The sequence below is a fragment of the bacterium genome (genome assembly GCA_016786595.1).
Lineage (GTDB): Bacteria > Bdellovibrionota_C > UBA2361 > SZUA-149 > JAEUWB01 > JAEUWB01.
In genome coordinates this window covers 1-51,611 of the sequence record JAEUWB010000052.1, presented here as the reverse complement: position 1 = coordinate 51,611, position 51,611 = coordinate 1, and the positions used below count along the sequence as shown (strand labels likewise).

Genomic DNA, 51,611 nt, shown 5'->3' with positions numbered 1-51,611 from the left:
CATTGTGACTGGGCGCGATCGTGGACTAAGCCAAGAAGACCCCCAAATTGGTCTCCCCGGGCAATATCCCTACACGCGTGGTGTGCATGACACAATGTATCGAAGTCGCCTCTGGACGATGCGACAGTTTGCCGGTTTTGGCACGCCTGAGGATACAAACAAAAGATTTAAATATTTACTCGAACACGGACAGACTGGTTTATCCACTGCTTTCGATATGCCAGCACTGATGGGCTATGACGCTGACCATGTGATGTCAGTTGGTGAAGTTGGTCGTGAGGGCGTAAGCGTTTCTACAATCGATGATATGGAGCGTTTATTTGCGGGAATTAATCTCGAAAACGTTACGACCTCGATGACGATTAATTGTAGTGCTACGATTGCGCTGGCGATGTATTTCGCGGTCGGAAAACGCCATGGCTATGACCTACAAAAGATGGGTGGAACCATTCAAAATGACATTCTCAAGGAGTACATTGCCCAGAAGGAATGGATTTGCCCGCCGGGCCCAGGTGTAAAATTAGTTTGCGACGTAATTGAATTTTGTGCTGCGGAAGCAAAGAAATTTAATCCGGTAAGTATTTCTGGTTACCATATCCGTGAAGCTGGGGCGACTGCAGTTCAAGAGCTTGCCTTTACGATTTATGATGGCGTGACATACGTAGAAACTTGTTTAAAGCGTGGCATGGAAATTGATAGTTTTGCTCCGCGGCTGTCATTTTTTTGGGACGTGCACAATGATTTCTTTGAGGAAATTGCAAAATTTCGTGCTGCGCGCCGAATTTGGGCCAAACTCATGCGTGAGCGTTTTGGCGCGAAGCTCGAAGCATCATTAAAACTTCGCACACATGCACAAACTGCAGGCGTGTCACTCACTGCGCAGCAACCGCTGAATAACGTCGCGCGAGTTTCCTTGCAAGCGCTAGCTGCAGTTTTAGGCGGCACGCAGTCGCTGCACACAAACTCGATGGATGAGACCTTGGCACTTCCGACCGAGGCTGCTGTGACTGTGGCCTTAAGAACCCAGCAAATCATTGCTGAAGAAAGCGGCGTGGCAAATACGGTTGATCCCCTCGGAGGCTCATATTTTGTTGAGGAATTGACTGATAGAGTAGAAAAAGAGGCTTGGGATTATATCAACAAGCTCGATAGTATGGGCGGAATGTTAAATGCGATTGAAGAGGGATTTCCACAGCGCGAGATTGCTGAATCGGCATACGTATTTCAAAGTCAGTTAGAAAGAGGGGAGCGCACAATTGTCGGGATTACTAAGTATAGTGACGATCGCAGCGGCGAAGACGTTATCCCGACTTTGAAAATTGACCACCGGGTTGAGGCTGATCAAATCGAGCGCGTGAAAAGCTTTAAGGCAAAGCGTGACGCGCAAACGGTAAAGAGTGAACTTGCAAGAATTCGGCAAGCTTGTCAGGAGAATCGCAATGTGATGCCAGTGCTTTTAGCAGCTGTTGACCACGGGATTACGATTGGTGAAGTTTCGGATATTTACCGTGAAGTTTATGGTGTATATACTGATCCAGGGTTTCTGTAATATGCTAAGCAGCACCTTGGCGACGCTTACAGCTTAGACTTGAACTTAGTCTTTAACTTAATCAGTTTAAGAGTAAGGAGAAGTTCAAGTCTAAGCTGTAAGCGTTCTGAGTGATATTTGGAGATCTTTCGACTGCGCAGAGTCAAAATAAATTTTGACCCTTGCCCACTCAAGATGACAGCATTTTATTTCTTCATTGACTAGAGACACTGTCATCTTGAGCGATAACTTGAGTGAATGTTAATGAACTCAAGTTGAGTCGAAAGATCTCCTGAAAGAGTAAATTTTCAATAAGTGATAAGTTCTTATGACCAAACGACCACTGCGTATTTTAATCGGCAAAGTTGGCCTGGATGGGCATGACCGTGGGGCAAAAGTGATCGCGCGAGCCCTACGCGATGCGGGCATGGAAGTAATTTACACCGGACTGCATCAAACGCCGGAAATGGTCGTGAAAAGTGCAATTCAAGAAGACGTCGATGCAATTGGACTAAGTATTTTATCCGGGGCGCATATGACCTTGTTTCCTGCAGTAATTGAGCTCTTGAAAAAGGAAAACGCAGAAGATGTTGTTGTCTTTGGCGGCGGAATTATTCCAGCAGACGATATTTTGACACTTAAAAAAGCAGGAGTTAAGGAGATTTTTACGCCCGGCGCTTCAATGGATGAAATCGTGAAGTGGCTTGATAGAGAAATAAAACTTTCTTAAAGAGTCCCAAAGGTGCCGTAAAAAAATCTGTAAGAAACCTCAAATTTTTACAATCAACCCTTAAGACTCAAGCAACTTTTTAAGGAACGGCGAGGCACTTAAGCCCAAACTGCGCCACCCAGTCGCTCTGACCTGACTCTTTGAAGCACTCCGCAAGAGCTCTTGCAGCCTCTTTTCCACCAAGTAGGAAATGCTCCAAACCAGCTTCCTCACGCTTAGTCTTCAGCCAGTCGTCGACGGATTCTGCCTGAAGCATTTCCAGTAGAGACTTCATGTCGGGAATATTTTTGAAGATTTCCTCTGCACTTTCGTAGCGCCCAATGGATTTCACCATATATGCGAAAATCAAGAGCACCCGAATGCGATATTTGGTGCGGGGACCTTCTGCCGGAGCCGTGTTCAGGAGTGTGCGCATTGACCAGTCAAGCTCTTTGCTTTTGTCAGTGACCACATCTCGCGCACGGCCTGGATCAAGTGTTTCGTTGTAGGTGGAAAAAGATAGACGCCAACATAGCCAAATTAAGGCTTCGATCGTTCTCTCACGGTCGCAATTGGACTGTTTGAGTGTATTTTCAAGCTCGCCAAGCAAGCTGAACAGATATCGAATAAACGCTGCTGGAGTTTGTGACCAGCCCATGTCTGTAGGAGTTAATTTTGCCATTTGTGTGAACCTCGTTTGAGTGAAATTCAATTGCCGCAGCAACTCAACTTCACTCAAAGCAGAGAATCCAATAAAACCTGATTGCACCTTTAGGCACTAAAAAACTAAAAGCTTTAGCTTTTAAGCGCCTAAGTTATTCATCTACCCAGAACAAGTCATGTAAATCTCACAAAATCGAAATGGCGGCGAAGACTTTAACCTGAATTAAAATTTGAGGTAGGCCAGTTGAGGTTTTTCAACTGACCTACTGTCATTTGGAGAGTTCAGCAGTAAGGCGATCGAGTGTTTCTAAAGCACTCCGCTTCGCGTCTTGCTTTGCTTTCTCTTCTCCGGCTTTGGCGGCCCAGAGTTCCTTGCAGGTTTTCTCGTAGGCTATTCGCGCTTGATCGAGCGCTGGGTGTCTTTCGCAGAGCCGACTAAATCGGCTTTCAAGATAGGTTTTGCGACTGGAATAGATCATGCTAGTTGCAAAGAATATGACGATTAGGGCCACAGTTATCTGGCCCACTATCGGCTCTCCGATATCTTGGCCAAAAAGATGGCGAGTTCAAATTAGAAAAGCGACACCTAAAAGAGTAGTAATTTTGGGTGGATATGGGAAAGCGCGGGAAAGACCTGGATGAGGAAGAGTTGGGTGAGAACTATCGTTTATCAGAGCGAGGCTTAAGTGCCCGGAGAATTGGTTACAAGCTCAAGCGGCATCATAGTGGGGTGATGCCGAGAACTGAGGAGAGGCAAGAGGCAGCTAAGATTTTATGAAGATTTAAGTGCGCTGGAGAAAGCCCAAGTTCGTCAAAGTCAACGCCAGAAGCTGCGCAAATCGAAGCGGGTCGATGGCTGGGGACTGAAAAACGAAGTAACGCGGGTGTATGTGCGTGAGAAAATTGAACTTGGCTGGTCGCCGCAAATAATTGCCAATCGTATTGGCATGGACAAGCAAGGTCAAAGTATTTCGCATGAGTCGATTTACCAATACATTTATCATCAAGCTAAGGAGTTGATTAAGGATTTACCGCGTAAGGGCAAGAGTCGAGGTATTAATCGAGCTAGCGGCAGAAGACCGAGAGCTGTTGAAGAATCCAAGCGTAGTATTGAGCTTCGTCCAGTGAAGGCTAATCTAAGAGGCGAGCCGGGGCACTGGGAGTCGGACCTAATAGTTTCTGCACGTCATGGAAAAAGCTCGTTATTGGTGCTAGTTGACCGTCAGAATAGACATCTGCATTTACGCTTACTACCTAACCGCCAAGCTCACACAGTCAGGCAGGCGCTATTTACGATTTTGCAAGCTCAGGTTAAGAAAACTCTTACTGTCGATAACGGTCCTGAGCACCAAGAGCTTGCTTTCCTCGAACCTGTCTTTGCAGACAATGATTTCAAAATCTATTTCTGTCATCCTTACTGCGCTTGGGAACGTGGCACAGTTGAGGCTATTAACGGGATCCTGAGGCGCTTCTTTCCTAAGAAAACTAATTTTGATGAGGTTACAGCTCAACAGGTCCAAAACGTTCAAGACTGGTTTAATCACCGCCCCATGAAAGTTCTCGGCTATCTCACCCCTTTGGAATATGAATCTAAAATGGCTGCTTAAATTGATCCTAAATCAAAAATCTTCAAGCGTGGCAAAACTTACCCCTCCCCAGTTAGTTATCCACAAAAATCCACAAGGCTAATGAAGTACGTACGCTTCGCTTCCTTGTGGATTGTTATGGATAACTACCACCCCCCCCAGCTCTATAGTACTAATAAGTATACTGCTCTTCTTACAGCACACTTTCTAATACTATTGGCATACCTACTTTCAGGCAGCTGTCGCTTTTCTAAACTTGAACTCGCCGATGGAAGACCAGTGGAACACCCATCAACCAGGCACTGCCGATGGCGATCAACCAATTTCCGATGCGATCACGTCGAGCGCAATCGTCTACGACAAGACTAAAATTAATATTGGGCATTTCTACCCTCCGTTCTAGATTAGCCATAAAAGGCTTCATGTAGAAATACTAATACCCACACGAAGCTTTTCAGAACGATCCAGTAAAACCTAAAAAATCTTCGCCACAATACACGAGACATCGCGTCTAGCATCTTGTGGCAATCAATCACTACCTGAAGCTAAAATGAGAATTATTTCAATACTAAAGTAATATAAAAAAGTCCATTTTTTACAGAATGACTTTGCTCAAGTCTATCAATAAACAGTGGGAAATGCAGCGTATTTAATTAAACTTCTGGGCCAGAGCCAAGATAGGTGTAAGCATCAAAAGCGCCAACATATTTGCGATAAATGCTGGCCGACTCTTCTGCTGAAACAAGACCCTTATCTACAGCGTCTTCTACGGAATTTCGCCAACGCTCAATCAAGTCATTCTTGTCGTACTGGACATACTGCAGCACTTCGCGAATTGAGTCTCCAAGCACAACATCAGAAAACTGAATGCGGCCATCGTTATTAACTTCTACGTGCACAGCATTCGTATCGCCAAACAAGTTATGCAAGTCACCTAAAATTTCTTGGTAGGCGCCGACAAAGAAAGTCGCAAAATAGTAAGGCTGCGTTTCGTTAATCGCATGCACCGGTAAGTAGCGCTTCACGTCTTTTAAGTCCGCAAAACGGTCAATTTTACCGTCCGAATCGCAACTAATATCAGCGAGCACAACGGAGCGAGTGGGTTGCTCGTTTAAGCGATGAATCGGCATCACGGGGAAAATTTGCTGAATCGCCCAACTGTCTGGCATCGACTGGAAAACTGAGAAATTGCAGAAATAAGTATCCGTCAAAAGCCAAGCCAAGCGTTCTAGGTCCTCAGGAACATAAAACATTTCTGCAGTTTTTTGTTTGATTTGATAGAGCAGCCCCCAGAACACTTCATCCACTAGCGCGCGGTCTGTGATTGATACAATTCCTAGATTGAATTGATCGAGCACATCTTGTCGCAGTTGCAGGGCGTCGTTCAGCGTCTCTTGGCAGTTCTTTGGTGTGAGCTCCTGATAGAGTGAGCACAAGGTAGTAACTGTTTTATGCTTTGTCTTCGATAGAATCTCATTAATATTACAGGTGTAGGAAAAACTATTAGCAATACCCAGTGCATTAAAAACAAGCACTGCGTGGTGCGCAGCCAAAGCACGTCCTGACTCAGAAATAATATCTGGGGCAGGGACGCCGGCTTGCTCGCAGGCTTCGCCAAGGATCCACACAATGTCACGTGCATACTCATCAACAGTATAGTTCATTGATGAAGCAAAAGTTGTCTTTGAACCATCGTAGTCAACGCCTAATCCTCCACCGACATCAAGCATTGTTAGGTTCGGACAGTCGCGACGCAATTGAATGTAAACCTGCACGGCTTCGCGTAATGCAACCTTAAGCGCATCAATTGCCGTGATTTGGCTGCCAACGTGGAAGTGTAGCAGGCTGATGATTGAAAGCATGTTTTTCTTTTTGAGGGTTTCAAATGCTTCAACGATTTCACCAATTGTTAAGCCAAATTTTGCTCGCTCACCGCCAGACTTTTCCCAGCGACCTGATCCTTTTCCAGAGAGACGGATGCGAAACCCAATTTCAGGTGTGACATTCAGTTTCTCGGAGACATCCAGCACGGTTTGTAGTTCGCTAAGCTTTTCAATTGTGATAATCGGGCGGCGGCCGACTTTTTTGGACATTAAGGCAAGTTCGATATATTCGGCGTCTTTGTAGCCGTTACAAAGTAGCGGACCGCTTTCTGCATTTTGTAATCCAAGCACTGCAATCAGTTCCGGCTTACTGCCGACTTCAAGTCCCATCTGGTATTGTTCGCCAGCGGCGCGCAAAATATCCACCACGTGGCGCTGCTGATTGACTTTAATTGGAAAGCAAAGTGTGTAACGGCCAGTATAATTTTGCTCCTTAATCGCTGTGTGAAAGGCACGGTGAATAATATCAACTTGGTTGCGTAAAATCCCATTAAAACGAAACAAAATCGGCAGCCCAATACCGCGCGCTTTGACCTGATTTACTAGATCGTACAAATCAAGCTTTGGTCCTTCGCTACCGTTGGGAGTGACCGTAATTGTGCCATTGTCATTCGGCGAAAAATAAGGCTGTCCCCAGCTGTCCAGTCCATAGAGAGCGGCGCTTTTGTGTGAATTCCATTTTTCAATCTCAGTCATTTTCGTCGGTTCCCTTAAAATAGTTTTAAGCAGCTGCTAGCTGGCGCGGTTTAAAAATAATGCTCAATACTTGGTAGAGTAATTTTGCGGCTAAGAAATTTGGGGCGGGGTCAGACTCACGCGGTAATAATTCAACGATATCGAGTCCGATAATGTTATGTCTATCGGCGATTTGTCGCACGGCGTCAAGTAAGTCATACCAATTTAATCCGCCTGGTTCAGGCGTTCCCGTAGAAGGCATGATTGCTGAATCGAAACAGTCGAGGTCGATCGTTAAGTAAACTTCTGAAGTCAGTCCTTTAGAGACGCGGTCGATCCAATTTTTCTCAGGCCAGTTTTTTTCACTGTTGGTGGCTTTGATTTGATGAGCGAAAACAACTCTGGAACGGTCCATTTTCTCAAGTTCTGAGCTGTCAATTGCGCGAATTCCGACTTGCACAATTGGCCCGCATTCACGGGCGCGTGCCATGACGCAGGCATGGTTATAACGTGAACCATAATATTCTTCACGCGTATCTCCGTGCGCATCGAATTGTAATGTGGAAATATTTGGATAGGATTCTTTGCAGGCTTGAATCGCTCCAGCACTTACCGAATGCTCGCCGCCAAGAATTACTGGAAATTTTCCATCTTGGAGTAATGCGCTGACGCGAGCTTTTACAGCAGCAACCATTTCTTCCGGCGAGGAATTTTCAGTCACTGGAGCAAGTCCAACGATACCAAGTTGATAGACTTCAAAATCAGTTTCGATGTCGTAGAGTTCAACTTGAGTTGAAGCTTCAAGGATTGCTTGAGGGCCACGATCGGCACCTTTATTGTATGTGCTTGTGCCGTCGTAAGGCACGCTGAGGATCGCGATGCGGGAATCGGCGTAGTTCGAATAATTACTTTCTAGGCCGTAAAAATTAAGCGTAGAGCTCTCTGTAGTCGCTTGATTTTCTGTCTTCAATTACTCGGCGTTTCTCCTCTAAGCAAATTAGTTTCTTAGCGACCGAGAATTAATCGAAACCGCAAAGAAGTGCAACACTTGGGACAATATTTTTTCACTGCAGACGCTCAGCCGGAGGTTTTTTTGACATACTGTCCGAGAGTAAGTTTGCCGATGAGAAGCACAATATTTTCAGGCAGGAGGCCAGCGAGTGTGGCAAGGAAACGATTACGAAGCCCGTTAATCAGGAGCTTTTTGTTGGCAAAGAGCGCCTCGATTGCCTCACGGGCAACGCCACTGGCTGGGACAGAGGAGAGAAAGTCGATCTTCTCTTCTAGCCCTGCAGCGATATGGAACTCTGTCTTTGTGGGTCCCGGGCAATGAGCTAGGACTGAGATGTTATACCCGGCTAATTCTACGCTGAGGGCTCGACTAAAGCTTTTGAGAAAAGATTTTGTGGCAGCATAGCAGGCCATGTAAGGGAGTGGTTGAAAGGCGGCAGTAGAGCAGACGTTTAGTATATGGCCTCCGCCATTTTTATCCATCATTGGGGCCAGCTGGCGCGATAAGTCTAGCGGCGCTATGCAGTTAAGTTCGACCATTTGGGTGAGTTTTGAGGCATCCATTTCGAGGGTTCTACCGACGAGGCCAAAGCCTGCATTATTGATTAGAACTTTTAGAGGGTAGCTTTGGTTGAGTTTAAGTGTTGCTGAAATCAGGCTATCGCGGCCAGCCTGGGTAGAAAGGTCTGCCACTAGAATGCTGCCAGCCTCGGAGCCTCCAAGTGAATTTAGGACCGATTCAAGCCTGTCTCTACGCCTCGCCACGAGTAGGAGATAGTAGCCCCGTACCTGGAGCAGTTTTGCGAATTCAATGCCTAAACCGGCAGAAGCCCCAGTAACAATTGCTAGGCCAGTTGTAGCAGTCTTATAAGTTATCATGCATTAAACCCATGTTTTTCCCTTAAAAGTAACCCCGTACCTGTCTCAGTCGGGCTTGAGGATCCGGGCCTCTACCCAGCTGAGACCTAGCTGAATTTGTTCTTCTTGCCTAGAGAGGGCAGTAGTTCGAGCCTTGAATATCGCCAGGAATATCAAAATATAGAAAATCCCCGAAACACCGATAAAAGTAACCCCGTACCTATCGAGGGGTGTCGAAAAGGGGGCTCTATGCCTGTTAAAAAAGTTACGTTATAGTCTTTGTCCAATAGTGAGCATTTCGCTACTAATAAGTTACCGACTAGTTAGATATTAAATGGCTGATTCCGCAAACACATTCTGGCAACGACTCCTCATCGCAGCCTACGCGACTGGAATCGTGATGATCGCCTACAAAGAACTTCGACAAACTGGCTGGGACCGCCAATTTATTTCCAGCCTCAAATCAAACTCCGTCACCATCAAGTCTGACCAACGCCAGGCAGTCGATCATGAACTCTCAAACTCCGACAAACAGTCCCTCGATCACTACTTCGAGCAAATCCCACAAGCTGATACTAAGAATGACCACTAGCAACTAGGAAAAATTCATGAAACTCACTGCCTTCATACTCGCCCTGAGCGGATTATTACTACTAACAGCATGTTCTGCCACACTCGATGACGGCCAGACACTTAGAAATTCTGTCGTAAGTTTCCACGAAGCCTTGCGCTGGCACGATGCCGATAAGGCAACTGTTCTCGTCGAACCTAAGGAACGCGAAGCCTTCTATAAAGCCATGAAAGGGCGACTCGATAAGGAGAAAATTATCAGCTATGAAGTCCGCGACGTATCAATTAAGGAAAGCGAAGCTCGAGTGCTCGTCGATATCAAGTCCTACGCACAGAATTCACTAGTCGTTAACACACGCACCGAAGTGCAAGCTTGGATTGAAGACTCAGGCGCATGGTACTTCGTCGAATCACGCCTTGCAGCCGATAGTTAAGCTCTGAATTGATCGCAAAAACCATGAAAAATAACGCATTTAATCTGGCCCTCATTCTCTGTCTTTCATTTTCAGCTTGCACTACTAAGCAGGCTAGCACTGGACAAAATCAGCTTGCAAATTCGACCACAATTACAGACCCCTTAAGCTACGAAGTCCTGGACTCTAAACTTACCCCCCAAGGACTCCTATCTGTCACCGGCTCAATCACAGCAAAAACAGATTGGCCCACAAATAATGCCGTGCTTGAACTTAGCACTTTCGTTAACGGCGAAAGAAAAGCCTCCAAATACGTCTATCTCGATCAAGCCTTAGGGAAAGAAATGTTAAAGCGTAATTCAAAAGACATTCTCGCCTTAAGCATCGAAAGTATGGGCGCAACAGACTATCAAATGCGTCTACTCTGGGGCGCAGAGACAAAGCAATTTGCAAAAAATAATACTAATGAAATCTCAGACCAAAGTCAGGCAAAGATCGAAACAACTAAACCCCAAAGCTCAGCCGCAAATACTACCGACCAAGGCAGCGCTCCACAAACAGCGACAAAAGAAGAATTAAAGGAAAAACTAGATGCCCTGGCCCTTGTCGAGCTTGAGACAATTTCTAACACAATCGCTTGTTCGGTTCCGCCATGCGATCTAGAACTTGTCGTCAGCGGTAAAATCTACAACCCCACAGCGACAACCATTAAAGACCCTAAATTGGCCCTAGGACTGGCTTATGCCCCAGACGGGCGCCCAACACCGACAGCTGCAGACCCGAGCACAGAGGAAATTGTTGAGCTTTCTGGTGTCACTATCGACTCCGGACAAAAACGTGTAATTAAACTCACCGTTGATCGGCCAGTCCCGCAAATTCCAGGCGGTAAATTTGTCCCGGTCTTAAGAATAGTGACTGAGTAATTTAATTTTTTATTGAGCATTTTCAATGCCCCTTACAGCTGAAAAAAATTCAGACAAGCCAAAGCTTTTTATCAAGACTTTTGGTTGTCAGATGAATGAGTATGATTCTGAAAAAATCTCTGCTCTAATGCAGGATCAGTACAGTCTTACCTCTAATGCTGAGGAGGCCGACTTTATTTTCGTTAATACCTGCAGTGTTCGTGAAAAAGGCGAACATAAAATGCGCAGCATCATCGGCGAATATAATTTGATTAAGAAAAAGCGCCCACAGACGATTATCGGCGTTGGCGGCTGCGTTGCCCAGCAAGAAGGCACACAACTTATCAAAGCCATTCCTGAAGTAGATTTTGTCGTCGGCACTCACAATTTGTCGCTCGTGCCCTCATTAGTAACAGGCGCACTTGCTGGAAAGTCCAAACAAGTTGTCGTCGATTATCGCGATGAGTGGGAAGATCTACCACTAGGGTTTCGTGAGTTAACAGAGACCGGCGAGCAAGTCACTCCAATTCGCGCGCTTGTTTCAATTCAGCGTGGTTGTAATAAAAACTGCTCTTACTGTGTTGTACCCAACACCCGTGGCCCTGAAGTCAGTCGCGACCCCCAGGAAATCATCCGCGAAATCAGTCTCAAAGTTCGCATGGGCGCAAAGGAAGTAATGCTCCTCGGGCAAACTGTAAACTCATACGGCCGTGATTTAAACCCGCGCCTTAGTTTTGTTGATTTGATTAAGCGCATTGCAGAAATTCCAGACTTAAAACGCATTCGCTTTACTAGCCCCCATCCCCAGGAGGTTAAATCAGACTTTATCAATCTCTACGCAGAGGTCCCACAGCTTGTGCCGCACATTCACATGCCACTGCAAGCCGGGTCAGATCGAATCTTAAAACTGATGAACCGCAATTACCGCAGCAAGCGCTATTTCGAAATTATTGACGAGCTTCGCGCCAAAGTGCCCACGATTGCTATTACCACTGATATGATTGTCGGATATCCGTCAGAAACAGAGGCAGACTTCCAGGATACTTTGGAAGCACTCCAACGCGTGCGCTACCATTTGGTGTACTCTTTTTGCTATTCACTGCGTCCGCATACTGCAGACAGTGCTCAGGAAAACCTCGAGCTTGTTGCTGAAGATGTGGCGCGTGATCGCTTATACCGTCTACAAGATTTGCAAGACAACATCAGCAGAGAGTTACACCAACAATATCTAGGTCAAAACTTGGCCGTGTTGATTGAGAGTCTTAAAGGCGAAAACCCACGGGGTCGCTCCGAGTATAATACCTGGGTAGAGTGCCTGCCCCAATCAACAATCCAGCGTGAACGCATAAAACTTGGACAAATTATTCAGGTTAAAATAGAACATGCCACACCCTATGGACTGAGAGGTCAGATCATCTAGAAATTACGTGCATGAGTGAGATTACAACTGAAATGGAAATGTTTGTGGCTGGTCTTGTTTTAGACCAAAATACAAATGCGCCAATCGTGCTGCTCAAGGAGCAAACCGGTAAAATCTGCCTGCCAATCTGGATTGGCCTTCCCGAGGCTACTGCGATTGCTTCTGCGCTTAAACAGGTCACTTTAACTCGTCCAATGACACATGACTTACTGGCCAACTCAATTAATATGTTTGGCGCCAAAGTCACACGTGTGATTATTCACGCAATTCAAGATAATACTTTTTTGGCGCGGATTGAGTTAACTGCCGGGGATGCGCTTAAGCTGATGGATGCACGTCCAAGTGATGCAATTGCCTTAGCTGTGCGCGTTAATGCCAAGATTTTTGTTAGCGAAGAAGTTTTAAAACAGGCTCAAGTTACACTTAGTAGCGCGATCGGTGGAGAGGGCGGGGAAATACGTGCCGAAGATGAGGAGTTTACAGCAAGCACCGAAGGGGCTACGGATTTTAGCGCGATCGAAAAAGATAAATGGGCCGAAATTCTTGCTGAAATGGACCCAGATGATTTTAAGTATAAACAGTAGTGGAAAAGATGAATACACAAGCAAATACACCAATCACTAAGAGTTCTACCGCACCGGAACCAAGCCCAGACTCTGCACAGAGCGAGGCGCGTTTAAAGGAGCTTGCTGAGCGGCTTAAATTTGTTGAGGGCAGTAATAAGGATTTGTCACAATTTCTTGCTGAGAGCTGGCGTCAACTTGTCATGGCACTTGTTGTGGCAATGGCATTGATGTGGGTGGTTGATCTTTATCGATCCGCAATTCAGAAAAAGCACGCCAAGTCTTCTGAAGAGTTTCAGTCAATTCAGGAGAGCTTTCAGGCACTCATTAGTAAAAGCTCGACCCCAGCAAGCCCTGAGGCTAAAGCTGAAGAGGATAAGGCAATGAGTGAGCTTGAATCACGTGTGCAGAATTTAAGTGCTCAGGCGACAAAGCATTTCTATGCACAAGCTGCGAAGTTATATGCAGCTCGTGCCAAAGTAGAAAAGAAAGATTACGTTGCAGCAAAGGAAGCACTTGCTACAGCTTTTGGCGTTACTGGCCCAATCGGCATAGCTGATAAGCTAACTCCGGATCGATTTTTAACTGAGCAAGCTACGCTCTTACTCGGGCGGGTCTTACTCGAGGAGAATAATGATACTGAGGCTAAGCGAGTATTAGAGTCATTGATTCGTGAAGGGCGTATTACTTCAGCGCCAGCGTTAATTAGTCTTGCTCGAGTTGCTGTGAGCGCTGTCGATCGCAGTAGAATTGACAAGCTTGCCAAGGAACTTGCACAGCGTGATGCCACCGCAGCTAAGCTTATTGGCACAGAACTTAAGCAACTTGGATTTGAAGCTCCGCTAGAATAATCAATTATCATGGGCTTTAAGATTAACCGCGTATATACCAAGCGAGGCGACAAGGGAAAAACAAGTCTTGTAGGTGGAGAGGAGACTTCTAAGGCAAATCTTCGAGTTTCAGCTTACGGGGAACTTGATGAGGCCAATGTCGCAGTTGGTGCCTTACGTGATTTAATTTCCACAAAGCAGCAAAAACTTGCCGCCGAGCTTTTAGTAATTCAACACGATTTATTTGATTTAGGTGCCGAACTTGCCTGCCAAGCCAGTCAAGCCTTTCCCGGCATGGCCTTGATTGATGCCAAAGATGTCACTCGCTTGGAAGAGTTATGTGATTTTTACGGTGCAGGGCTCACTGAGCTTACAAGTTTTATTATTCCAGGCGGGTCTCCCGCAGGAAATGCTGCGCATTTGGCCCGAGTCGTGACGAGGCGTGCTGAGCGGACCGTTACAGCGCTCTTAGATTCTGGGGAGATAGTTCGTTTTGAGGCAATTCAATACCTCAATCGTTTAAGTGATTTACTTTTCATACTTGTACGTTTCTTACTTAAGTCTGAGAATGTGCCTGAAGTTCTTTGGGTGAAGAAAGCGGAGAGAGGCTAGCGCGGTTCTAAAGCTATGCTAGCGTAGTGTCGAGTGGATCTCGAAAAATAAATTAAAATTTAATCAGGGAAAATAGAGATGAGTGGTAGGGGTCCAAACCCGTGCATTGAAAACTTGGTCTTTGTTGACTAGTAACTTTGCACGGGTTGGACAGATGGACGATTAGGCGACGACAGCTTCTTGCCAGTCAGGCACCCAAGCTTCGGTCAATAGCATGTCGTATAGCTTCGATTCTTCTGGTGTGCCAGATTCGAAGGACCAACGCGCTTGGTTTGATCCTGACTCAACGATAGCGATGTGCGTGGCCTCAAGCGGTCGTTCCGAGCCTTCGACTTGATAACGAAGTATTGTTCCGTTATTGCCACGAATGATTATGGCTCGCTTTGGTGCGCCTTCGATTTGGCTGCCTCCATCAATGGAAACGCAAGCAACTTCAAGCTTAATGTCGCCCTCGGGGAGTTTAAACTTAACTCCCACTCCTGTATTGCTTGAAGCAACCATTGAGTTGATCATGTCGGATGTCAGCAAGGCATCACCTTTAATTTCCCCAGAGTCGCTGATGACAACAGCGATGTTCATCGCCATGATTAGTGCAATTAGATTCATTGTTTCTACTTTTTCCTCCAACCCCATCCTTGTAAACGAGTTACCGTCCTTGGCTCAGGGTCTTTGGCAGACATGTGTACACACGAATCTCCCAAAGACTCTAAGCCTTAATTTCCCGTGCAAAGTTTGTTAAAAAATTAACGTTTAAACTTTACAAACCTTCTACCCAATACCACTCATGTAGCGTCACTTATTGCCATGAATACAAGGTTTGTTACAAATATTATGACTAGAATTTGTAACATATTGCAATCATTCATTTATTATTTGCACTATTATATGCATATAATTCATCTTGTATACAGAGCCACGAAATCAAGAGAATCTGGACTTCAGACAGAAAACATCAAAAACCCAAGATTTGCATGGTACTAGCTAGGTAGACCACGCCCTGCCAGTTACCATCATTGGTTATCTTTCAACTCATTGAATGCTCATAATATTCGCATTCAATTCCCTCCTCTCGGCCTGAGAGCGAGGGCTCGAGTCGAAGGCAAGATGGCAATTGTTTAGTTAGCGCCGTCTTTGCATTTTATTTCTTAGTCACCCCAACAGCATAATCAAAAACAAGGGCGCCGCCCTGTTGACCAGTTAGAAGAGTCATGATCAGGACGAAAAAAAGTGCGGCGAGATATAAATAATAAATCCTAGCTGAAAGCTTGTCTGGGCTCAATTTCAAGCGCTGATAAAAGAGCGCAACAAAGGGGAGGGCAGTTAAGAGTGTTAATTTCGCGCGTGTTTCGTGGATTTCAACTTGTGCAACTAGCTCAGAACTTAGTTCGGGCATGGTCTGAAACATAATTAGCCCTGAAAGATAGGAAACAATTAAGCCTAAAAGATAGAAATTACCAAGCACTAAAGTTGCGGCTGTTGGACTGCGGTCTTGCTTAATCGTTAGGCGAAACAGCTCATAGCAGCATAAGATTAAAATCGTGATAACGGGAAGGCCCGTGATGAATGCATGAAATTTGACCATAGAATGATCGAAATTACTCTAGGATTTCTACCACTTTAATAAGGCTGCAACTTTACCGATACCAATCATCGCACCAGCCGCAGCACCTAAGTTAGTAAATAACATGATTGCAATAATTCTACCCAATCTGTTTTTTAAAAACGATCTAAACGAATTTAAGTCATCGCTGATTGTTTCAAAGTCGGAAACTAGTGGCTTTTTTACGGCAGCTTCAATCAATCCACAAACCCAACCAACTGCAAGCATCGGGTGTAAAGTGGTAATCGGCGCTGAGAAAAATGCAGCAATGATTGTAAAAGGATGCGCTAGGCAAACAATTGCACCAAGCGCTGCTAACCCTCCACTCAGTAAGACCCAGATTAGGGCCATTCTGAAGGTTAGTTCTGACCCAGATTGGAAAAAACCCATTACAAAAAAGAAGACCAGTAGGAAGGGGAGACCCCATTTGAAAAACCACGTCCAAAATCCACCCGAGGGGATCGTTTCAAGCTCAGCAAGATTATAGCGCGTTCCAATTTTTTTCTTCATTCCTGGAGCATGGGCTGCACCGACAACTGCAAGAATGGTCTGGCCAGGTGTAGTTGCTAATTTCTCAACCATATATGAGTCCCGTTCATCAAGCAGCACGGCTTTAATGTCTGGCACATAGCGAGCAAATTCATCTGTGAGCTTATTTAATTCTGACTCTTCTTTGATTCTTTCAATTTCATCTTCGGTGACTTCGCTAGCCTTAGAACCTTCGAAAATAGAGGCAAAAAGTAATTTGAGTAGGGAGCTAAAAGTCATTTTTCCCCAGGCACGCCGTAATGTGACTTTGATTTCTCGGTCAATTACGGCAGTCGGGATCTTTAGTTCATCGGCTACAAGGAGTGCTTTACGAATTTCATCTCCAGGCTTGATGCCAATTTTTTCAGCGATTTTTTTCTGATAGGAGGCAAGAAAAAGCTGCGCCATGAGCACATAGATTTTACCTTCCTTAATCACTTTAATGATATCGGTTTTTTTCCAGCGGTCAGGGTCGAGCACCGTATCAAGACGTGGCTTACATAGCTCGACAGCGACAGTGTCTGGGCGAAGCTCACGGATTGCTTGATCTACAAGTTCGACACTCTTAGGACTTACGTGAGCTGTTCCAAGCAGATAGATTGTCTTGTCGAGAAGACTAAGAGTTGAAATATCTGGGGAATCAAGAACTGAAGACATAAAGCTAAATTCAATAGCGCATGAGATTAGCTGAGTTAGGCTCTGAGTGATAGAGATATTAAATATTGCCCAATTTAAAGAGAGATCGTAATTGGGCTTAATCTACGCCCGATAAGTAAAGTTATCGGGCGTAGATTAGCGTATTGCCTGCAAAATTGAGTCCGCATAAGCGTAACTACCGTTATAGCACTTAAGGGCGCTGCGATCTGTGTTTGTGGCATTTGTAGTACGTTTAGCACGCGCGTAACAATCGCTTAAGACCTTTGCTAGACAAGTTAGATTTGTCTTGGGATCGAAAAGATCTTCGGGCTTTGTCAGCTCACAATTAGTTTTGTGAAAGCCATAAAGAATTTGACCTAAACCTAAACTTGCATCAGCAAGTTTACGGTCATTTGCATTTAAGTGCTTAAATTTTGACTTTAAAAACCCATGCCGGCGAATCGCCTTAGGATTTCCGCCACTTTCCTTTCTGACAATTGCCTCAATGATTTGCGGGTTTAGTCCATGCGTCTTAGCAACTGATTCAATGTGCGGTCGGAGTGAATCAAATTCGCAGACTATGATGCCGCGTTCATTGTTTGCACAATTGATCTCGGGTAAGCTAACAGTCTTTTGTTCCTCTGCCGGTGTTAATGCATTGTGAGTTGCAGTTGACGTAATGCCGAGGGCGCTAGTTAGCGACTCACGGCTAGTTGCCGTACAACTTGTCAGCAGAAAAAGAATAGATAAAATTCTATATTTCATTCGTAGTTTCCTTTTTGGGAGATCTTTCGACTTCATTCCTCGCTTGTAAGCTCCCGTCATCCCGAACCTCAGCAACTGAATACATAAATAAGCCCGAGAAGGAGGGATCTCAAGTAACCAGGGCTTGCGATCTGACTATATTTAACATTTTTTCGTTTGAGCATAATTTGAAATATTACCTCAGTCATTTCACCGCAGATATTTTACTTTAGCGGCGAGCTATCCATGCTGCGTTTTTGACTTAATTCCTGACGGAGATTTAGTAGCGGCACAATCGGCACCGCGGCAGTTAAAATCATTAGTCCAATCACAGAGGCAAAAACTGGAAACACCACATAATTCTCCAGTTTTTTCACCCGCCTTTCAACCGATAGGCGCCACTCCGTATGCGCATGGTCACTTAAACTTCGTAGCGACGGAATCAACTCCCCTCCTTCACTCCCAGAAATATCAAGGTGCAATAAGACGTGTCGTAAAAGCTTGATATTTGTAGCACTGGCAACTGCTTCTAAGGCCATACTAAAGGGCATGCCGTGGGCTGTAAGTTCATAGACTAAGGCTAGGATGCGACTAAAACTCTCGTGCTTTCCCGCATAACTTGATTTTGACCGTGTCACGACACGCTCCATCGCAGGTAAAATTCCAAGTCCCGCTTCAACTAAAAGAATAATACTCTCTAGACCAAGTGGGATCTGATACATGAGCTCACGGCGGAAATCCTTAACTTGATTTTTTAAATAAAAAACCCAGGCAACTAATCCGAGATAAAGCCCAAGTAAGCTCAGCCCAAAGGCAAGTGGCACTGAGCCCTTTAAAGCACCAAGCGTAAAACCTGAGAGCGCAGGCATAAAAATAAAGCAATATTTTAAATTCTTTGCCCGGACACGATCCTCAGGAGTAATAAACCCTGCCTGACCAAGTTTATCAGTGAGAGTATTTAAAGCTTGGCTTGTTTTAGTCCAATCAACCGGGCTATCGTCTTCATTTTTCGCCTCTAAATCCCGGATAATCAAATCGTAAACTTGCGCACGGATTTTCTCGCGCCGGGAGTTAGCAATCATCAAGCCCGCTGCGATTAGTGCAACAACAGCTAAGGCAATTAAGATTATACTTAGATTCATGGTCGAAAATCACTCATCCGTCTAAGTGCTGCATAGCCGACAATAATAATTAAAACACCCGCAGTTGCCATGCCATTTGCAACTGGGTGATGTAAAATAATCTCCCAGAAATCCTTGGTGCGTACTGCAATCATGCCCACGACAAAGGGCGTAACTAAAAGCAAAATATTTGCAGTCATACGCATCGTTGTTGTGCTGACTAATGCACTTGAAGTTAAGGTCTCCCTGTCGCGGCTGACTTGAGCTAGGCGCTGTAAAGTTGGCGCAAAGCGTCCACCATTCTCAAGCACTAGTAAAAACGCAGCACGAAAGAGATCTAAATCAGGTAGTGCAATGTCTGCAGCAAAATAGCGAACTGCTTCTTCGCGGGACGTACCTTTACGCAGCTCAAGTAAAAGCCTTTCCACTTCAACACGAATTGGGCTTGTCTTTTGTAAAAGCTTTACAGCGCGTTCCAAAGCCATATAGGGATTCATCCCCACTTTTAGACTTGACGCCATCGCCATTAATACTGTGGGATAATCTTCGTTGAACTGAGCAGCACGCTTTTGCGCGCGGTTTCTTAAGTAAGAAAAAGGCAAAGTATATGCCCCGTAGGCGATCAAAGGAATTACATAAAATGATAAAATTTTACTTGTAAAAAACACAACAACAGCAGCTATAAGCGCCGCCAGAGATCTAAAAGCCAGAGGGTTAATCGATAATTTGGCTTGATAAAGACTAAGCTTAAGGCCCCGGTCGGGGATTTCTTCACGCAGAGGCTCTGCGCTTTCGTTTGCTTTATCCTTAACTAGCACTACAGGCTTGACTGCCGGGTTTGAATTTTGCGTATCTTTAAGTGCAACCATGCGCTCAAGTGCCACACGCCTTTCCGGACGAAAGAAGTTAGCAAGCTTTGTTGTGTTTAATTTTGCAACTGCCATGGTCTTAATTTGAATTTACATTTCCGTATCAAGGTCAATAGTTTCCCCACCTAAGCCAATTTGTAGATCTTCCGTCTTAAGTAAGTCCTGAAACTTAGAAATTCCGGAATCTCTTTTCCAGCGTGGGTTGTCTTCTTGCCCCTTAATACCTTTAAAAGAAAACATTGGTGATACTTGTACTGCGCCATCAGAGGAAGTGCCAACTTCAAGCACTTCATAGATGCGACGCTTTGAAGTTTTAGGGTCGACATTAATAAAAACAATCACCGAAATTGCGTTTGCGATCTGTCGACGAATTGTCTCAATTGTGACATTTCCTTGCGCCCGTGCGAGAAATATTTCAAGACGATAAATCGCGTCACGCGCACTGCGTGCGTGAATTGTCGACATCCCAGCATGGCCCGAGGCACAAACGTCAATAAATGCTTCAGCCGCCTCAGCATCGCGCATTTCTCCGAGAATCACGCGGTTCATTGCCATACGCATACCTGTGCGAATCGCTTGCGCTGGTGATATTCTCCCCGCCCCTTCGGTATTTGCTTCACGAGTTAAGAGTGTGCGCACAAATTTTCTTTCAAGTACAAGTTCATGCGTGTCTTCGATCACTAAAATCGCTTCGTTAACATCAATCCTTGAAGTCAGGGCTTTAATCAGCGTTGTTTTTCCCGAACCAACTTCTCCGGCAATTAAAATTGTCGCATCGCCTGAGTGCGCAATTGTCGCTAGGTATTCAAGAATCACCCGCGGGGCAAGGCCGTACTGCACTAAGGCATCAAGTGAAATCGCGCGGTGACGCGCGATACGCAAGGTCATCATCGGTCCAGAGCCAGGCGGTGAAAAGGATTCATGGGTTACGCAGGCTCGCACATGCGGGTCAATTGCCGCATCGACTACGGGAGTTGCTGTGGTGCAAGATTTGCCGCAGCGCTTAAGTAGATTTTCCACAAATGACTTATAAGAAATTTCATCGGGAAAGCGTAAATCAGTTTGAATATTACGACGACCACTTTGAATACTAATATCACGCCAGTTGCGGATGATAATATCGTTTACTTCTGGGTTTTGAATTAGGGGGCTAATAATATCGTAGTGATCGAGTGAGGCACTAAGTGCCGCGACAACAGCTGTGCGTTCGCGCTCGTGTAATTCGTCACCGCTTGTTGTTTCAATTGTCTGCACCAGTCTTAAAAGCTCAGTTTCATCGAGTGCTTTTTTTGATCCGAATGCTGACTGCTCACCTAAGCGACGCTTGGCTTCACGCACAATAAATTTACCTGTCGGTGTCAGGTCATTAGATTTTTCTGGGCCAGGATTTGGTCTTTCGTTAGCTTCTGTTTTAAGATCGACTGGGGCAGTTTTCAGTGTTGCTGCAACTTGCTCAGTTGAACCGAAATAGCGTTTTAGAATTTCATCAGTTGATAGTGTTTCTTTCATCTGACTTGGCCTCGCTAGCTTTGATTTTGTCTTGCTCGAGTTGAGCACGTGAAAGGGTATTGAGAGCAGATGCCTCGTGCGCGGGCTTTTCGATATTACTTTTCTCGGTGTTATTTTGCACAGTATTACTTTTTTCTGCGCTATTCGTTTCTGGCTTACTTACTGCTGCAAAAGGGCTTTTTTCTGCATCTGCAGCACGTAGCCAGCGTGACTTATCATTTAAAAGATACACTTTTCCCGTAGAATCCTTGGCGTAACCTTTAACCAAGTCCGACACGGCGCGTGTATTTGGCGCTTCACCGAGGAGATTTTTTTGAGAAAGCCCGGTGATGGCTGTTGGTTCCGCATCCCCTTCCCCGCGTAGCGCGAAGGTTAATTTCCCAATATTCGAGGAGGCTTTAATCTTTAGGGCGTCTTCTTGAGTTGTCAGCAGTGTTACGGTTCGCGGGGCTTCGGGGGCGGTCGCTCCTGAGTTTACAGGTTTTGCCTGGCGTTCTGCCGATAAGATTCGCACATTCTCGGCAATAACTTTAGCTTCGAGTCCATCGTTTCCACCGCGAATGAGGATCACATCGACGAAATTTCCCGATCTGGCCCAGCCTTCAACGGCAGACTCAGCATCGACGCGTACTGTGATTGCACGCATTCCTTCAGGAATGCCTTCGACGACTGCGTTCATGTCGATTGCACCTTTACTCACAGCGCTAACCGGGATTGGTAGATATTCTGGGAGCTGAGCAAGTGCGACTGCGTCACCGAAAGAATTAATGTCGATTACATAGTCCCCGGTGAGTTTGCTTTTGGGCCACTTAGTGTAAGAGAATTTTACGTCACTAAGCTTTTCTCCGCGAGCAATTGGCCGTTCCGGAGTAGGAACCACCACAGTGTCCTCAGTTGAGAGCACTTGTGGTGGTTCTTTTGTAACAGCCAAAGGAGGGTTTGTTTTTTTCATTGCCATGTAAACCATCCCGCCAGAGAGGCACATTAGTGCAACGGCCACAGGCACCATAGTAGATGTGCGTGATCGTAATTTCTTCGGGCGTTTATTTGTTTTCACAGCTTAAATCCTCCATTTTTAGAGCTTAATCACTAGCGATCAACCACCAGTTCCCGAACTCGACGATGTTCCGGAAGACGAAGTACTAGTGCCAGGATTACCATTATGCCCTCCTACGAACTCAGTCGCTTCAGTGAAGAAAGTTCCGATCGCGCCGAAAAACTGTGATATAACCCCGCCGATTACTACAATTGCCGCAATAAACAACACATGCTCAAGCGACAAACTTCCTCTTTCATTTTTTCTATTACGTTTCATTTTGTTTTCCTCCTTGGTTGTTAATAAAAAATCAATTTCCACTTCCACTGCTGGTTGTGTAACTATCGTTATATCTTTCTGCGTAGCTGCCCATTGCTTGCATGAAATAAGTAAGCCCAGCAATGACCAAGCCTACGCCAGAAATAAGTAAAACTTGCTCAAGCGATAAAGTGCCACGACAATTTGTAGTCAAAAAACTACGCATCTTACTTAGCTCCTCCTGCAACATTACCGATGATCTCACTTACTTCCTGAATTTCTGGGGCCTGATATAAATCAGCTAAATTATCTAGCGTAGGCGCGACGGAATTTTCCGTAGTAACTTCTGCTGCAACTTGAGCAGTAAGCTGCGCAGCCTCAGGCACTTTCACAAATGCCCTTTGGCCGTGATTCGAAACATGTTCAACTTGAATTGACTCACCAAGCGGCATTAAAATCGGATGTAATTGCTTGATTTTGTTATTTGAAGCACCAACTAAAGTTTCAGTCGAAGCTGGCAGTTTGGCTTGTGGCAGTGGCAAACCTTTACGCTCCATTCTTTCTTTCTTCCAAATGCCAGGAATGAGTTTTGAAAAATCAAACTTCTTGACTGCGTTCTCAGCTAAAGATGGGCGATCTAATTTTAGTTCGATTAAATCTGCTAATGCACGTTCTAATAGATCTTGAGTGTGTTTTGAAGCCTCAGTGTAAAAAGTATTTCCCGTACCAATCCAATTTCTAGACTTGAGATCAAATGGCAAAGTCCCAACTGAAGTCATCTGCTCCTCGAAGGCATCATTCACAAACAAGAAATCCAAGATGTCGTCCCGAGTTAAGCCGCGCTCTTGCAGCATGTTCATGATAATTTTAATTTTGCCTTGTCCAGGATAGTCAGCAACAGTAGTCAAAGCTGTGCTCAGTAAGTGCACTGAGGCGGCCTCATTTGAAGTCACAAGTAAACGCACATCCGCCCGCGTTGTTAGGGCAAAATATAAAACTCCTTCAATGCGCGAAGTATCAATTAAAACTACGTCATAAACGCTTTGATAATACTCTAATAAGTTAAGCGTGAGCTCAAAACGTCTTTGATCGCGCAGCCAATACTCACGCACATCCGTGCCACCAGCAGGTTGCATCACTAGGTCAATTCCGTTTGGCGCAGTTGTGATCAGTCGCTTTGCAAGTTGATCGTCTGGATAGAGAAAATCTATTAAGAGTGCTGCATAGTCAGCAGACTGAGACTTGTCGGCGTTCAGGTAATGCGCCAGAGAGCCGCTGAGTGACAGGTCCAGCACGAGTGGCTTTTTCCCCAAGGCTTGAGCAGCATGTGCCAGGGCTGCAGTTATCGTGGTCGAGCCTACTCCGCCCTTTACGCCATGGATTGTTACAATTTTTCCAAGCGAGGCATTAGATTTTGTTGTTTCAACGACAGAGACCGCGTGAATAATGCGCACAGGTGAGTCATCAACGGAAAAGACCTCCGCAGAGACTGCCTCAAGACGCTTGAGGGCACGAAGTGAGTAATTTTCTTGCTTGAGAATGACAAAGATTGCGGCTGTAGGAAATGATTTACGAAATTCTGTGGCAAATGTTTGAACTTCTTCAACGGAAAGCTGTGGACCGATTGCCACGATATCAGGAGCACTATTCAATAGTACTTCCTCGCGAGAGGCAGGGTAGCAACGTCCAACCGTTAAGTGGCCGATTGAGTTTCGGCAACGCTCGAAAGCAGCATCAAAAAACTGCTCCAAGGCTAGGCGGTCAGCTGCTGTTTTATCTACGCAGGCAATCCTCATTTGCACTCCATCCCTCCGACTTATATCAATATTCCGCCGGAAATCTAGCTCCGCCCCAGGCCCCACGTGCATGATAGCTACTGACCTAATTGGCGAATTGTATCTATACTCTTATCAGAAAAAGATCAAGCAAAGCTGGCAAAATTCATGTGTCAATCTGCTTTAGCTGTGCTAACACCTTGTCCTGCATGAGAAAGTTAAGAACTTTAAGTTATTCCCTTCCCCTCTATATTATCGGCCTATTCGGGGTCGTTGTTGCGTACGCTCAAGAAAAAAACTTTGTCCCCTTAGAAAATCCTCGCACTACTAGTAATCAAGAACTTGCTACCGGAGGAACTATCGTTGCCACTCCTGGACAGGCCCCAGAGGTGCCGATTCAAACAGATCGGGGACTTCATTCAGCTGCAAACTTCCAAAAGTCGATCTCGCTTAATGGCATTAATTTTCCCTGCCCCAGTGGGTGCGATCTTCATGATGGACTTACCTGCAGCATCTTTCTAAATGGACAAGTCGAAAAGAAATCCTGCGAAGACCTCTTTGATTATCTACTTGAGTCGACAGCGGGCAGCGAAATTAGCCTCTCACAGCTACGCATTTACGCCCTCTCCTCACAAATTTCAGACACTCGAGCTAAATTAATACTTACTAAGCTGCTGCAGAGCGAAAGCGAATCGCAGAATTTGGCTAACTCGATGAAGCTAATTGTGGAAAAATTCGAGCGCCCTCTTTCTGAAGTAATCAATGGACTTGAACCGCCACCAAGCCGGACGGTGCTAAGAGCGCTTTGGAACCAAGTCAGTTCGGGTCGTTCTGAATATCAAAAAATTCTACGTCGCTTAGTCCTGCAACGTGACACAGATAATCGCGAGGTAGACTTACTCAGCCTACTTGACGCCACAAATCCACTGCAGGTCACAGCGGAAGTTAAGTCGCTCTGCACAGATCAGCGCTTTCGTAACAATCCAGTCTGCAGTTTTGGTTTTAAAATATTAAATTTTATCACCCGCTGCGAACCACTATTAACTGCAGATAAATTCCCACTTGAATGTAGTGAAATTGAAATCCAAAAATTTCCTGAGTTTAGCCGTAAATTCCTACGTGGTATACAGCTAGAGTTTCTACTAAAACGCGTCATGACCGACGATCTGTCTGCCACCAAAGCGATCCAATTGATTGCCAACAGCAGCTATTTGGTCTTCCCAATTGGTAGGGTATCGAGTGTACTACGCGACAAAATTGCGCAAGCCAAAAATGCCTCGGATTTAAATATTTTCAAACTCACCAGAAACGTAAAACATGCGTTGACGCGCATTTCTTCCCTTTACCCTGAAGACGTAGCGTTGCTTTACGCAGCAATGGCCAAAGCCGCTTCAAATAAAAATGATCCTGGTGGGGTTGAGCGTTATCTGAATGAGTCATATTTGATTTACCCTCTAGAAATTGCAGAACGAAACACCCTACTGAAAAGTGTCGCCCTACCCGATGCAAACAAACCTGCAATTGATAAATTTTTTGACTTACTGGCTGAATTTTACTGGGTACCGCTACTGATAGCGCTAGTTTTGTTCCTGGTCATTCATATCATTGTACGCAAGCATAAAGAAAAACGCCACCGCAAACAACGCCCGCATTCGTTGGTGCATGGCGAAAGCTCTGAACTCCATAACTTACTCAAGAAATTTGCGTTACCTGAGGATGCAACTGAATTACAACTTTGGGAGCGTTTTAAAATTCTTGCCAAGCAAATCCAATCCGATGCAACCCACCCGGGATCCACAGTAGAATCTTTTCATAAACTTACAACAGATCTGCACCGTGCAATTGATCTGATTAAGAAAAAGGCAGACCCACATGGGAACTAAATATTTTTTACGCAGTTTGTTAATACTTAGCTTTTTTGCACTGGGAATGCCCGCAAACGACTTAGTTGCTGAGGAATTGATTAATATTAATGGTGTGGATTTTCCCTGCGCGAACTGCCGCAATAAGGATACTTTTTCCTGTGAAATCAACCTCAACGGTGAAGCCTGGGCGTTAAGCTGCAATGAAGCCTTTGATAAATTGCTCTCCGCTACGCCAATCGAGCAACTCAAAGTTGATCAACTAAAAAATTATTTACTAGGCGCAAAAGTCGAAAGTAGTCGAGCTCAAGCAGTAATTACGAAGTTACTAATTACTGAGCTTGGCGCCAAGTCTGTGACCGATTCAATTAAGCGTTTACTATCAATTTACGAAGACCAAATCAGTGCAAGTCTAGAAAACACTCAAACGATTGATACTAATTTTTTAAAAGCTCTCTGGCCCTATGTGCGCAGTGGCGAATCACTCGTGCGTGCCAAAATGAGGCGAGCAATTATTGAACGTGACCCAGTTGGGCGTGACCGCGATATTATCGGCCTACTGAATGCCCATGAATACGACAAGGCTGAAGAGGAGTTGGCACAAATTAAGTCGCCCTTTGCCTCAGGAATCCTAAACCAGATCCGTAATTGCCGAGAAATTCTGGAAACAGAGAAGTTTCCAGTAGCATGCAATGAAGCTGCGATCATGCAACAACCACAAGAGGCACGGAAGTTCTTACGGCAACTTCAACTTGAAATGCTTCTCAAGCGTATTGAGACAAAGAAACTTCCTGCTCCGCAATTACTGCAATGGGTCGCCGAGAGTAGTTTTTTACGTTTTCCATTTGATCGCATCGCTGAGGCCACACAAAAAGCACTCAGTATTGTAGCGACTCCAACGGGTATTGGCGCAGTTCCCAACACTCCGGAAATTAATCAATTAATTGTAAAACTTTCAGGCAGCTTTCCCGAGGACGTTGCGCGCTATTATATCGCCCGCGCCGAGCAATTCCTTGCAGCCGGCAATCGTGCCGAGTGTGACCGACTGATCAATGACTCATTTATTTTATATCCTGCAGATATCGCTTCACGCCTAGAATTAATCACCAAAATTCGTGAAGTCTACGACAAGAAGGATCTAATTGAGCAAATTGCAGAAGTAGTTCCCAGCGCATTTTATTTATTCCCCGTGCTCCTCACCTTAATTGGGCTACTTGGCGCAATGATTAAAAAACGGATCGACACCGAAAATTTTGAGCGTGAATCAATCAACGCACTGCTCAGCGCAGATGACAGAATGGAACTTCGCATCGCACTTTCTTATTTTCGCTTGCCGGCATATGCCTCTGAAGTTGAACTCAAACGCAAGTACCATCAACTTGCACGTTTGGAACACCCTGACACTAAGCAGCATGCCCCAAAGCAACTAGGCAATAAGACGCACGAATTTAGCGAACTCACTCAACACTATAATCGTGCCCGAGAAATCATGAAAAAACGCACTGTGGAAGTAAGTCAATAAGATGGATTATTTACAACAAATCTTTGAACGCATTTCGCACAGCCTGCGTAGTCCATTGGGAGTAGCCCAGCAGACGCTAAATGATGCTGCTGCCGGAATGGAACTCTCGCAGGAGGATTTTTCAGACGCCCGCGCAAGCCTTAGCAAAATAGTTGCAAATTTGGACTATCTTAAATCACTAGGGTCTGGAGATCCTAAGCCTAGCGCTGATCAAAAAATTAATTTTGCGGCTACACTAATCGCGGACTACTTAAAACGACGTGACATAATGCTTGATCATTTTATCGTTAAAGATCGCAAGTTAATTTGTTATCTGAAGGGGTTTGAAGCCAATAACTTACTTGACTTTATTGTTAAAGATCAAGGCATTTTTAGCATCTCTGCACTCTATGGACTGTATTTACTAGAGAGCCAAGGTGTTTTGCTTGTAGTAGAAAGGGTAAAAAGTTAATGTTCAGAACGATGCCAAGCAAACCTCTAGTCATTTTCTGCTGCGCTCTGCTCAATTTTATTTTTTGTAGCCGAGCTGCTCAAGCTGACACAACTCTGACGATTAAGGGGATTAAATTTAACTGTCAGGATTGCCTGAATAACGGCGATCTATCCTGCGAGATACCTGTCGAAGGCGTGCGTAAGAAAATTTGGTGCGATGAGGCAATTGAAATTTTACTGCAGACAAACGAACCTACTGCACTTAATGCATCTGAACTTATGAATTATCTCACGAGTGAGCGCGTGAGTGACGAGAAAGCCTCGAGAATTTTACAAATCCTTACTCAGACTGAGGCAAATCAGCTGGTGCTGATTACGCGAGTTAAAAAAATCGTTGAACTCTATGAGCAACTGCTGCCAGAGGCATTATTTAGAGCGCCCTTACTCTCACAGGGCTTACTACGGGCACTTTGGCCGGAAATCCAGTCTGGCAACTCAGAGTATAGAATCAAATTACGTAATTTAATTATTGCTCATGATTCAGAGTATCGAGAGCAGGATTTAAGAGCCCTGCTCGATCCGAGCGATCATGTAAAAACACTCGAAGTCTTAAGAGCCATCCGTCAAACAGTCAGTGCAGATTCTGCTTTATCACCAAGTGTGCATAATTTAATCAATTCTGCAATTGAGTGCGAGTCGATTTTAAGTGCAGATCTTTTTCCTAAGAACTGTAGTTGTAAGAACTTCTATCAGCAACGTAATATATTTTCTGCTTTTTTACAGAAATTTCAGTCCGAACTAATTGCCATCCGACTGGAAAGCAAATCTCTCAATTCACTCCAGTCGCTCACATGGATTGCTCATAGTTGTTTTCTAGAGACGCAGAATGAAAAACTAACGGAGAAGATTGGCACAGTCCTGCAACAAGTAAGCTCACTTAGTGATTTAAGTAGCCTTGAAAATGATGCCACTGTGCATGATTTTGTCAAAAGCATCAGTCGACGCTATCCTGAGCAGACCGCAGCCTTCTATTCTGCACTTGCTGACTATTCCTTTCGTAGCAACAACACTGAGGCATTTGATCGCTATCTCAAGCTTTCCTATCGCTATTACTCGGGCGAGATCGACCAGCGCAATCGTTTCTTAGAACGTTCCCAACTAACTGCGGACGGCCGAGGGCTCAGTTCTAATACATATGGAATGCCTTCAGAGCCGGTTTTAATGCTTTGCGCGATGTGCTTGTTTTTATTTTTATCAGCTCTAGTTTCTTTGCGAAGATACCAGGAAATGCAACTCGATCTAGATAAGGTCAATTTCGGACTTAACCGCGAAGAACGCGCTAGACTAAAAATCATCTTTAGTAAGTTTGGCTTAGCAATTGATGCCGACGAGGAGGCTCTAGGCAGGCGCTTTCAGAAATTAGCTAGTGCTCATGCCAAGGACGTGCGCAATGATAATGAAAGTTTTTTGTATGAAGATTTAATGGATGATTACAATGAAGCCAAACGTCTAGTTGCTAAACGCATTAAGCCGCTTGACTAGGCAAGCTCTGATTAAAAGCCCAATTTCTTAGTGAATTATTTGTCATTAATGAAATGGAGCTTTTCTTTAGAACCTTAGGCTCCTGCTAAAAATTTTCACCAAACTGCACTCTGCTTCGCTGAAGTCTGCAATGGCATATAAACTACCAGTAAAACACCTTGCTAGAACTAGCTTTGTTGGTTGCCATAAGCCTGGCGTGAATAGAGATTTGAAGAAAGTACAGCACAGCGATGCAGAAGGGCGAGCCCTTTCTGAAAATCTCTATTCGCCCCAGACTTAGTAAGCTCAATTCTCTAAGGGTCTATTTCTTCATTAATGCCAAGCGAATAACTCAGTTAAGGAGGTTACTTAACTTCTTACGATACCTAGGAGTTTGCACTAAAGTAATCCGAAATTGCATACTTTTGTGCTTTTTGCTGCGACAACCACTGAGCAATGCTTAAAGCGCCATGCGCATAAATCGAGCGACTCCATACTCGATGAGTAAGTTCTAAACGCTCCCCCTTGCCCAGGAAATAAACTTGATGTTCGGCAGGGAAATCTCCACCACGTAGGCCATGAATTACTAACTCGTTTTCCGGACGAGAATCATGCTGGCCATGAGCGCGCGCTGTAATATTTAGGTCACGCTCTTCATGAATTTTCTGCGCAATTGATAAGGCAGAACCACTGGGCACGTCCTTCTTGCCACGATGATGAAGTTCAACAATTTCCACATCAAAGCCAGGTCCAAGCAGCTTTGTAGCCTGCCTGGAAAGCTCAAAAAGCGTATTCATTCCAACACTAGTATTACTACAAATCATCACAGGAATTTTTGTACCTGCAGACTCGATCTCAGAAGTCAGTGAGCGATCTAGGCCAGTCGTGCAAACAAGTAATGGTCGCTGATATTTTAAGGCAATTTCTAAGGCTGTGCGCGCACCAACAGGACTTGAAGCGTCAATAACTACGTCGAATTTTTCAGTAAACCCTGAGTGACTGGCGCTAACAAGCGTGGTTACTCCTGAAACTTCCTGCGAGAGATTCAAGCTCTGATTAGAAACAACTCCGTAGACTACTTCGAAAGCATGTTCTCTGCAGGCCTGAATAATTTCCTTACCCAACCTGCCAGTTGCGCCAATCAAGCAAATTTTCATCGCTACAATAAGTCCTTAAGAGCTTTATCTGTTGCCTCACTGACTTGCACAAGCGGTAAGCGCAAAGTATCATGGGCAATTAATCCTAAATGTTTTAGCGCACGCTTGGCTGGTGCTGGATTCGTCTCCAAAAAAAGCGCCTTGATCATGGGGAGTGCCTTAAGTTGCGCATTTAAAGCAGCACTTAAGTCTCCTTTAAGGGCCGTATCGCAGATTGTAACAAAAGCTTGTGGAATTACGTTTGCTGCCGCAGAAATAACGCCTTTACCGCCAACCGACATCAGCATGTACGTCAAATCATCTTCACCTGAAAGCAAATTAACCTTCGCGCCAATCTCACGTGCCAGCCACATGATTTTATTAGCTGATCCGGAAGCTTCTTTCACCGCAACAATGCCGGGGACAGTCGCTAAGCGACTAAAAGTTTCTATTCCAATATCCACCGAAGTTCGGCCCGGAATATTATAGACAATAACTGGCAGACCTCCCTGTTCAGCAATTGTTTTAAAATGCTGATAGAGACCTTCTTGCGTAGGCTTATTATAGTACGGGTTTACACAAAGCGCTCCTGCTGCCCCAAGCGACTTAGCTTCGCGTGTTAATTCAATTGAAGTACTAGTGTTATTAGTGCCAGTGCCTGCAATCACAGGAACTTTCCCTGAGCAAAACTTAATTACGAATGCAAGCATTTCTGCACGTTCGCTCTTGGTCAGTGTTGCCGACTCACCTGTCGTCCCACCGACAACAAAGCCAGAAACCTTGGCTTGCAGCTGCCAGTCTAAAAGCTTTTCAAGTGAAGCATAATCGATTGCTGAAGTATCAGCAGTAAAAGGTGTAACTAGTGCAGTATAACTACCAGTAAACATTGCGACCTCCTCAAGCAGGGGTTAAAGCTGGATTTCGCCTCTGAAAACATAATCAGCAGGGCCAGTTAGTTTTACTAGATTCTGCTCCTTGTCGTAAAAAACTTCAAGCACCCCGCCGCGCGTCTCAATTGTGGCTGGATTTGAGATTTTACCCTTTTGCATGAGGGCAATTGCCACAGCTGAAGCGCCTGTTCCGCAAGAAAGCGTCTCACCTACGCCACGTTCCCAAATTCTAATTTTTGCCCTTGAATCACTACAAAGTTCAACAAACTCAACATTTGTCCGCTCTGGAAAAAATGGATGACACTCAAGCTGCGGACCGAGGGTCGTAACTGGCGCAAGGTCAACTTTTGCAACTTCAATCACGCAATGCGGGTTTCCCACACTTAGTGCAGTAATTTGCACTTGATCAGTGTCCACAGGGAGCTTGTGGTCGATAAATTCTCCCGGTCGAGCTGTTGGAATATCAATACCTTGGAAACTAGGATGTCCGATATCAGTGCGTACTCGCTCCCCAGAACCAATAATTTTGACAGCGATTTTTCCAGTAAAGACTTCAAGCTCAAACTCTTTAACTCCCGGGTAAAGGTCATAGATATAGCGAGAAATGCAGCGAAATCCGTTACCACAGATCGTCTCCGAGCCATCAGCATTACGATAGGTTACAGCATAGTCAGCTGTCTTTGGATTCTTGAGAATTAATAGACCATCGCCGCCAACTCCAAAGTGCCGATCAAGAATTTGCACTGTCAATTTCTCTTCTGCTAGCGGCAAACCGTGACGACCATCAAGGACTACAAAATCGTTTCCACCAGCCTGCATTTTGACAAAGCTTAAGTTTTTTTTCACTGATTTAGTTTGCATTCGTCTATTTAAAATCCACGCGAAGTAACTTATCGTAGCTACTTTCAAGCCCACCTGGATTGACAGCAACGATTACATACTCCCCGACTTGCTTAGCAGGAGGATTAGTATCAACATATTGATAGCTAGATTTGCCCGGAGCGTATTCAACTTCATCAAGCTTTCTGAATTCGCCGACAATTGAATCGCGGCGTTTAATCACAAATCCAGCCAAGGAAGATTCCTGTCCAGCGGGCATTGCGGGTGCTGTCCAGCTTAAAACAACTTTCTCACCGAGATGCTCAGATTGCGCGCTGCTGACTGGAGGCGGCACAAATTCCCCGGGGTAGCTCGGTGGAGCCTTCTTGCCGCAGGCGCTAGAGACAATCACAAAACTTAGCAAAATCAATGTGGATCTTTTCATATAAAACTCTATCTGAAGTGTATATAATTACTGCAAAAAACTAACACTTCGTATAGTCTTAAGTCTATTTAATAATCAAGACTAAATTGGCTTTTAAGCATACTAGGACAGTCAAACAAGCAGAAATATTACTTATGTTAAATGAATCGATCTACAAACAACGCAGAAAGGCTCTCTTAAAACATTTAACTGGCGAGGCTATGCTCATTACTGCGGCACCGGAGCGAACAAAAAGCCGCGATTTACACTATCCCTACGCGCAAGACCGAAATCTTTTCTATCTCACCGGGATCAGCGATGCAAAAGTTGCGCTACTCTTAAATGGCACTGGCTTTGGTCCAGAGTCTGTACTTTTTGTCGCAACTCCAGACCCAGCCAAAGTGCGCTTTGATGGTAGTCGCTTAACTTTACAATCGGCAAAACGAACGATTGCCTGTGATGACTTCAAATCCTACGAAAGCCTCGCGCAAGAGCTCCCACAATTCCTTACTCGAGCCGAAGTACTGAACTACTCAATCGGGGCAAATCCTGAAATTGATGAACTTGTGATCAGAATGTTTAAATCAGAAGTTGCGCCGCGTGCGAACTTTCCGCACACACTGCGTGATGCCCGTGTCTTATTAAGTGAGATGCGCTTTAGTAAAGATCGCCACGAAATTAAATTCATGCGCAAGGCTGCAGCAATTACAACTCAGTCTTTTAAGGCTTTGGCAGCAGCACTTCCAAGCGTGACGAGCGAAGCACATGGAGCAGCTCTACTGGAGAGTTACTTCAAAAAATTTGGCGCTGATAGCACTGCGTTTTCGACAATTATTGCTTCAGGCAAAAACGCCACAACGCTTCATCACACTCCGTCCCAACAAGCATTTCCCCGAAACGCCTTAGTGCTTGTTGACGCCGGCGCTGAGTATCAAGGTTACGCGGCGGACTTAACGCGCGTTTTTCCAGCTTCTGGGCGCTTTAACTCAAGACAAGCAGAAATTTATGATCTTGTGCTCGGAGCACAAGATGCATGCATTCGCGCTGCGCGACCCGGGGTAACTTTAGATCAATTACACGCTTTATGTGTTCGCGAAATCACAAAGGGCTTGATTCAGCTCAGAATCATTCGAGGGCCGTTGGATAAGGCCATCAAACTTAAGCGTTATCAGAAATACTACATGCATCGCACCGGACATTTTTTGGGCTTAGATACGCATGATATCACCCCACTTAATTTTCAAGCCAAGCAAGCTCCATTGCATGGCTATACGCGCAAATTACCTGAAGGAGCAGTGCTCACAATCGAGCCAGGATTATATTTTGACGCCTCCGATCGCGATCTTCCCAGTGAATTTCGCGGTATTGGTATCAGAATCGAAGATGATATTTTAATTACAAAACGTAGTGCTGAAGTGCTTACCGCAGCAATGCCTAAAAAACGTAGTGACATCGAATCACTGTTTAGGTAAAATTTGCGAAATTTACAATTTGTAACGGGTAGTTGTTCTGTAGACCTGCTTTCAGTGAGTGAGGATTAATTTTATGAAAAGACTTCTCGTAGTTCTAGTAGCAATATTTTTTGCCAATGCTGCTGGGCAAGGAATTGCTCAGGAGCGTAAGCATTATCTGCCGAAAATTTCTAAAGAGCAGTTTCAGCTCAAACAGCGGCTTGCTCGTGGGAAGAAAGATGGCACTTTAAATCAAGAAGAATACGAAAAGGCCAAGGCCGCGCTCGAAGCCATTCAAACACAAAAGAAAGCTGCTCTTGCAGATGGGATTGCCACTCCTGAAGAACGTGCCGAGCTAGAAAAAATGGTCGTCAATGCAAATCAAGAAATGAAGACGATGCGCACGAATTAATGTATTTTCTAGGGGCGTCGCTAATGCACGCCCCGCCAGGATTGCACCCGTTGACAAGAGCTTTTTCGGTTAACAGATTGCAGCAGTAAGCAAATCGCTTCGATCTCATTCACACTATAAAATAGATATTTAATTTCCTCTTTATTATACGCTCCGAGTGCTCTTGCTGGCAATTTTTCTTCGGCCGTACTCGGCCATGCTAACTTCAGTTATTAACTGAATAAACTACTACTGTCCCACGGCCATTAAGTTAAGGATTATAAGGCCGTCATCTCGACCGAAGTCCTGAGTTTACTCAGGGCGAAGTGGAGAGATCTCCAAGTGTATTTCTTGAAGAATTTGGAGATCTCTCGACTACACTTCGTTTCGCTCGAAATGACGAGGACTTACCTGCTTCCCTTAACTTAATGGCCGTGACTACTGACCTGCGTAGGCCCTCGAAAAATTTCCGCCAAGCGTTCGACCGAGCTACTCTCGGCCTGAGCCCTCGGCGCGAGCTCGGTCGAACGCTCGAGTCGAAGGCGCACCGAGGCCTCCACTCTGTGCTCTATTAAAGATACTTTAAACGCCAATAATTATAGAAAGAGAGCTAGTTAGAATTAATACCTTGTGTAGCTGAGGCCCTGGGTAGGGGAAAGTTTGAAGAAAGTGCAGTGTTATCTTTTTTTGGGGCAGCCCGAGTTGTACTGCTGGTAGTTAGCAGAGCAGTTTGGCCGAGAGCGAGCCATTTCTGAAAACTTCTCCCCACCCAGGCCGATTAGTATAATGATTGAAAGGTCCATACATCACACGAAACGCAACTAGATTTATCGGAGAAAATTTAACTTAAAGCCAAATCAAGGAAGCGCTTGCCTTCAAGCGAACCCATAATCTCCTCCACTGCCCTTTCGGGCTGAGGAATCAGACCTAAAATATTTCCTTGCTTATTACAAACACCGGCAATTGACTCAACCGAACCAAGAAATGCCTGCTTTGGATCAACTTCACCGTGCTTGTTAGTGTATTGAAGCACAATCATTTTATCTTCCTTAAGCTCTTGCAGAGCACGGCTAGAAACATAGTAGGCTGCATGCGAAGCAGACACAGGAAGCTTGAAAGTCAAATCACTAGCCAACTTACTTGCCCCACCGGCATAGACTGAGGCCGCAGACTTGAGGCTCGCATTGCCAATAAACCGACTTAAACCTTGATTTGGTAAAAATGCTCCAGGCAGTAAGCCCATTTCACAAAGGATTTGGAATCCATTACCAAAACCAAAAATTCTGCCGCCTTCTCTGGCAAAACGTCGTAGAGGCATGGCAATCGGTGAAACTTTCGCTAAGCACCCGGGTCGAAGGAAATCTCCATAGGCAGCCCCACCGGGTAGAATCACTACCTCTGGCTGCTCAAGCCCCTGTGCCCCGTGGTCGATGATACGCGCATCTAAGCCAAGCACCGTCTTGAAGCTATGCAGCGCTTCGGCTGCACCATAAGAACCAGGGAATTCGATAATACTGATACGCATAATCGCCAAACTCGGCTCTAGTCGAGGCTTAAGATTTCAAATTCTTCAGTTAATTGGTTTGCTAGAATCTGCGAGGCAATTTGTCGCACGCGCTCTTGAGCATTGCCACGATCTGCTGATTCAATTTCAAGCTCAATCAGTTTACCCAGCGCAGCAGTTTTGACTTCCGTATAGCCCAAAGTATGCAAGCGCTCGTGCAGCACACTACCCGCATGGTCAGGAACTTCCTTTTTATAACGGACTAAAATTGTTGCTTTCATAACTAATTAAAAACTCGCCTAAAAATTTCATCGACATATTCAGTGTATGAATCTAAAGAAAAGATCTGTGCAAGTTTTTCACTGCCCAGCTTATCGACGAAAAACTTTTCGGCTTGGATGCGTTCGGCCAGGGACTTAACCTTACTGCGTTCTGTAGCACTGCTTAATTCGTCCCAGAGTTGCATTGAGATAGCTTGAACTTTGCGATAAGCTTCATCGCGTGAAGTGCCCGCCGCAGCAAGCTCAACCAGTAACTGCGCGGAATAATAAAGCCCTTTAGTTAGGTCTAAGTTGCGTTGCATGTTCTCGGGGTAAACAACTAGCCCGTCAATTACACTGCGCATTCTGTGCAACATAAAATCCAGTGTAATTGTCGCGTCTGGCCCAATCACTCTCTCAACACTGGAGTGACTAATATCGCGTTCATGCCAGAGCGCTACGTTTTCAAGTGCAGCCCCAGCCCAGTGACGAAGTAATCTTGCCAAGCCAGTGACATTTTCGGAAAGCACTGGGTTGCGCTTGTGAGGCATGGCACTTGAACCCTTCTGTCCGACAGTAAATGGCTCCTCCGCCTCACGCACCTCGGTGCGTTGCAGATGGCGGACTTCAATCGCAAGCTTTTCTAAGGTTGCCCCAACTTCAGCATAGGCATTAAAAATTCGCGCATGGTGATCGCGTTGGATCACTTGCGTAGAGACTGTTTCTGGTTTTAAGCCTAAGCGTTTGCAGACGTGTGCCTCTACATAGGTGCCTAAGTGAGCAAAAGTTCCAACCGGACCAGAGACTGCGCCAACTGCAATGTCCTCGCGCGCAGCTTTGAGCCTCACAAGGTGGCGCTGTAGTTCAGCATAATAAAGCGCAAGTTTTAGTCCAAATGTCGTAGGTTCTGCATGAATCCCGTGCGATCGTCCGATGCAAGGAGTTAATTTATGCTCTAAGGCACGCTGCTTAATTGACTCAAGAAGCGCCTTAACCCCAGTAATAATCAAATCAGTTGCCTGAGTCAGTTGCACAGAAAGGCAGGTATCAAGCACATCCGAGGAAGTTAAGCCCAAATGCAAATAGCGCGAAGACTCCCCGACAGACTCTGACACGTTAGTCAAAAATGCAATTACGTCGTGCTTAAGTTCGCGCTCAAGTTCATTAATCCGGGCAACATCAAATTTTGCCTGCTTAATTACGGCATCAAGTGCGCTCTGCGGCGCCAGGCCTTTTGCGACCATGGCTTCAAGTGCATAGGTTTCAATCTCAAGCCAAATCTTAAACCGGCTTTCATCGGTCCAAATTTGCGCCATTTCTTTTCGTGTATAGCGGGGAATCATCTGACTGACCCTATAGCATATTCAGCTAATCCATAATACTGGCTGGCAAAAATGCCGATGTAGCACATTCCAGCACTGACAATTGCAATTGCTGCTACTGGCGCAAAGCGTAATTGCACATGCACAATCGACTCGTTAGCCTTGGCCTCCTGAAAATACATCACAACCACAATCCGCAGGTAATAATAAAGTGAAATCACAGAATTTAGCGCTGCAATAATCACTAAGCCTGTATAACCACCAGTGATTGCAGCCTTAAACATGTAAAGTTTGCCCATAAAGCCAGCCAGCGGTGGAATCCCGCCCAGGGAGAGCAAGCTAATCGTTAAGCACAATGCTAAAAATGGGCTGGTCCAACCCTTACCGCGTAAACTCTGAATACTATCTGCGCTGTATTGCCGCGTAGAGCCTAAGGTTAAAAGCAAAACCACTCCGAATGAACCAATAGTCATTAAGGTATAAGTCAGTAAGTAAAAAACAATTGATTCTGCACCGCCGAATTGATTAGCTAATACGAGAACGCCCATTAACAAATAGCCAGCGTGTGCGATGCTTGAATAGGCAAGCATGCGCTTAACGCTATCTTGACGAAGTGCCAGTAAATTTCCAACACTCATTGTAGCCACAGCTAAAGTCCAGATAAAAGGACCTGTGTAATAATCAAGCTGGCTAAAGCTGGTGAGCATCACGCGCAAGAATGCTCCGAATGCTGCAGTCTTCACCACTACTGCCATGTACGCGGTAGCAGATAATGGAGAGCCTTGATAAACGTCTGGGGTCCAAAAGTGGAATGGCACTAAGCTGACTTTAAAACCAAAACCAAAGACGAGAAAAGCAAAGCCTAAAAGTAAGAGCACAGAAGGCTGTCCATGCAAGGCATTACCAATCGCAAGCAATTCAGTCGAGCCAGTCACTCCATAAATTAGCGCGATGCCATAGAGCATAAATGCCGAGCTAAAAGATCCGAGCACAAAATACTTCAGTGCGGCCTCAGCCGACGCACGCTCCGTGCGAGCCATTCCGGCAAGCGCATAGACCGAGATTGATAAAAGCTCTAGGCCAATAAACAGTGTAATTAACTCGGCAGCAGAAACCATGACCATCCCGCCAAGTGTGGCGAAAATCATCAGCGCCTCGAGATCAGCAGTCCGCTCCAAACGCTGAGCCGCTAGAGTCCCATCAGTTAAAAGCAAACTCAGCATTGTTCCTAAAAGCAAAATTAAGACCAAGACGAAGGTAAACCCGTCAAACATAATCAACCCAGAGAAGGTCGACCCAGGATTAGCAATCGCCGGGAAAGTCAAGATCAAGGCAATCAGACACCAAAACGATCCGAGTGCCGCCCGAATACTGACAGCGTCCTTGTCTTTTGCCGATCGATCCCCAAAAATCATTAAACTAATGGCACCAAGTACCATCGCAACATACGGAGCTGACGCAATTATGTCTTTTGTTGTCATCGTTGGCCAACCTCTGAGATTAAATTTCGGCTTGTCGGTTCAAGTAGATCAAGCACCAATGTCGGGAAAAGTCCCAAAGCAAAAACAGCTACAAGTAGTGGCGCAAACACCAGCCTTTCTGTAAAGGTAATATCTGTAAGTTCCCCGTTTTTTGCCTGGTCGAGTTCACCGAAGACAACGCGCCGGTAAAGTGAAAGCATGTAAAGCGCTCCGAGCACAACTCCAGACACTGCAATCAGTCCATAAACTTTATCTGCTTGGTAGCTGCCAGCTAGCACCATAAACTCACCGATAAAACCATTAGTCAGTGGAAGCCCAATCGAACTGAGGGTAAAAATTAAAAATAAAGTTGCAAAATGCGGAACTTTCTTGGCCAAGCCGCCGTAGTCAGAAATCAGTCGTGTATGACGCCTGTCATAGAGCACTCCAACTAAAAGAAATAGCGCCCCGGTTGAAACTCCGTGATTGACAAGCTGCAAAAGCGCTCCTTGAATGCCGTCAAAATTAAAAGCACAGAGTCCAACTACACAAAACCCGAGGTGACTGACAGAAGAATAGGCAATGAGCTTCTTGATATCGGTCTGCACCCAGGCAAATAATGCTCCAAGCACTATCCCGACGACTCCGAGCAAAAAGATTACCGGCAAGCAATATGTAAAGCCCTCAGGGAAAAGCGGAATGGCGTAGCGCACAAGTCCATAGACACCCATTTTTAACATGACTGCAGCTAGTATTACAGAACCACCAGTTGGTGCTTCAACGTGCGCATCCGGCAGCCAGGTATGAAATGGAAAAACTGGAATTTTAATGGCAAAGGCAAGCGCAAATGCAATAAACAAATACAACTGCTCAGTCGGAGAAAAACTCAAGCGCAGCCAGTCTCCCAAGTAAAAAGTCATCTGCCCAAACTGAAGTTGACTTTGGTAGGCGACATAAACCATTGCTACCAACATCAAGATGCTGCCGATTGCTGTATAGAGTACAAACTTAATTGCGGCGTAGACTCGCCGCTCTCCACCCCAGACACCGATGATAAAATACATCGGCACGAGCATAATTTCCCAAAAGACGTAAAACGTTAAGGCATCTAAGGCTATAAAGGTACCAATCATTCCAGTCTCGAGAAATAGTATGCAGCCCAGGTACGAGCGGATATTCTTATGCACGCTACTTGAGGCCAGAATAACAAGAAAACAAATTGCTGTTGTCAACAGCAGCATCACCAGGCTTAGCCCATCGATCCCTACAACGTAATCTGCTCCGATATTTGTAATAAAAGGTAATTTTTCTACAAACTGATAACCACTAGACTTAATCGTGTAGTCTGATGCAATCAAACAACTCAGCAATAGACTGGAAAAGGCAAAAATTGAGGCAAACAGTCGAGCAAAGCGCTCCTCTTTAACAGGCACAAAAAACATGCAGCAGGCGCCAAAGAATGGCAAAAGCATGAGCATCGTTAAGAGACCAGGATTTGTGTAGTCGAGACTAGTTGGATACATGATTTAGATTCCTGAAAACAATAAATAGACGACTGCTAAAAGCAAGAGTCCGACAAACATAAAAGCTGCATATTGCTGCAGTCGTCCGGTGTGCACAGCCCGTAAGGCCTCACCATTTGCGTCAACAAAATTACCGACCCCGTTAACTGTGCCATCAATCGCACCGCGATCGATCGCTGCAAAACTCAGATTAGCTAGAAACGTCAATGGCCGAACGATAACTGCTTCGTAGAATTCATCGACCCACCATTTATTCAGTAACAACCGATAAATCTGTCTAAATGAGCGTGCCAGTCCGGCTACTAATTGTGGCACAAAAGCGTAAAGTAAAAACGCTAGAAGAAAACCAGCGGCTGCCACAATAATCGAAATCAACTCTAATTGGTGATAGGTCTCATCATGGTGATCGATCTGTACTAGATCTTTACGCGTCCAGTGCTCTAGATAGTGGAGAAAATCATGCCCCGCTAAATAACCAAATCCAGCGGATAAAAAAGCTAGGACAATTAGTGGAAGCGTCACCACCCAGGGGGACTCATGCGGATGTGCGTGCCCACGGTAGTTTCCAAAGAAAGTTAAGACTAAGGAACGCGTCATATAAAACGCGGTAAGAAAAGCCGTCAGTAAGCCAAGTCCCCATAGTAATTGATTCAGTGCAAGCCCCTCAAACACCATGACTTTCGAAGCATAGCTATGATCAGAAAAAACACTCCAGAGGATTAAGTCTTTAGAGAAAAATCCAGACAGTGGCGGAATACCTGCAATAGCAAGTGTTGCTACCAAATAAGTAATAAAAGTCAGGGGCATTTTTTTCCAGAGTCCGCCAAAGTGTCGCAGATCCTGTTCGTGATGACAGCCAATGATTACCGACCCGGCGCCCATGAAAAGACAGGCCTTGAAGAAGGCATGAGTCGTAACATGAAACATGCCCATGCTATAAGCACCCGCACCCATTGCCATAAACATGTAGCCCAGCTGACTGACAGTTGAATATGCCAAAACTTTTTTAATATCATTTTGCACGAGCGCAATCGTCGCAGCAAAAAAAGCCGTTAACGCACCAATGGACATAATCAGAGTCGAAGTAATTGGCGCATTGGAGTAGACAAACTCCATCCGCGCCATCATATATACGCCTGCTGTCACCATTGTAGCCGCATGAATTAATGCAGAAACTGGCGTAGGACCGGCCATCGCATCGGGTAGCCAAACATAAAGTGGGATTTGCGCACTTTTACCCATAGCACCAATGAATAGGCAAAATGCAGCAAGCTCATAAGTCCAGCTATCTAACTTTGGACCACCTACAAGCTCACTAAAGGTAAGTGAGCCTGTGGCAGCCAAAAGCGTAAACATTCCGATAATAAAGCCAGCATCTCCAATCCGGTTTACGATAAAAGCTTTCTGCCCAGCTTTGGCATTTTCTGGATTTTCAAACCAAAAACCAATCAGTAAATATGAACAAAGCCCCACTCCCTCCCAACCGACAAACATCAAGGGCAAACTGTCTCCGAGCACAAGTACCAACATCGCGAATAAAAATAGATTTAAATAACTGAAAAATCTCGGTCTGCTTTGATCTTCAGCCATATAGCCGATCGCATAGAGATGAATCAGCGAGCCCACACCTGTGATAATTAAGCACATCAGGGCCGAGAGTCGGTCGAAACGCAGTGCAAACTCAATCGAAGCGCCACCAATTGTAAACCAATGCCAGAGTGGACTTAAAATTTCGCCGTTAGCAGGTAGTGCAAAGAAAAACTGAAGGGCAATAGCAAAACTACCTAGCGCAGCAGCTGTAGCAATCCAGCCGGCAAGCGCATGTCGACCAGGTCGAGCTGAGCAAAAAAGCCAAACAAATGCTGCCCCCAAGAGGGGGATTAAAGGAATTAGCCACATCAAGTGCGTTGACTGTGGGCCCCACATACTTAAATTAAAATCCATCACTAACCTCTAAGCTCATTTGCATCTGCCACATTAGTGGAAAGAAAATTTCTAAAAATCGAAACAACAATTGCTAGACCAATACTAGCTTCTGCCGCCGCGACAGCCATAATCATGACTGTAAAAATATGCGTGTCTAAGTCTTGGAAATGTCGACCAAGAGCGATAAAGGTCAGGTTAACACCGTTAAGCATTAATTCGATGCACATCAAAATAACAATCACGTTCTTACGAATTAAAACACCAATCGCCCCTAGACTAAAAAGTACGGCACCCAGACCGAGGTAAAAAGTAAGTGGTGTCAACAAAAACGAATTAGCGATTACTGGATTCACTCGGCTGCTCCTTTTTCCCATGGTTTGTTTTACGAACCGCACTGAGTCCGCGTCCCGCAGGTAGTCCCTGCTTTGCTTCAAGTGCTAGTGCCACGGCACCAACAATTGCAGCTAAAAGTAAAACTGAGGTAATCTCGAATTGAAAGATGAATTTTTCAAAAAGTAGTTTGCCGATTTGCTCGGTCGATCCATAACTAGCTAAATCCTGCTGCACAGCACTTGCCACTTGGGCGCTTTGTGTGAGCCGATGTTCCAGCAAACTATAGGCAACAATTAAACTGACTAAGCCAAAACCAAATGCTCCATAAACCCAAGTCCAAGGTGATTTCAAAATTTTCTCGTCACCAGGGCTATTTAAACCAAGCAGCATAATCACGAAAATCACTAAGACCATAATCGCGCCCGCATAAACCAGAACTTGGATTGCAGCGACAAAGTGCGCGTCAAGCAAAGCAAAGTGACAGGCGAGTAGGAATAATGTGACAACCAGGCAGAGTGCACTATTTAGGGGTTTACGCGCTAAGACTACACCTAGTCCTGCAATCACTGTCAGTAGCCCTAAAATAATCATCCAAAAATCCATGCTTACTCACCCGCCTTGTTTACAAGCTTAGTTATAAAATCCAGCAACAACTAAAGCCGCCGTAATCACAATATTGACTAAAGTAATTGGCAGCATGATTTTCCAACACAAATCCATGAGTTGATCGTAACGAAACCGTGGCAAAGTCCAACGGATAATTACCTGCAAGACACAGAATACAGAAACTTTTGCTCCAAAAATCAACGCTCCAACTAAGGGCGCCCATTGAAAATTTACTTGATTAAACCACTGCGGGAGGATCCCCCAGAGGTCAGACGGTAGATTATGAATCGAAACATAGGGCAGTTCGTATCCACCAAAGAAGAGTAGTACCACGAGGGCCGAAGCCACGACAATCTCAGCAAATTCTCCCAGCCAAAAAAGCAAAAACTTCATTCCCGAATATTCAGTAAGATAGCCCGCCACTAATTCGCTCTCGCTTTCCGGTAAATCAAAAGGTGCACGCTTGGTCTCGGCCATAATTGAGAAGAAGAAGACCAAAAAGCCGATTGGATTTAAAAATACCCCCCAATTGGGAAGCACTCCCAGAAAAGTTCCGTTTTGTAAGTGTACGATTTTATAGAGATCGAGCGTGCCGTAAATACAAAGCACGGCAATAATACTTAGACCCAGTGTGACTTCATAAGAAATCATTTGGGCACTGGCGCGTAAGCCCCCAAAAAGCGAAAATTTATTTTCGGAAACCCATCCCGCCAAAACAACGCCATACACAGCAAGCGATCCCATGGCAAAAACATAAAGAATGCCCACATTCAAATTGGCAAGCTGTAAGCGATACTCTTCTCCACCGATGAAAAGTGAAGGTCCAAAGGGAATCACTGCAAAAGAAATCAAAACAGGAAACACTGCAAGAAATGGTCCCATCGCATGTAGAAACGGACTGGCCCCACGCGGAACCCAATCTTCTTTAAAAAGCGCCTTCACCGGATCTGCAACTAAGGTATTTAAAATACCTGCAAGGTCAAAACCAAAGATTGCCGCGCGATTTGCTCCTTGGCGGTCTTGTATTAGTGCGGCTCCTTTGCGCTCCACCCAAATTGTCAGTGCAGCCAAATGCAAAAGTGCTCCAAGCACAACTGCAGCCTTCAAAATTACAATTAAAATATCAATTAACATGCAAGTCCCTTAAATTACTGCGCTGCTGGCGAAATTTTTAGCTGTAGCATCTCTGCGATCAGAGGCCTTTACACTACGGTCATAAATGCTCACACCTTGATCGCCAATCTCTGCAAGCGTCAAACCTTCAAGCAGGCTCAGTTGCTCGACCATTGACCTAAAAAACGAGCGATCATCTGTGACATTATTAGAAATTGCAGGTGCGCCGATCTCGGCACTTAGTTTTTTTACAATTTCCCAAATTGGCAGCAAATTCTGGGAAGCTTTTAAGACCGTTTTCAAGCGTTGAATTCGTCCGCTTGAATTAATCATCGTGCCATCTTTCTCGTAAACGCTACGCGTCGGAAAAACTACTTTTGCGAGGGCTTCAAAATTCTCTCCGACTGGGGCCTTGGCCGAGAGCACTACCGTTGAACTCGCCCGTAAGACTTCACGAAGCTTTGCATCAATATCAACGTCACGAATTGCTTCATGCCCAACAAGGAGAATACGACTGATTCCGCCACTGCGCACACGCTCAAGTAATTCGAGGTAGCGCTTTTCTAATTCTGCTCTAAAATTTTCTACATACTTGGCCGACGCTGCTGGATTCAGTATCAACTGCGCGCCGTAAGCATTCGGGGCATAATCTGGACTAACAAGTTTAGCTTCAACCGCCGTAAGCGATCGTTCGCGAATTTGCACTGCAACGTCTGCTAAATTCCCACCAAGCGATTTTGTGACAAGCTGACTAATCGCAAAAATATCTTCTACAGTAAGCAGTGGTGATAGAAAAACTGCAAGTGCTCCTTGTCCTGACAGTGCCTGCTGCGCAAGCTTTAGCGCCTGCTCAAGATTAATACTTTGCCCTGCAGCGGTCGGAGTTAAGCTTCGCGTCTTGGGTTGGAAGCGATCAAAACCATAACGCCCCTCATCACAGAGCCATTCCTGGTTTACCGCCGAATTCAAGCGCGATTTGATCTGCACAAACTCACCGTCCCGTGTGGCAACTTTAACGTTACAGCCCGTCGAACAGCCGACACAGATAGTATCGACTTGGTCGGTGTACCAAATTCGCGTGTTAAATCTCCAACGTCGATGCGTTAAAGCGCCAACTGGACAAAGATCAACAACTGACCCAGCAAGCGGATTAGTCAGTTCTTTACCAGGAACAACGCCAATCACTGTATGATCTCCACGATTAAACATGCCCAATTCTGATGTTTCTGTAATTTCATCGCAGAAGCGGACGCAACGCGAACAAAGAATGCAACGCTCCCCATCGAGCATTACTTCTGGTCCAAGTGGCTCAGCCTTAACCTTGTGAACTTTTTCCTCGGTAAATCGCGAAGGCTCAGCGTTATAGTCGTAGTAGTAATCTTGCAACTTGCAGTGGCCAGCTTGATCGCAGACTGTGCAATCTAATGGGTGATTAATTAAGATAAATTCCAAGGTTGCACGCTGTGCCTCGGCAACTTCTGGTGCAGATTGCTGGGTATACACAACCATGCCTTCTTGCACTTGTGTATTACAGGCGATGCTGAGCTTACCACCATCACCAATTTTACCTCCAACCTTACACTGACACATCCGACAGTTGCCGGCGACAGAAAGATGCGGATGATAGCAATAATAGGGGATTTCAACCCCTGCCAACTTTGCCGCTTCAATCAAGTTCGTGCCCTTCGGAACACTCACTTGCCGTTGATCAATCGTGAGATTAACTAAGGTTTCAGAATTTTTTGCTTCAGTGCTCATATGCCTTCCTCTACCCTTGGACCCCAAATTCTGCTGCCGTCTCCTCCCCTTCGCCTTGAGGACTCAGCACCTTGAGCAGTGGACGCGAAACAGCTTTTTCAATTTTCGAATTAAACTCTTCAGGGAATTTTTTCATAAAACTCAAAACTGGCGTTACTAAGGCATCCCCAAAAGGACAAATTGTGTGTCCAGCAATTTGCCTAGTAACATCCTCCAGTAATAAAGGATCCCCTGTCTTACCTTGCCCTGAGCCAATACGTTTCACGATTTTCTCAACCCAGCGCGCCCCTTCTCGACATGGGGTACACTGACCGCAAGATTCGTGTGTATAAAAATGCTGCAAATTTAAACAGGCATCAACCATATCGGTAGTCTCATCCAACACAATAAAACCACCAGACCCGAGCATACTGCCTGCAGCTGCAATCGATTCGTAGTCGAGCTTCACCCCAGCAAGCTCATCTGCCCTTAAGACCGGCACAGAGGATCCACCAGGAATAACAGCCTTGAGTTTTTTACCGCCGCGCACTCCGCCACATTCTTTTTCAATAAACTCGAGTAAAGGATACCCCAGCGGCACTTCATAAACTCCCGGCTTATTGATGTGCCCGGAGGCGCTAAAAAGTTTTGTGCCTGGAGATTTTTCTGTACCAAATTTACGATAGGCCTGGGCCCCATTTTGAATAATATAGGGAAGTGCTGCCAAAGTTTCAGTATTATTCACAACTGTCGGGCAAGCATAAAGTCCGCTTACTGCAGGAAATGGCGGCTTAATCCGCGGCTGTCCTTTATTACCCTCAAGTGACTCAATCAGCGCTGTTTCTTCACCGCAAATGTAGGCACCAGCACCACGATGCGTGACGATCTCGAGGTCATAGCTAGATCCAAAAATGTTTTTTCCTAAATATCCTTTGGCATAGGCCTCCTCGAGGGCCCGGTCAATTTGTCGGGTGGGATAAGCATACTCGCCACGAATATAGAAAGCTGCCCAGTGCGAGCCTAAAGCAAATGCCGCAATCATCATTCCTTCAATGCAAAGATGTGGGTCACGCTCCATCAGCAAGCGGTCCTTAAACGTTCCCGGCTCACTTTCGTCAGCATTATTTAAAAGATAAATTGGTTTGCCTGTATTTTTTGGAACAAAGCCCCACTTCGTTCCCGTAGGAAAACCCGCGCCACCACGCCCACGCAGACCCGAGTTCTTTACCTCAGTGATCAGATCTTCAGCCTTAAGTTGCAGCGCCTTACGAATCGCAGCATAACCACCACGTGACTCATAGCCAGCTAAGCTCGCCTGATTTGCATGATGGATGTTTTTTGTCAGAATCAAATGATCGCTCATAATTACACTTCGCAGTATTACACTTTACAGCCTAGTTTCTATTTCAGTGCCTCAGCAATTTCGGATTTTGGACAACCTACTAGCCCATTACCAAGCTCAGCCCTGAGCGTTGAATATCTTAGGTCGGGTTGTTCTCTTTCAATGCGATCAAGCAATTGAGCGAATTTCTCAGTAGTCAGATTTTCGAAAAAAACGTCATTAATTTGCAGCATTGGAGCTGTGCCGCAACTACCTAAACACTCAACTTCCTCATAACTCCACATGCCATCAGCAGTAATTTGTCCAGCAGCAATCTTGAAGCGCTCCTTGATGTAAGCTGTAATTTGACGCGCACCACAAACCATACATGAAAGCGTTCGGCAGACCTGGATGTGATAACGCCCAACAGGTTTTTTGTAATACATGGTGTAAAAGGTTGCGACTTCAAGAACATGCGCAGGAGGTAAAGCTAATTCCTTTGCAACCCAACTAATTGCCTCATCAGTGACTGACCCAAGCGCTTCTTGCGCTAGATATAAGGCCGGCATTACGGCCGAACGCGTGTCAGGGTATTTAGCTTTAATTTCTTTTAATCTCGACCGATATTCTTCGCTTAACATGAAATCCTACTAGATATAGATTCTAAATTAAAAAGACAGGTGGTAAAATTGTGGTTTTGGCCGAAGACAAGGCGCGGGAATTTTTTTGATCCTCGACCAGGATCGCTCATACATAAATCGATTTTATAGAGTGGATTTTGAGACAAACACGAGGAACGGAAATTGCGAGGACCGTAAGCATATTGAAATATGTGCGGACCGGAGCAATTTTCCGTAACGAAGTATTTGTCCAAAAGTCGCTCCATAAAACGATTTACCTGTCGCATTCGCCCCCAATCATATTAATCATCCCAAATATTGGCACAACGTCTGCCACCATATGCCCTTCCACCAATGGCCCCATCACGCCCATCGAAATAAAAGCAGGCGGACGCACGCGACAGCGATACGGCACTCCCGTCCCATCCGAGACAAGATAAAATCCAAGTTCCCCATTTCCACCCTCAACCGGGAAATAAACTTCCCCTTTGGGTGGCTCAATCCCTTTGAAGACAATTTCAAACTGGCTAATCATACCTTCAATTGAACCATAAACTTGGTCCTTAGGGGGCATGATCACGTGTGGGTTATCAATATTAATCGGGCCATCGGGCATATTTTTTAGGCTCTGCTCGATGATCCGCATCGATTGATACATTTCCTGGAAACGCACAACGTAACGATCGTAATTGTCACCCTTGGTTCCCAAGGGAACTTCAAAGTCAAACCACTCGTAGCCCGAATACGGGAAAACTTTGCGCACATCATAGTTAACAGTCGATGCTCTTAAGATCGGGCCGGTTAAACCATATGACACCGCCTCCTCAGGACTAATCACGCCGACATTACACATGCGGTCAATAAAAATACGGTTTTTCTCCAGCAACTTGTCACAGTCATCAAGTAACTTGCGGATTTTCGTCAGCGCTTCACGCATTCGTGGTGTAAAATCTGTGGGCAAATCATGGGCCAGTCCACCTGGACGAACATAAGAAATCGTTAAGCGCGCCCCCGTCACAGACTCAATCAACTGCCAAAGCAGTTCTCGCGCCTGCACCATGTAAAGAAACACAGTAAACGCTCCAAGCTCCATCGCTGACGCGCCAAGACAAGTTAAGTGATCGCAGAGCCTGGAAACTTCACTCATAATCACGCGGATGTGTTTAGTGCGCTCCGGCACATCCACAGCAAAAAGCTTTTCTACGGCAAGGCAATAGCCCACGTTATTAATAATCGGGGAAACATAGTTAAGCCGATCAGTGTAGGGAATGACCTGAAGATAAGTGACATTTTCACACTGCTTCTCAAAGCCACGATGTAAATATCCGACATCCACATCACAGCGCTCAATCCGCTCACCGTTCAATTCAACAACAAGTCGCGCCGTGCCGTGCGTGCATGGATGCGAAGGCCCGAGGTTGAGAACCATCGTGCGCGAATGCAAGGAATCTCCAATCTCACGCCCCTTCCAATCAGTAGAAACTTCAGCCATGACTAGGACGCTCCCTGCTCATTAACAGACTGTTTTTCAAGACTTTTCTGCCTGCTTGGCAAGCTTACAAGCTCAGCTTTATTCATATCAACCGACTCATTGCGTAACTCAGGCAGCCTCAGCGGCACACGTGGTTGCTTGTGTTGGATATGATAATCCTTCCTTAGCGGATGCCCGACAAATTCGTCATACATCAAGATCCTGCGCAAATCTCCATGTCCCGGAAAATCAATTCCGTACATGTCCCAAACTTCGCGCTCGAGGAAATTAGCTGCAGCCCAAAGCGAGCGCACCGAAGCTACAGCCGGCTGCTCTTCAGTCACAGCAACCTTTAAACAAAGCCTGCTCTGATAGGTTAAACTTAAAAACTGATAGACAACGTCAAAACGCTCCCTGCGACTATCAAGGAAATCAACCGCAGTGATGTCGATTAACATGTTAAATAAAAATTTACGGTGCTCTTTTAATGTTTGGCAGCAACTAAGCAAACTTTCTGGGGCAACACGAAAAGTCAAACCGTACTCCACCCAGCGCTGAGGCTCTTCACGCTTAAACGTATTTCCAAATACTTCTTCAACAGATTTTTCGAGTTCGATTTGAACTAAGGGCAAACTTTGCACTTCAGGCACAGTCGTTCTCCTCTTCCAATTGCAATTGATATTCAGCTCGTGAAACTAGCTTTCGTGTGCACAATTCGCAAGTGTCCAATAACTTGAGGTTTTTTTAAAATTCTGCGATGATTTTTGCCGTATAAAAATACTTCGACTAAAGAATGCTTTAATAACAATAGTTTAGTAAGAAGCATATAATTAACTAGCACGGAGACGTAGAATGCCAAGTTTTGATGTTGTCTCTGAAGTCAATCTTCAGGAAGTAGATAATGCCGTAAATCAAGCCAAAAAGGAGCTCGAAGGTCGCTACGATTTTCGCGGCAGCAAAAGTTCAATTGACCTTGAAAAATCTGAAATTTCCATTTTCGCCGAAGACCAAATGAAAATGAAAGCCCTGCAAGACATCTTTAACCAAAAACTCGCCAAACGCGGAGTCAGCCTCAAAGCACTCGATCTCGGCCAAGTTGAACAAGCAACAGGTGGCGCACAACGTATCAAAATCAAGCTAAAACAAGGCCTAGAAGGTGATGATGCCAAAAAAGTTGCAAAATTAATCAAAGAAGCCGACCTTAAAAAAGTCCAGGCCTCAATCATGGGCGACCACGTCCGCATCTCAGGCCCCAAAAAAGATGACCTCCAGGCAGCAATGCAACTACTCCGCGATAAAAGTGACCGCGAACTCCAATTCAAAAACTTCAAAGATTAACCTACCTTTCTTTCGCGAGAAAGAAAGGTAGGCCCAAAGAAAGCGGTAAGCTTTGTTTGGGTAGTTTTGACCGTTGCGCGTATAGCGCAACCAACCAACTCAGCGCGAGAAAGAAAAAGTAAGCAAAAAGAAAGCGGTAAGCTTGCTTTTTGTAACTTTGACTGTCGTCCGAGAGGACGACAGTCATAGGGTGCGAGAAAGCAGTGTTAGCTGGACCTAGTCCATCAAGGACTAGGTCATGTAGGCCCAAAGAAAGCGGTAAGCTTTGTTTGGGTAGTTTTGACCGTTGCGCGTATAGCGCAACCAACCAACTCAGCGCGAGAAAGAAAA

At 45.3% G+C, this 51,611-nt stretch carries 53 protein-coding genes; 18 read left to right on the top strand and 35 right to left on the bottom strand.

The window, feature by feature from the left end; genetic code table 11:
- Both JNK13_08495 and JNK13_08490 read left to right on the top strand, forming a co-directional pair.
- The coding region (locus tag JNK13_08495) for a methylmalonyl-CoA mutase (GenBank protein MBL7662777.1) at window positions 1–1,549 on the top strand (1,549 nt) is incomplete at its 5' end.
- A gap of 307 nt (window positions 1,550–1,856) precedes the next feature.
- Entirely contained in the window at window positions 1,857–2,258 is a 402-nt protein-coding gene (locus JNK13_08490; GenBank protein ID MBL7662776.1) for a cobalamin B12-binding domain-containing protein, read from the top strand.
- A 79-nt stretch (window positions 2,259–2,337) separates the two neighbouring features.
- Here the strand turns inward: JNK13_08490 and JNK13_08485 are convergent, their stop codons facing one another.
- Window positions 2,338–2,919 (bottom strand): hypothetical protein, encoded by a 582-nt coding sequence (locus JNK13_08485; protein ID MBL7662775.1) that lies wholly within the window; start codon window positions 2,917–2,919, stop codon window positions 2,338–2,340.
- A 250-nt stretch (window positions 2,920–3,169) separates the two neighbouring features.
- Window positions 3,170–3,379: a hypothetical protein gene (locus JNK13_08480; GenBank protein MBL7662774.1), complete on the bottom strand. Its 210-nt coding sequence runs from the start codon at window positions 3,377–3,379 to the stop codon at window positions 3,170–3,172.
- 134 nt (window positions 3,380–3,513) lie between these two features.
- On the opposite strand from JNK13_08480, the gene JNK13_08475 reads away from it, so the two are divergent.
- Window positions 3,514–3,678 carry a hypothetical protein gene (locus JNK13_08475; protein ID MBL7662773.1) on the top strand — a complete coding sequence of 55 codons (165 nt, stop codon included), beginning with the start codon at window positions 3,514–3,516 and terminating at the stop codon, window positions 3,676–3,678.
- A complete protein-coding gene (locus tag JNK13_08470; protein MBL7662772.1) occupies window positions 3,644–4,507 on the top strand; it encodes an IS30 family transposase in 864 nt (287 codons plus the stop codon). Before JNK13_08475 ends, JNK13_08470 begins: the two co-directional genes overlap by 35 nt.
- Before the next feature lie 229 nt (window positions 4,508–4,736).
- On the opposite strand, the gene JNK13_08465 is transcribed toward JNK13_08470, so the two are convergent.
- The 4 genes from JNK13_08465 to JNK13_08450 form a co-directional block, all read right to left on the bottom strand.
- On the bottom strand, window positions 4,737–4,898 hold the full coding sequence (locus tag JNK13_08465; GenBank protein ID MBL7662771.1) for a hypothetical protein: 162 nt from the start codon (window positions 4,896–4,898) through the stop codon (window positions 4,737–4,739).
- 241 nt (window positions 4,899–5,139) lie between these two features.
- Entirely contained in the window at window positions 5,140–7,065 is a 1,926-nt protein-coding gene (speA, locus tag JNK13_08460; GenBank protein ID MBL7662770.1) for a biosynthetic arginine decarboxylase, read from the bottom strand.
- Between the two features lie 25 nt (window positions 7,066–7,090).
- The gene (gene speB / locus JNK13_08455) at window positions 7,091–8,014 is read right to left on the bottom strand and encodes an agmatinase (protein ID MBL7662769.1); all 924 of its coding nucleotides are present in this window, start codon (window positions 8,012–8,014) and stop codon (window positions 7,091–7,093) included.
- 107 nt (window positions 8,015–8,121) lie between these two features.
- Window positions 8,122–8,934, bottom strand: a complete 813-nt coding sequence (locus JNK13_08450; GenBank protein ID MBL7662768.1) for an SDR family NAD(P)-dependent oxidoreductase — start codon at window positions 8,932–8,934, stop codon at window positions 8,122–8,124.
- Between the two features lie 313 nt (window positions 8,935–9,247).
- Here JNK13_08450 and JNK13_08445 point away from each other — a divergent pair, with 313 nt between their 5' ends.
- From JNK13_08445 to JNK13_08415, 7 genes are read left to right on the top strand one after another with little or no spacing between them, the layout of a single operon-like run.
- The gene (locus tag JNK13_08445; GenBank protein MBL7662767.1) at window positions 9,248–9,505 is read left to right on the top strand and encodes a hypothetical protein; all 258 of its coding nucleotides are present in this window, start codon (window positions 9,248–9,250) and stop codon (window positions 9,503–9,505) included.
- A gap of 16 nt (window positions 9,506–9,521) precedes the next feature.
- A complete protein-coding gene (locus tag JNK13_08440; protein ID MBL7662766.1) occupies window positions 9,522–9,917 on the top strand; it encodes a hypothetical protein in 396 nt (131 codons plus the stop codon).
- A 23-nt stretch (window positions 9,918–9,940) separates the two neighbouring features.
- Complete coding sequence (locus JNK13_08435) at window positions 9,941–10,819, top strand: hypothetical protein (protein MBL7662765.1); 879 nt, start codon at window positions 9,941–9,943, stop codon at window positions 10,817–10,819.
- A 25-nt stretch (window positions 10,820–10,844) separates the two neighbouring features.
- Window positions 10,845–12,218 (top strand): tRNA (N6-isopentenyl adenosine(37)-C2)-methylthiotransferase MiaB, encoded by a 1,374-nt coding sequence (gene miaB / locus JNK13_08430; GenBank protein ID MBL7662764.1) that lies wholly within the window; start codon window positions 10,845–10,847, stop codon window positions 12,216–12,218.
- 32 nt (window positions 12,219–12,250) lie between these two features.
- On the top strand, window positions 12,251–12,802 hold the full coding sequence (locus JNK13_08425) for a bifunctional nuclease family protein (protein MBL7662763.1): 552 nt from the start codon (window positions 12,251–12,253) through the stop codon (window positions 12,800–12,802).
- A gap of 8 nt (window positions 12,803–12,810) precedes the next feature.
- The gene (locus JNK13_08420; protein ID MBL7662762.1) at window positions 12,811–13,632 is read left to right on the top strand and encodes a tetratricopeptide repeat protein; all 822 of its coding nucleotides are present in this window, start codon (window positions 12,811–12,813) and stop codon (window positions 13,630–13,632) included.
- Between the two features lie 9 nt (window positions 13,633–13,641).
- A complete protein-coding gene (locus JNK13_08415; protein ID MBL7662761.1) occupies window positions 13,642–14,223 on the top strand; it encodes a cob(I)yrinic acid a,c-diamide adenosyltransferase in 582 nt (193 codons plus the stop codon).
- A 162-nt stretch (window positions 14,224–14,385) separates the two neighbouring features.
- On the opposite strand, the gene JNK13_08410 is transcribed toward JNK13_08415, so the two are convergent.
- The 11 genes from JNK13_08410 to JNK13_08360 all read right to left on the bottom strand — a co-directional run bounded on the left by JNK13_08410 (window position 14,386) and on the right by JNK13_08360 (window position 24,326).
- Window positions 14,386–14,829, bottom strand: coding sequence for a hypothetical protein (locus JNK13_08410; protein MBL7662760.1), 444 nt, complete (start codon window positions 14,827–14,829; stop codon window positions 14,386–14,388).
- A gap of 532 nt (window positions 14,830–15,361) precedes the next feature.
- On the bottom strand, window positions 15,362–15,805 hold the full coding sequence (locus tag JNK13_08405; protein MBL7662759.1) for a hypothetical protein: 444 nt from the start codon (window positions 15,803–15,805) through the stop codon (window positions 15,362–15,364).
- 27 nt (window positions 15,806–15,832) lie between these two features.
- On the bottom strand, window positions 15,833–17,008 hold the full coding sequence (locus tag JNK13_08400) for a TraB/GumN family protein (GenBank protein MBL7662758.1): 1,176 nt from the start codon (window positions 17,006–17,008) through the stop codon (window positions 15,833–15,835).
- A gap of 135 nt (window positions 17,009–17,143) precedes the next feature.
- Entirely contained in the window at window positions 17,144–17,752 is a 609-nt protein-coding gene (locus tag JNK13_08395; GenBank protein ID MBL7662757.1) for a transglycosylase SLT domain-containing protein, read from the bottom strand.
- Between the two features lie 203 nt (window positions 17,753–17,955).
- Window positions 17,956–18,873, bottom strand: a complete 918-nt coding sequence (locus tag JNK13_08390) for a type II secretion system F family protein (GenBank protein ID MBL7662756.1) — start codon at window positions 18,871–18,873, stop codon at window positions 17,956–17,958.
- Window positions 18,870–19,796: a type II secretion system F family protein gene (locus tag JNK13_08385; GenBank protein ID MBL7662755.1), complete on the bottom strand. Its 927-nt coding sequence runs from the start codon at window positions 19,794–19,796 to the stop codon at window positions 18,870–18,872. The genes JNK13_08390 and JNK13_08385 overlap by 4 nt, the downstream gene beginning before the upstream one ends.
- Window positions 19,797–19,811: 15 nt before the next feature.
- Complete coding sequence (locus JNK13_08380; GenBank protein MBL7662754.1) at window positions 19,812–21,230, bottom strand: CpaF family protein; 1,419 nt, start codon at window positions 21,228–21,230, stop codon at window positions 19,812–19,814.
- Complete coding sequence (cpaB, locus tag JNK13_08375) at window positions 21,208–22,287, bottom strand: Flp pilus assembly protein CpaB (protein ID MBL7662753.1); 1,080 nt, start codon at window positions 22,285–22,287, stop codon at window positions 21,208–21,210. Before cpaB ends, JNK13_08380 begins: the two co-directional genes overlap by 23 nt.
- Window positions 22,288–22,326: 39 nt before the next feature.
- The gene (locus JNK13_08370) at window positions 22,327–22,545 is read right to left on the bottom strand and encodes a hypothetical protein (GenBank protein ID MBL7662752.1); all 219 of its coding nucleotides are present in this window, start codon (window positions 22,543–22,545) and stop codon (window positions 22,327–22,329) included.
- Between the two features lie 31 nt (window positions 22,546–22,576).
- Window positions 22,577–22,750: a hypothetical protein gene (locus JNK13_08365; GenBank protein MBL7662751.1), complete on the bottom strand. Its 174-nt coding sequence runs from the start codon at window positions 22,748–22,750 to the stop codon at window positions 22,577–22,579.
- Window position 22,751: 1 nt separating this feature from the next.
- Window positions 22,752–24,326 carry an AAA family ATPase gene (locus tag JNK13_08360; GenBank protein MBL7662750.1) on the bottom strand — a complete coding sequence of 525 codons (1,575 nt, stop codon included), beginning with the start codon at window positions 24,324–24,326 and terminating at the stop codon, window positions 22,752–22,754.
- Between the two features lie 182 nt (window positions 24,327–24,508).
- Between JNK13_08360 and JNK13_08355 the strand changes: the two genes are divergently transcribed.
- Genes JNK13_08355 through JNK13_08340 form a run of 4 tightly spaced genes read left to right on the top strand, consistent with a single transcriptional unit; the run spans window position 24,509 to window position 29,657 of the window.
- Entirely contained in the window at window positions 24,509–26,182 is a 1,674-nt protein-coding gene (locus tag JNK13_08355) for a hypothetical protein (GenBank protein ID MBL7662749.1), read from the top strand.
- A complete protein-coding gene (locus tag JNK13_08350; GenBank protein ID MBL7662748.1) occupies window positions 26,172–27,683 on the top strand; it encodes a hypothetical protein in 1,512 nt (503 codons plus the stop codon). Before JNK13_08355 ends, JNK13_08350 begins: the two co-directional genes overlap by 11 nt.
- A 1-nt stretch (window position 27,684) precedes the next feature.
- A complete protein-coding gene (locus JNK13_08345; protein MBL7662747.1) occupies window positions 27,685–28,134 on the top strand; it encodes a hypothetical protein in 450 nt (149 codons plus the stop codon).
- A gap of 11 nt (window positions 28,135–28,145) precedes the next feature.
- Complete coding sequence (locus JNK13_08340; protein MBL7662746.1) at window positions 28,146–29,657, top strand: hypothetical protein; 1,512 nt, start codon at window positions 28,146–28,148, stop codon at window positions 29,655–29,657.
- 365 nt (window positions 29,658–30,022) lie between these two features.
- Here the strand turns inward: JNK13_08340 and dapB are convergent, their stop codons facing one another.
- Genes dapB through JNK13_08320 form a run of 4 tightly spaced genes read right to left on the bottom strand, consistent with a single transcriptional unit; the run spans window position 30,023 to window position 32,926 of the window.
- Window positions 30,023–30,793 (bottom strand): 4-hydroxy-tetrahydrodipicolinate reductase, encoded by a 771-nt coding sequence (dapB, locus tag JNK13_08335; GenBank protein MBL7662745.1) that lies wholly within the window; start codon window positions 30,791–30,793, stop codon window positions 30,023–30,025.
- Window positions 30,794–30,795: 2 nt separating this feature from the next.
- Entirely contained in the window at window positions 30,796–31,659 is an 864-nt protein-coding gene (locus JNK13_08330) for a 4-hydroxy-tetrahydrodipicolinate synthase (GenBank protein ID MBL7662744.1), read from the bottom strand.
- Between the two features lie 21 nt (window positions 31,660–31,680).
- On the bottom strand, window positions 31,681–32,523 hold the full coding sequence (locus JNK13_08325; protein ID MBL7662743.1) for a diaminopimelate epimerase: 843 nt from the start codon (window positions 32,521–32,523) through the stop codon (window positions 31,681–31,683).
- Window positions 32,524–32,527: 4 nt separating this feature from the next.
- Window positions 32,528–32,926, bottom strand: a complete 399-nt coding sequence (locus JNK13_08320; GenBank protein ID MBL7662742.1) for a hypothetical protein — start codon at window positions 32,924–32,926, stop codon at window positions 32,528–32,530.
- 134 nt (window positions 32,927–33,060) lie between these two features.
- Between JNK13_08320 and JNK13_08315 the strand changes: the two genes are divergently transcribed.
- Window positions 33,061–34,377 carry an aminopeptidase P family protein gene (locus tag JNK13_08315; GenBank protein ID MBL7662741.1) on the top strand — a complete coding sequence of 439 codons (1,317 nt, stop codon included), beginning with the start codon at window positions 33,061–33,063 and terminating at the stop codon, window positions 34,375–34,377.
- 73 nt (window positions 34,378–34,450) lie between these two features.
- Entirely contained in the window at window positions 34,451–34,768 is a 318-nt protein-coding gene (locus tag JNK13_08310; protein MBL7662740.1) for a hypothetical protein, read from the top strand.
- Between the two features lie 820 nt (window positions 34,769–35,588).
- Here JNK13_08310 and JNK13_08305 read toward each other — a convergent pair.
- The 14 genes from JNK13_08305 to JNK13_08240 form a co-directional block, all read right to left on the bottom strand.
- Window positions 35,589–36,272: a phosphoribosylformylglycinamidine synthase subunit PurQ gene (locus JNK13_08305; GenBank protein ID MBL7662739.1), complete on the bottom strand. Its 684-nt coding sequence runs from the start codon at window positions 36,270–36,272 to the stop codon at window positions 35,589–35,591.
- Between the two features lie 17 nt (window positions 36,273–36,289).
- On the bottom strand, window positions 36,290–36,532 hold the full coding sequence (purS, locus tag JNK13_08300) for a phosphoribosylformylglycinamidine synthase subunit PurS (GenBank protein MBL7662738.1): 243 nt from the start codon (window positions 36,530–36,532) through the stop codon (window positions 36,290–36,292).
- 2 nt (window positions 36,533–36,534) lie between these two features.
- Complete coding sequence (locus JNK13_08295) at window positions 36,535–37,854, bottom strand: adenylosuccinate lyase (GenBank protein MBL7662737.1); 1,320 nt, start codon at window positions 37,852–37,854, stop codon at window positions 36,535–36,537.
- Entirely contained in the window at window positions 37,851–39,314 is a 1,464-nt protein-coding gene (locus JNK13_08290) for an NADH-quinone oxidoreductase subunit N (GenBank protein MBL7662736.1), read from the bottom strand. The genes JNK13_08295 and JNK13_08290 overlap by 4 nt, the downstream gene beginning before the upstream one ends.
- Window positions 39,311–40,816: an NADH-quinone oxidoreductase subunit M gene (locus JNK13_08285; protein MBL7662735.1), complete on the bottom strand. Its 1,506-nt coding sequence runs from the start codon at window positions 40,814–40,816 to the stop codon at window positions 39,311–39,313. The genes JNK13_08290 and JNK13_08285 overlap by 4 nt, the downstream gene beginning before the upstream one ends.
- A gap of 3 nt (window positions 40,817–40,819) precedes the next feature.
- Window positions 40,820–42,715 carry an NADH-quinone oxidoreductase subunit L gene (gene nuoL / locus JNK13_08280; GenBank protein MBL7662734.1) on the bottom strand — a complete coding sequence of 632 codons (1,896 nt, stop codon included), beginning with the start codon at window positions 42,713–42,715 and terminating at the stop codon, window positions 40,820–40,822.
- 47 nt (window positions 42,716–42,762) lie between these two features.
- Window positions 42,763–43,116 carry an NADH-quinone oxidoreductase subunit NuoK gene (nuoK, locus tag JNK13_08275; GenBank protein MBL7662733.1) on the bottom strand — a complete coding sequence of 118 codons (354 nt, stop codon included), beginning with the start codon at window positions 43,114–43,116 and terminating at the stop codon, window positions 42,763–42,765.
- Window positions 43,076–43,678 (bottom strand): NADH-quinone oxidoreductase subunit J, encoded by a 603-nt coding sequence (locus JNK13_08270; GenBank protein MBL7662732.1) that lies wholly within the window; start codon window positions 43,676–43,678, stop codon window positions 43,076–43,078. Before JNK13_08270 ends, nuoK begins: the two co-directional genes overlap by 41 nt.
- Window positions 43,679–43,705: 27 nt before the next feature.
- A complete protein-coding gene (locus JNK13_08265; GenBank protein MBL7662731.1) occupies window positions 43,706–44,815 on the bottom strand; it encodes an NADH-quinone oxidoreductase subunit H in 1,110 nt (369 codons plus the stop codon).
- A gap of 9 nt (window positions 44,816–44,824) precedes the next feature.
- Window positions 44,825–46,552 carry a (2Fe-2S)-binding protein gene (locus JNK13_08260; GenBank protein ID MBL7662730.1) on the bottom strand — a complete coding sequence of 576 codons (1,728 nt, stop codon included), beginning with the start codon at window positions 46,550–46,552 and terminating at the stop codon, window positions 44,825–44,827.
- A 10-nt stretch (window positions 46,553–46,562) separates the two neighbouring features.
- On the bottom strand, window positions 46,563–47,894 hold the full coding sequence (nuoF, locus tag JNK13_08255; protein ID MBL7662729.1) for an NADH-quinone oxidoreductase subunit NuoF: 1,332 nt from the start codon (window positions 47,892–47,894) through the stop codon (window positions 46,563–46,565).
- 38 nt (window positions 47,895–47,932) lie between these two features.
- On the bottom strand, window positions 47,933–48,493 hold the full coding sequence (gene nuoE, locus JNK13_08250; protein ID MBL7662728.1) for an NADH-quinone oxidoreductase subunit NuoE: 561 nt from the start codon (window positions 48,491–48,493) through the stop codon (window positions 47,933–47,935).
- A 253-nt stretch (window positions 48,494–48,746) separates the two neighbouring features.
- On the bottom strand, window positions 48,747–49,964 hold the full coding sequence (locus JNK13_08245; protein ID MBL7662727.1) for an NADH-quinone oxidoreductase subunit D: 1,218 nt from the start codon (window positions 49,962–49,964) through the stop codon (window positions 48,747–48,749).
- A 2-nt stretch (window positions 49,965–49,966) separates the two neighbouring features.
- On the bottom strand, window positions 49,967–50,593 hold the full coding sequence (locus tag JNK13_08240) for an NADH-quinone oxidoreductase subunit C (protein MBL7662726.1): 627 nt from the start codon (window positions 50,591–50,593) through the stop codon (window positions 49,967–49,969).
- Between the two features lie 202 nt (window positions 50,594–50,795).
- On the opposite strand from JNK13_08240, the gene JNK13_08235 reads away from it, so the two are divergent.
- The gene (locus JNK13_08235; GenBank protein ID MBL7662725.1) at window positions 50,796–51,281 is read left to right on the top strand and encodes a YajQ family cyclic di-GMP-binding protein; all 486 of its coding nucleotides are present in this window, start codon (window positions 50,796–50,798) and stop codon (window positions 51,279–51,281) included.
- The last annotated feature ends 330 nt before the right edge of the window (window positions 51,282–51,611 follow it).

Excerpts from the sequence above, each read along its gene's own strand:
- JNK13_08490 (MBL7662776.1), top strand. The coding sequence starts at position 1,857 with ATGACCAAACGACCACTGCGTATTTTAATCGGCAAAGTTGGCCTGGAT.
- JNK13_08485 (MBL7662775.1), bottom strand. The coding sequence starts at position 2,919 with ATGGCAAAATTAACTCCTACAGACATGGGCTGGTCACAAACTCCAGCA.
- JNK13_08480 (MBL7662774.1), bottom strand. The coding sequence starts at position 3,379 with ATGATCTATTCCAGTCGCAAAACCTATCTTGAAAGCCGATTTAGTCGG.
- JNK13_08475 (MBL7662773.1), top strand. The coding sequence starts at position 3,514 with ATGGGAAAGCGCGGGAAAGACCTGGATGAGGAAGAGTTGGGTGAGAAC.
- JNK13_08465 (MBL7662771.1), bottom strand. The coding sequence starts at position 4,898 with ATGGCTAATCTAGAACGGAGGGTAGAAATGCCCAATATTAATTTTAGT.
- speA (MBL7662770.1), bottom strand. The coding sequence starts at position 7,065 with ATGACTGAGATTGAAAAATGGAATTCACACAAAAGCGCCGCTCTCTAT.
- JNK13_08450 (MBL7662768.1), bottom strand. The coding sequence starts at position 8,934 with ATGATAACTTATAAGACTGCTACAACTGGCCTAGCAATTGTTACTGGG.
- JNK13_08445 (MBL7662767.1), top strand. The coding sequence starts at position 9,248 with ATGGCTGATTCCGCAAACACATTCTGGCAACGACTCCTCATCGCAGCC.
- JNK13_08440 (MBL7662766.1), top strand. The coding sequence starts at position 9,522 with ATGAAACTCACTGCCTTCATACTCGCCCTGAGCGGATTATTACTACTA.
- JNK13_08435 (MBL7662765.1), top strand. The coding sequence starts at position 9,941 with ATGAAAAATAACGCATTTAATCTGGCCCTCATTCTCTGTCTTTCATTT.
- miaB (MBL7662764.1), top strand. The coding sequence starts at position 10,845 with ATGCCCCTTACAGCTGAAAAAAATTCAGACAAGCCAAAGCTTTTTATC.
- JNK13_08425 (MBL7662763.1), top strand. The coding sequence starts at position 12,251 with ATGGAAATGTTTGTGGCTGGTCTTGTTTTAGACCAAAATACAAATGCG.
- JNK13_08420 (MBL7662762.1), top strand. The coding sequence starts at position 12,811 with ATGAATACACAAGCAAATACACCAATCACTAAGAGTTCTACCGCACCG.
- JNK13_08415 (MBL7662761.1), top strand. The coding sequence starts at position 13,642 with ATGGGCTTTAAGATTAACCGCGTATATACCAAGCGAGGCGACAAGGGA.
- JNK13_08410 (MBL7662760.1), bottom strand. The coding sequence starts at position 14,829 with ATGAATCTAATTGCACTAATCATGGCGATGAACATCGCTGTTGTCATC.
- JNK13_08405 (MBL7662759.1), bottom strand. The coding sequence starts at position 15,805 with ATGGTCAAATTTCATGCATTCATCACGGGCCTTCCCGTTATCACGATT.
- JNK13_08400 (MBL7662758.1), bottom strand. The coding sequence starts at position 17,008 with ATGTCTTCAGTTCTTGATTCCCCAGATATTTCAACTCTTAGTCTTCTC.
- JNK13_08395 (MBL7662757.1), bottom strand. The coding sequence starts at position 17,752 with ATGAAATATAGAATTTTATCTATTCTTTTTCTGCTGACAAGTTGTACG.
- JNK13_08390 (MBL7662756.1), bottom strand. The coding sequence starts at position 18,873 with ATGAATCTAAGTATAATCTTAATTGCCTTAGCTGTTGTTGCACTAATC.
- JNK13_08385 (MBL7662755.1), bottom strand. The coding sequence starts at position 19,796 with ATGGCAGTTGCAAAATTAAACACAACAAAGCTTGCTAACTTCTTTCGT.
- JNK13_08380 (MBL7662754.1), bottom strand. The coding sequence starts at position 21,230 with ATGAAAGAAACACTATCAACTGATGAAATTCTAAAACGCTATTTCGGT.
- JNK13_08370 (MBL7662752.1), bottom strand. The coding sequence starts at position 22,545 with ATGAAACGTAATAGAAAAAATGAAAGAGGAAGTTTGTCGCTTGAGCAT.
- JNK13_08365 (MBL7662751.1), bottom strand. The coding sequence starts at position 22,750 with ATGCGTAGTTTTTTGACTACAAATTGTCGTGGCACTTTATCGCTTGAG.
- JNK13_08355 (MBL7662749.1), top strand. The coding sequence starts at position 24,509 with ATGAGAAAGTTAAGAACTTTAAGTTATTCCCTTCCCCTCTATATTATC.
- JNK13_08350 (MBL7662748.1), top strand. The coding sequence starts at position 26,172 with ATGGGAACTAAATATTTTTTACGCAGTTTGTTAATACTTAGCTTTTTT.
- JNK13_08345 (MBL7662747.1), top strand. The coding sequence starts at position 27,685 with ATGGATTATTTACAACAAATCTTTGAACGCATTTCGCACAGCCTGCGT.
- JNK13_08340 (MBL7662746.1), top strand. The coding sequence starts at position 28,146 with ATGCCAAGCAAACCTCTAGTCATTTTCTGCTGCGCTCTGCTCAATTTT.
- dapB (MBL7662745.1), bottom strand. The coding sequence starts at position 30,793 with ATGAAAATTTGCTTGATTGGCGCAACTGGCAGGTTGGGTAAGGAAATT.
- JNK13_08330 (MBL7662744.1), bottom strand. The coding sequence starts at position 31,659 with ATGTTTACTGGTAGTTATACTGCACTAGTTACACCTTTTACTGCTGAT.
- JNK13_08325 (MBL7662743.1), bottom strand. The coding sequence starts at position 32,523 with ATGCAAACTAAATCAGTGAAAAAAAACTTAAGCTTTGTCAAAATGCAG.
- JNK13_08320 (MBL7662742.1), bottom strand. The coding sequence starts at position 32,926 with ATGAAAAGATCCACATTGATTTTGCTAAGTTTTGTGATTGTCTCTAGC.
- JNK13_08315 (MBL7662741.1), top strand. The coding sequence starts at position 33,061 with ATGTTAAATGAATCGATCTACAAACAACGCAGAAAGGCTCTCTTAAAA.
- JNK13_08310 (MBL7662740.1), top strand. The coding sequence starts at position 34,451 with ATGAAAAGACTTCTCGTAGTTCTAGTAGCAATATTTTTTGCCAATGCT.
- JNK13_08305 (MBL7662739.1), bottom strand. The coding sequence starts at position 36,272 with ATGCGTATCAGTATTATCGAATTCCCTGGTTCTTATGGTGCAGCCGAA.
- purS (MBL7662738.1), bottom strand. The coding sequence starts at position 36,532 with ATGAAAGCAACAATTTTAGTCCGTTATAAAAAGGAAGTTCCTGACCAT.
- JNK13_08295 (MBL7662737.1), bottom strand. The coding sequence starts at position 37,854 with ATGATTCCCCGCTATACACGAAAAGAAATGGCGCAAATTTGGACCGAT.
- JNK13_08290 (MBL7662736.1), bottom strand. The coding sequence starts at position 39,314 with ATGACAACAAAAGACATAATTGCGTCAGCTCCGTATGTTGCGATGGTA.
- JNK13_08285 (MBL7662735.1), bottom strand. The coding sequence starts at position 40,816 with ATGTATCCAACTAGTCTCGACTACACAAATCCTGGTCTCTTAACGATG.
- nuoL (MBL7662734.1), bottom strand. The coding sequence starts at position 42,715 with ATGTGGCTAATTCCTTTAATCCCCCTCTTGGGGGCAGCATTTGTTTGG.
- nuoK (MBL7662733.1), bottom strand. The coding sequence starts at position 43,116 with ATGGGAAAAAGGAGCAGCCGAGTGAATCCAGTAATCGCTAATTCGTTT.
- JNK13_08270 (MBL7662732.1), bottom strand. The coding sequence starts at position 43,678 with ATGGATTTTTGGATGATTATTTTAGGGCTACTGACAGTGATTGCAGGA.
- JNK13_08265 (MBL7662731.1), bottom strand. The coding sequence starts at position 44,815 with ATGTTAATTGATATTTTAATTGTAATTTTGAAGGCTGCAGTTGTGCTT.
- JNK13_08260 (MBL7662730.1), bottom strand. The coding sequence starts at position 46,552 with ATGAGCACTGAAGCAAAAAATTCTGAAACCTTAGTTAATCTCACGATT.
- nuoF (MBL7662729.1), bottom strand. The coding sequence starts at position 47,894 with ATGAGCGATCATTTGATTCTGACAAAAAACATCCATCATGCAAATCAG.
- nuoE (MBL7662728.1), bottom strand. The coding sequence starts at position 48,493 with ATGTTAAGCGAAGAATATCGGTCGAGATTAAAAGAAATTAAAGCTAAA.
- JNK13_08245 (MBL7662727.1), bottom strand. The coding sequence starts at position 49,964 with ATGGCTGAAGTTTCTACTGATTGGAAGGGGCGTGAGATTGGAGATTCC.
- JNK13_08235 (MBL7662725.1), top strand. The coding sequence starts at position 50,796 with ATGCCAAGTTTTGATGTTGTCTCTGAAGTCAATCTTCAGGAAGTAGAT.